Origin of the sequence: Methylobacter sp. BBA5.1, from assembly GCF_000746145.1 — a bacterium.
GTDB lineage: Bacteria > Pseudomonadota > Gammaproteobacteria > Methylococcales > Methylomonadaceae > Methylobacter > Methylobacter marinus.
Map to the genome: position 1 here is coordinate 57,672 of NZ_JQKS01000002.1, position 57,671 is coordinate 115,342.

At 55.9% G+C, this 57,671-nt stretch carries 51 protein-coding genes (2 of these 51 cut by a window edge); 23 read left to right on the forward strand and 28 right to left on the reverse strand.

Annotated features, from left to right (window positions below; genetic code table 11):
* Nucleotides 1-220, reverse strand: the start of a protein-coding gene (locus EK22_RS01320) for a TonB-dependent siderophore receptor (RefSeq protein ID WP_081917716.1). It extends 2,402 nt beyond the left edge of the window; 220 of the gene's 2,622 nt are visible here — the first part of the coding sequence; it begins with the start codon at nucleotides 218-220; its stop codon lies beyond the left edge, outside the window.
* A 370-nt stretch (nucleotides 221-590) separates the two neighbouring features.
* On the opposite strand from EK22_RS01320, the gene EK22_RS01325 reads away from it, so the two are divergent.
* The 5 genes from EK22_RS01325 (at nucleotide 591) to EK22_RS01345 (ending at nucleotide 7,376) form a co-directional block, all read left to right on the forward strand.
* Complete coding sequence (locus tag EK22_RS01325; protein WP_235209198.1) at nucleotides 591-2,780, forward strand: glycoside hydrolase family 3 N-terminal domain-containing protein; 2,190 nt, start codon at nucleotides 591-593, stop codon at nucleotides 2,778-2,780.
* A gap of 353 nt (nucleotides 2,781-3,133) precedes the next feature.
* Nucleotides 3,134-4,435, forward strand: a complete 1,302-nt coding sequence (locus EK22_RS01330; protein WP_036247309.1) for a sugar MFS transporter — start codon at nucleotides 3,134-3,136, stop codon at nucleotides 4,433-4,435.
* Between the two features lie 275 nt (nucleotides 4,436-4,710).
* Nucleotides 4,711-5,763: an acyltransferase family protein gene (locus EK22_RS01335; RefSeq protein WP_036247310.1), complete on the forward strand. Its 1,053-nt coding sequence runs from the start codon at nucleotides 4,711-4,713 to the stop codon at nucleotides 5,761-5,763.
* Between the two features lie 260 nt (nucleotides 5,764-6,023).
* Nucleotides 6,024-6,515, forward strand: a complete 492-nt coding sequence (locus EK22_RS01340; RefSeq protein WP_051961585.1) for a hypothetical protein — start codon at nucleotides 6,024-6,026, stop codon at nucleotides 6,513-6,515.
* Between the two features lie 162 nt (nucleotides 6,516-6,677).
* The gene (locus EK22_RS01345; RefSeq protein ID WP_020158475.1) at nucleotides 6,678-7,376 is read left to right on the forward strand and encodes a class I SAM-dependent methyltransferase; all 699 of its coding nucleotides are present in this window, start codon (nucleotides 6,678-6,680) and stop codon (nucleotides 7,374-7,376) included.
* A gap of 159 nt (nucleotides 7,377-7,535) precedes the next feature.
* On the opposite strand, the gene EK22_RS01350 is transcribed toward EK22_RS01345, so the two are convergent.
* Both EK22_RS01350 and EK22_RS22970 read right to left on the reverse strand, forming a co-directional pair.
* Nucleotides 7,536-8,882 (reverse strand): hypothetical protein, encoded by a 1,347-nt coding sequence (locus EK22_RS01350; RefSeq protein WP_051961587.1) that lies wholly within the window; start codon nucleotides 8,880-8,882, stop codon nucleotides 7,536-7,538.
* Nucleotides 8,883-8,972: 90 nt separating this feature from the next.
* Complete coding sequence (locus EK22_RS22970) at nucleotides 8,973-11,465, reverse strand: LamG-like jellyroll fold domain-containing protein (protein ID WP_081917719.1); 2,493 nt, start codon at nucleotides 11,463-11,465, stop codon at nucleotides 8,973-8,975.
* A 597-nt stretch (nucleotides 11,466-12,062) separates the two neighbouring features.
* Between EK22_RS22970 and EK22_RS01360 the strand changes: the two genes are divergently transcribed.
* Complete coding sequence (locus EK22_RS01360; RefSeq protein ID WP_027147123.1) at nucleotides 12,063-12,746, forward strand: type 1 glutamine amidotransferase domain-containing protein; 684 nt, start codon at nucleotides 12,063-12,065, stop codon at nucleotides 12,744-12,746.
* Nucleotides 12,747-12,754: 8 nt separating this feature from the next.
* Here the strand turns inward: EK22_RS01360 and EK22_RS01365 are convergent, their stop codons facing one another.
* From EK22_RS01365 to EK22_RS25415, 3 genes are all read right to left on the reverse strand, one after another.
* On the reverse strand, nucleotides 12,755-14,482 hold the full coding sequence (locus tag EK22_RS01365; protein ID WP_036247311.1) for a hypothetical protein: 1,728 nt from the start codon (nucleotides 14,480-14,482) through the stop codon (nucleotides 12,755-12,757).
* Nucleotides 14,483-14,878: 396 nt separating this feature from the next.
* Nucleotides 14,879-16,447 (reverse strand): alkaline phosphatase, encoded by a 1,569-nt coding sequence (locus EK22_RS01370; protein ID WP_036247315.1) that lies wholly within the window; start codon nucleotides 16,445-16,447, stop codon nucleotides 14,879-14,881.
* A gap of 272 nt (nucleotides 16,448-16,719) precedes the next feature.
* Entirely contained in the window at nucleotides 16,720-16,842 is a 123-nt protein-coding gene (locus tag EK22_RS25415) for a hypothetical protein (protein WP_255360562.1), read from the reverse strand.
* 312 nt (nucleotides 16,843-17,154) lie between these two features.
* On the opposite strand from EK22_RS25415, the gene EK22_RS24835 reads away from it, so the two are divergent.
* Complete coding sequence (locus tag EK22_RS24835; RefSeq protein WP_200882555.1) at nucleotides 17,155-17,793, forward strand: Npun_F0296 family exosortase-dependent surface protein; 639 nt, start codon at nucleotides 17,155-17,157, stop codon at nucleotides 17,791-17,793.
* A 458-nt stretch (nucleotides 17,794-18,251) separates the two neighbouring features.
* A complete protein-coding gene (locus tag EK22_RS22975; RefSeq protein ID WP_020158485.1) occupies nucleotides 18,252-18,854 on the forward strand; it encodes a VPLPA-CTERM sorting domain-containing protein in 603 nt (200 codons plus the stop codon).
* Nucleotides 18,855-18,957: 103 nt separating this feature from the next.
* Here EK22_RS22975 and EK22_RS01385 read toward each other — a convergent pair whose 3' ends face one another.
* From EK22_RS01385 to EK22_RS01410, 6 genes are all read right to left on the reverse strand, one after another.
* On the reverse strand, nucleotides 18,958-19,761 hold the full coding sequence (locus tag EK22_RS01385) for an alpha/beta fold hydrolase (RefSeq protein ID WP_051961591.1): 804 nt from the start codon (nucleotides 19,759-19,761) through the stop codon (nucleotides 18,958-18,960).
* Nucleotides 19,754-20,770, reverse strand: coding sequence for a M14 family zinc carboxypeptidase (locus EK22_RS01390; protein ID WP_036247323.1), 1,017 nt, complete (start codon nucleotides 20,768-20,770; stop codon nucleotides 19,754-19,756). Before EK22_RS01390 ends, EK22_RS01385 begins: the two co-directional genes overlap by 8 nt.
* Nucleotides 20,770-21,570, reverse strand: coding sequence for a lysophospholipid acyltransferase family protein (locus EK22_RS01395; RefSeq protein WP_036247324.1), 801 nt, complete (start codon nucleotides 21,568-21,570; stop codon nucleotides 20,770-20,772). Before EK22_RS01395 ends, EK22_RS01390 begins: the two co-directional genes overlap by 1 nt.
* Nucleotides 21,542-22,333 (reverse strand): GNAT family N-acetyltransferase, encoded by a 792-nt coding sequence (locus EK22_RS01400; RefSeq protein WP_051961593.1) that lies wholly within the window; start codon nucleotides 22,331-22,333, stop codon nucleotides 21,542-21,544. Before EK22_RS01400 ends, EK22_RS01395 begins: the two co-directional genes overlap by 29 nt.
* A 381-nt stretch (nucleotides 22,334-22,714) precedes the next feature.
* Complete coding sequence (locus EK22_RS01405; protein ID WP_020158490.1) at nucleotides 22,715-22,948, reverse strand: hypothetical protein; 234 nt, start codon at nucleotides 22,946-22,948, stop codon at nucleotides 22,715-22,717.
* A gap of 24 nt (nucleotides 22,949-22,972) precedes the next feature.
* Entirely contained in the window at nucleotides 22,973-23,770 is a 798-nt protein-coding gene (locus EK22_RS01410) for a UDP-2,3-diacylglucosamine diphosphatase (protein WP_036247604.1), read from the reverse strand.
* A gap of 557 nt (nucleotides 23,771-24,327) precedes the next feature.
* Between EK22_RS01410 and EK22_RS25145 the strand changes: the two genes are divergently transcribed.
* The 3 genes from EK22_RS25145 (at nucleotide 24,328) to EK22_RS01425 (ending at nucleotide 27,554) form a co-directional block, all read left to right on the forward strand.
* Nucleotides 24,328-24,648, forward strand: a complete 321-nt coding sequence (locus EK22_RS25145) for a hypothetical protein (protein WP_036247327.1) — start codon at nucleotides 24,328-24,330, stop codon at nucleotides 24,646-24,648.
* A gap of 253 nt (nucleotides 24,649-24,901) precedes the next feature.
* Nucleotides 24,902-26,374, forward strand: a complete 1,473-nt coding sequence (locus EK22_RS01420; RefSeq protein ID WP_020158500.1) for a pyruvate kinase — start codon at nucleotides 24,902-24,904, stop codon at nucleotides 26,372-26,374.
* A 436-nt stretch (nucleotides 26,375-26,810) separates the two neighbouring features.
* On the forward strand, nucleotides 26,811-27,554 hold the full coding sequence (locus EK22_RS01425; protein ID WP_161786367.1) for a GIN domain-containing protein: 744 nt from the start codon (nucleotides 26,811-26,813) through the stop codon (nucleotides 27,552-27,554).
* 87 nt (nucleotides 27,555-27,641) lie between these two features.
* Here the strand turns inward: EK22_RS01425 and EK22_RS01430 are convergent, their stop codons facing one another.
* From EK22_RS01430 to EK22_RS01440, 3 genes are all read right to left on the reverse strand, one after another.
* Entirely contained in the window at nucleotides 27,642-27,827 is a 186-nt protein-coding gene (locus EK22_RS01430) for a (2Fe-2S)-binding protein (protein WP_027147129.1), read from the reverse strand.
* A 195-nt stretch (nucleotides 27,828-28,022) separates the two neighbouring features.
* Nucleotides 28,023-29,957: an ABC transporter ATP-binding protein gene (locus EK22_RS01435; RefSeq protein ID WP_200882556.1), complete on the reverse strand. Its 1,935-nt coding sequence runs from the start codon at nucleotides 29,955-29,957 to the stop codon at nucleotides 28,023-28,025.
* Between the two features lie 139 nt (nucleotides 29,958-30,096).
* Complete coding sequence (locus tag EK22_RS01440) at nucleotides 30,097-30,687, reverse strand: hypothetical protein (protein WP_152564980.1); 591 nt, start codon at nucleotides 30,685-30,687, stop codon at nucleotides 30,097-30,099.
* A 387-nt stretch (nucleotides 30,688-31,074) separates the two neighbouring features.
* On the opposite strand from EK22_RS01440, the gene EK22_RS01450 reads away from it, so the two are divergent.
* The gene (locus tag EK22_RS01450) at nucleotides 31,075-31,710 is read left to right on the forward strand and encodes a hypothetical protein (RefSeq protein ID WP_152564981.1); all 636 of its coding nucleotides are present in this window, start codon (nucleotides 31,075-31,077) and stop codon (nucleotides 31,708-31,710) included.
* 119 nt (nucleotides 31,711-31,829) lie between these two features.
* The gene (locus EK22_RS01455; protein WP_036247337.1) at nucleotides 31,830-32,864 is read left to right on the forward strand and encodes a cytochrome-c peroxidase; all 1,035 of its coding nucleotides are present in this window, start codon (nucleotides 31,830-31,832) and stop codon (nucleotides 32,862-32,864) included.
* Between the two features lie 330 nt (nucleotides 32,865-33,194).
* Here EK22_RS01455 and EK22_RS01460 read toward each other — a convergent pair whose 3' ends face one another.
* From EK22_RS01460 to EK22_RS01480, 5 genes are all read right to left on the reverse strand, one after another.
* Nucleotides 33,195-33,782, reverse strand: a complete 588-nt coding sequence (locus EK22_RS01460; RefSeq protein WP_235209199.1) for a Tll0287-like domain-containing protein — start codon at nucleotides 33,780-33,782, stop codon at nucleotides 33,195-33,197.
* Between the two features lie 74 nt (nucleotides 33,783-33,856).
* The gene (locus EK22_RS01465; protein ID WP_036247339.1) at nucleotides 33,857-34,867 is read right to left on the reverse strand and encodes a bile acid:sodium symporter family protein; all 1,011 of its coding nucleotides are present in this window, start codon (nucleotides 34,865-34,867) and stop codon (nucleotides 33,857-33,859) included.
* Nucleotides 34,868-34,901: 34 nt separating this feature from the next.
* Nucleotides 34,902-35,297: a GFA family protein gene (locus EK22_RS01470; RefSeq protein ID WP_036247340.1), complete on the reverse strand. Its 396-nt coding sequence runs from the start codon at nucleotides 35,295-35,297 to the stop codon at nucleotides 34,902-34,904.
* A gap of 150 nt (nucleotides 35,298-35,447) precedes the next feature.
* Complete coding sequence (locus EK22_RS01475; protein ID WP_036247342.1) at nucleotides 35,448-35,906, reverse strand: GNAT family N-acetyltransferase; 459 nt, start codon at nucleotides 35,904-35,906, stop codon at nucleotides 35,448-35,450.
* A gap of 187 nt (nucleotides 35,907-36,093) precedes the next feature.
* Nucleotides 36,094-36,492 carry a hypothetical protein gene (locus EK22_RS01480; protein WP_036247346.1) on the reverse strand — a complete coding sequence of 133 codons (399 nt, stop codon included), beginning with the start codon at nucleotides 36,490-36,492 and terminating at the stop codon, nucleotides 36,094-36,096.
* Nucleotides 36,493-37,437: 945 nt separating this feature from the next.
* Here EK22_RS01480 and EK22_RS23445 point away from each other — a divergent pair.
* Nucleotides 37,438-40,131, forward strand: coding sequence for a PAS domain S-box protein (locus EK22_RS23445; protein WP_161786368.1), 2,694 nt, complete (start codon nucleotides 37,438-37,440; stop codon nucleotides 40,129-40,131).
* Nucleotides 40,132-40,702: 571 nt separating this feature from the next.
* Here EK22_RS23445 and EK22_RS01495 read toward each other — a convergent pair.
* From EK22_RS01495 to EK22_RS22980, 5 genes are all read right to left on the reverse strand, one after another.
* Complete coding sequence (locus EK22_RS01495) at nucleotides 40,703-44,005, reverse strand: hybrid sensor histidine kinase/response regulator (RefSeq protein ID WP_036247350.1); 3,303 nt, start codon at nucleotides 44,003-44,005, stop codon at nucleotides 40,703-40,705.
* 15 nt (nucleotides 44,006-44,020) lie between these two features.
* Entirely contained in the window at nucleotides 44,021-45,829 is a 1,809-nt protein-coding gene (locus EK22_RS01500; protein WP_051961596.1) for a methyl-accepting chemotaxis protein, read from the reverse strand.
* A 122-nt stretch (nucleotides 45,830-45,951) separates the two neighbouring features.
* Nucleotides 45,952-46,464, reverse strand: a complete 513-nt coding sequence (locus tag EK22_RS01505) for a chemotaxis protein CheW (RefSeq protein WP_036247354.1) — start codon at nucleotides 46,462-46,464, stop codon at nucleotides 45,952-45,954.
* The gene (locus tag EK22_RS01510; RefSeq protein WP_020158519.1) at nucleotides 46,461-46,832 is read right to left on the reverse strand and encodes a response regulator; all 372 of its coding nucleotides are present in this window, start codon (nucleotides 46,830-46,832) and stop codon (nucleotides 46,461-46,463) included. The genes EK22_RS01505 and EK22_RS01510 overlap by 4 nt, the downstream gene beginning before the upstream one ends.
* Nucleotides 46,833-46,844: 12 nt before the next feature.
* Nucleotides 46,845-47,648 (reverse strand): response regulator, encoded by an 804-nt coding sequence (locus EK22_RS22980; RefSeq protein ID WP_051961598.1) that lies wholly within the window; start codon nucleotides 47,646-47,648, stop codon nucleotides 46,845-46,847.
* 311 nt (nucleotides 47,649-47,959) lie between these two features.
* Between EK22_RS22980 and EK22_RS01520 the strand changes: the two genes are divergently transcribed.
* Nucleotides 47,960-49,192, forward strand: a complete 1,233-nt coding sequence (locus EK22_RS01520) for an MFS transporter (RefSeq protein WP_036247358.1) — start codon at nucleotides 47,960-47,962, stop codon at nucleotides 49,190-49,192.
* Between the two features lie 194 nt (nucleotides 49,193-49,386).
* On the opposite strand, the gene EK22_RS22985 is transcribed toward EK22_RS01520, so the two are convergent.
* A complete protein-coding gene (locus tag EK22_RS22985) occupies nucleotides 49,387-50,013 on the reverse strand; it encodes a phosphatase PAP2 family protein (protein WP_161786369.1) in 627 nt (208 codons plus the stop codon).
* Between the two features lie 296 nt (nucleotides 50,014-50,309).
* On the opposite strand from EK22_RS22985, the gene EK22_RS01535 reads away from it, so the two are divergent.
* From EK22_RS01535 to EK22_RS01555, 6 genes are all read left to right on the forward strand, one after another.
* Nucleotides 50,310-50,762 carry a DUF4112 domain-containing protein gene (locus EK22_RS01535; protein WP_036247361.1) on the forward strand — a complete coding sequence of 151 codons (453 nt, stop codon included), beginning with the start codon at nucleotides 50,310-50,312 and terminating at the stop codon, nucleotides 50,760-50,762.
* Between the two features lie 281 nt (nucleotides 50,763-51,043).
* Nucleotides 51,044-51,946, forward strand: a complete 903-nt coding sequence (locus tag EK22_RS01540; RefSeq protein ID WP_036247363.1) for a cation diffusion facilitator family transporter — start codon at nucleotides 51,044-51,046, stop codon at nucleotides 51,944-51,946.
* A gap of 591 nt (nucleotides 51,947-52,537) precedes the next feature.
* A complete protein-coding gene (locus EK22_RS01545; RefSeq protein WP_036247364.1) occupies nucleotides 52,538-52,819 on the forward strand; it encodes a BrnT family toxin in 282 nt (93 codons plus the stop codon).
* Nucleotides 52,820-52,837: 18 nt separating this feature from the next.
* A complete protein-coding gene (locus EK22_RS01550; protein WP_020158527.1) occupies nucleotides 52,838-53,026 on the forward strand; it encodes a hypothetical protein in 189 nt (62 codons plus the stop codon).
* 2 nt (nucleotides 53,027-53,028) lie between these two features.
* On the forward strand, nucleotides 53,029-53,202 hold the full coding sequence (locus EK22_RS24610; protein ID WP_156965724.1) for a hypothetical protein: 174 nt from the start codon (nucleotides 53,029-53,031) through the stop codon (nucleotides 53,200-53,202).
* Nucleotides 53,203-53,290: 88 nt separating this feature from the next.
* Entirely contained in the window at nucleotides 53,291-53,749 is a 459-nt protein-coding gene (locus tag EK22_RS01555) for a protein tyrosine phosphatase family protein (protein ID WP_051961603.1), read from the forward strand.
* Between the two features lie 147 nt (nucleotides 53,750-53,896).
* On the opposite strand, the gene EK22_RS01560 is transcribed toward EK22_RS01555, so the two are convergent.
* Nucleotides 53,897-54,199 (reverse strand): XRE family transcriptional regulator, encoded by a 303-nt coding sequence (locus EK22_RS01560; protein ID WP_020158529.1) that lies wholly within the window; start codon nucleotides 54,197-54,199, stop codon nucleotides 53,897-53,899.
* Nucleotides 54,196-54,474, reverse strand: coding sequence for a type II toxin-antitoxin system RelE/ParE family toxin (locus EK22_RS01565; protein WP_200882557.1), 279 nt, complete (start codon nucleotides 54,472-54,474; stop codon nucleotides 54,196-54,198). Before EK22_RS01565 ends, EK22_RS01560 begins: the two co-directional genes overlap by 4 nt.
* A gap of 419 nt (nucleotides 54,475-54,893) precedes the next feature.
* Here EK22_RS01565 and EK22_RS01570 point away from each other — a divergent pair, with 419 nt between their 5' ends.
* Nucleotides 54,894-57,050: an amylo-alpha-1,6-glucosidase gene (locus EK22_RS01570; RefSeq protein WP_081917722.1), complete on the forward strand. Its 2,157-nt coding sequence runs from the start codon at nucleotides 54,894-54,896 to the stop codon at nucleotides 57,048-57,050.
* A gap of 406 nt (nucleotides 57,051-57,456) precedes the next feature.
* On the forward strand, nucleotides 57,457-57,671 hold the 5' portion of the coding sequence (locus EK22_RS01575) for a hypothetical protein (RefSeq protein WP_152564982.1). The gene runs 205 nt beyond the window's last position; only the first 215 of its 420 coding nucleotides appear in the window; its start codon is at nucleotides 57,457-57,459; its stop codon lies off the right edge, out of view.

The following is a 57,671-nucleotide window of genomic DNA, read 5'->3' on the forward strand; positions in this document are numbered from 1 at the left end:
CCGCCATGCCCTCGGCCGGAATGTCGAAGCGGAACAGCTCAGGTTTGCCGTTCTCCCCGGACTGGCCCGGCGCCGCATGGCACAGCGTCAGGATCAAGGCCAGGCCTGCCGCCCGCTTTCCGGACAGGCGGTGTGGATTGGTCGCCGATGCGCCGACCGGTAAATGCTCGCGTTTCCGTATGGCCGACGCTCCATCGGCATTTTTCGCAGTGTCTATCATGTGCTCACCTTATTATTAGTATTATTAAAGATGCGTTTTAATCTCGCATTATTAGGAGATAGACGAGCTTGCGAGACAATGTCCTCACCTGCCTGATCGGAATTTACCTGTGACAGGTCGGTTTTTTTTGTAGCGGCGGAGCATAGCGGCAAACGGAATAAACCGCGCGTGCGCGATATTGATTAAACTAGGGCCATGAGTGTACTGTCTGATTTTTTACTGACCTTGAATGCCGTCCTTACGGCATTCGTTCCCAAAGTGAGCCACGGTCCGCTAAGACCGGCTTGCGCAATTGAACTGGCGAAGAAAAAAGTTGAAAGCAAAACGTATTATTTTAATCCTGTCCCTGTTTAGCCTGTTGGAGTGGACCGTGACTGCACAAGCCGGAAACGAAGCCGTGGAAGCTAGCGTGAAACAACTGCTGTCGGAAATGACGCTGGAAGAAAAAGTCGGGCAGATGACGCAGGTCGATTTCAGCGTCGTCAGCACGCCGGAGGCTCAAAACGCCGAGCCGCCGGTCGACCGGGCCAGGCTGGAGGAGGCCGTGATCAACCGCCATGTCGGCTCCATCCTGAACGCGCCTCTCTCGCCCAACAATCGGGCGGCCCCGATTGAGACCTGGCGGAAGATAACGGCCGCGATCCGGGAAGCATCATCGAGAACGCGCCTGAAAATCCCGGTCATCTACGGCATTGACGCGATCCACGGCGCGACTTACACGCAGGGCGCCGTACTGTTTCCGCAGGCCATCAGCATGGCCGCGACTTTCAATCCGGAACTGAGCTTCAGGGAAGGCGAGATCACGGCCCGCGAAGTGCGCGCGTCGGGCCTGTCATGGAATTTCGCGCCGGTCATGGATATCGGCCGGCAGCCGCTCTGGCCGCGCCTGTGGGAAACCTATGGCGAGGACGTGCATCTGGCCTCGGTCATGGGCGCGGCCTATATCAAGGGCCATCAGGGCGATGATTTCTCGGCGCCGGACAAAGCGCCGACCTGCCTGAAGCATTATGTCGGCTACAGCTTTCCGATCAACGGCAAGGACCGGACGCCGGCCTGGATCGGCGAGCGCATGCTGCGCGAGTATTTCCTGCCGCCCTTCGAGGCCGGCGTGCAGGCCGGGTCGCCGACGGTCATGGTCAACTCGGCCGAAGTCGACGGCATTCCGGGCCATGCCAACTATCAGTATCTGACCACGATATTGCGCGGCGAACTGGGCTTCAAGGGCTTCACCGTCTCCGACTGGGAAGACATCAAACGCCTTTATACGCGCGACAGACTGGCCGCCTCGCCGAAAGAAGCGGTCAGGATCGCGGTCATGGCCGGCGTGGACATGAGCATGGTGCCGTTCGATTTTTCCTTCTATGACCTGCTGATCGAACTGGCCCGGTCGGGCGAAGTGCCGATGTCGCGCATCGACGAGGCCGTGTCCAGAATCCTGACCGTCAAGTTCCAGGCCGGACTGTTCGATACAGACAGGCCGGTGCCGCTCGTCGAGGGCCATTTCGCCACGCCCGATGCCGTGGAGACGAACCGTCAGGCCGCGCGCGAATCCATCATTCTGGCCAAAAACGACCGCCACATCCTGCCCTTGAAAAAGGACGCCAGGATTCTGGTGACGGGGCCGACCGCCAACCTGCTCAGCGTCATGAACGGCGGCTGGACCATTACCTGGCAGGGCGACAACGAGAGCCTGTATCCGCAGGACAAACCGACCGTCTTCGAAGCCCTGCGGAAAAAATCGGCCGGCAAGGTGACCTATGTCGGCGGCCAGGCGTTTTCCGACCCGATCGACATCGGCAAAGTCGTCGCCGAGGCCGAAAACCACGATTATGTCCTGCTGGCCCTGGGCGAAAAGCCGTATACGGAAACCCTGGGCAATATCGATTCGCTGATGCTCGACCAAGGACAGATCGATCTGGCGAATGCCGTGATCGCGACCGGCAAGCCGGTCATTCTGCTGATGCTGGGCGGCCGCCCGCGCATCATCACGGCCATCGCCGACAAAGTGCCCGGCGTGATCCTGGGCTTTTTGCCGGGCATGGAAGGCGGCGAAGCCATCGCCGACATCGTCTATGGCGACTACAACCCCGACGGCAAGCTGCCCATCAGTTATCCGAGAAACACCAACGATATCGTGCCGTACGACCACAAGCCGATGGAATCGTACGATGGCAACGCTTACAAACCGCTCTATCCGTTCGGGCATGGCATGAGCTATACGACCTTCGAGACCCGCGGTCTGAGCGTGGACAAGGCGCAGGTTAAAATGGGCGAAAACGTCACCGTCCGTGTCAGCGTCAAAAACACCGGCGCGCTGAAAGGCAAGGAGACCGTGCTGCTGTACCTGAACGACGTCGCCGCCTCCGTGACGCGGCCCGCCAGACAGCTGAAAGCGTTCAAGAAAGTCGAGCTGGAACCGGGACAGGAGCAGCCGTTGAGTTTTACCCTGACGCCGCGCGACCTGTCGTTTATCGGCATCGATATGAAGCGCATCATCGAGCCCGGCGAGTTTAAGGTGATGGTCGGCCATGAAACAGCCGGCTTTTCTTTAACGGAGTAATTAATTGTAGGGTACCCATCGCGTATCTTTTCGGCACCATGGCAAGCCGGTAAATCTGAACAGGTACGCAATGCGTACGAGACTGTGAAAGAATTAGTGAAAAACGTCATAAAAAGCCTTATTCACCACGAAGATCACGAAGGACACGAAGAAAAAATTAAGTTAATCAAAGGCTTAAAACTTCGTGCTCTTCGTGTCCTTCGTGGTTAAACCCTTTAAATTGAATACTTTCACAGTCTCGTACCCTACACGCTTACATAACAAGTAACTCAGCAGCGGGACGGGGTTTCAAACCCCGTCCCGCTTGGTTTAAGCTTACAGAACCAATAAATATTAACAAACAGGATTCAAGTATGGCCGATATACCCCCTACCGCAACGGCATCCGGCAATCCGGCGGACAACGCCGAAAATTCCTATTCCGGCACCCTTGCCATACTGACCTCGCTGTTTTTCATCTGGGGCTTCATCACCAGCCTGAACGATATCCTGATTCCGCACCTGAAAGCGGTGTTCACGCTGAACTACTCGCAGGCCATGCTGGTCCAGTTCTGCTTTTTTACGGCTTATTTCGTGGTTTCGGTGCCCAGCGGCCACCTGGTCGAGAGGATCGGTTTCAAGGGCGGCATTATCACCGGACTGGCCATCGCGGGACTGGGCTGCCTTCTGTTTTATCCGGCCGCCGGCCGGCATTCCTATCCGCTGTTTCTGACCGCCTTCTTCGTGCTGGCTTCCGGCATCACCTTGCTGCAGGTCGCGGCCAATCCTTATGTCGCCATTCTGGGCAGACCTGAAACCGCCTCCAGCCGCTTGACCATGACGCAGGCCTTCAATTCCCTGGGCACGACTATCGCGCCTTATTTCGGCGCCTTGTTCATCCTGTCCGCGGCCGTCAAAACGGCCGATGAGATCCGGCTGTTGAGCGCCGGGGATCTGTCCGCTTATCAAGCCGCGCAGGCGGCGGTCGTGCAACAGCCTTATCTGCTGCTGGCCGGGGTTTTGTTCCTGATTGCCGGCTGCTTTGCCGCGATCAGACTGCCTAAGGTAACGCCCGCCGAATCACCCGTTCAGCAAGCGGCTGATGAGACTGTTTATCAGAGCGCCTGGGATTACCGTCACCTGGTCCTGGGCGCGGTCGGCATTTTCGTTTACGTCGGCGCGGAAGTCTCGATCGGCAGTTTCCTGGTCAATTATCTGGCTGAGCCTGCCGTTTCGGGACTGGCGGAACGCGAGGCCGCGAAGTATGTCTCGCTGTACTGGGGCGGGGCCATGGTCGGCCGCTTTGCCGGCGCGCTGGTCATGCGCAATATCCATGGCGGCAAAGTCCTGACCTTCAACGCCCTGGCCGCTGCCGTTCTGGTGCTGGCAAGCATGGCCGGCAGCGGCCCTGTGGCCATGTGGGCCATTCTGGCCGTGGGACTGTGCAACTCGATCATGTTCCCGACGCTGTTTTCACTGGCCATCAACGGCCTGGCGAAACATACCGGCCAGGGTTCCGGGATTCTATGCGCGGCCATCGTCGGCGGCGCCATCATTCCCGTTGTGCAGGGCCTGTTCGCCGACCGGATCGGCATACAGCCGGCCTTCTTTATCCCCGTTCTCTGCTATTTATACATCGCTTATTACGGTTGGCAGGGTCATAGGTTTTTATCTTAAGCAAACTTTAACGGTAATAGTGTTGAATTATCAAAACATGCGCCTGAGTCAGGCCAATTCAATTGATCAACAGAAACAACAAATCAGCATTTAATGAGCCATAAAAACCGGACAGAGGGTAAAGTCCGGCATGCCGAAGCGGCGGTTTTCCGCAAAAAAAGTGCCAACCCAGCCCACTGGTTAGGCTTTAGCCATAATAATGTTGAATTACCTGATCCTGCATATAAGATATGCATTTTCTGAATAGTCGTTAGTCAAAAAGAACGGAGAGTTCAATGAGTGAACGTAGTGCATGGGTGGACTATGCAAAGGCCATTGGCGTGTTTTTGCTCGTGTATGGCCATGTGGCCAGAGGCGTGTTCCATGCAGGGATTCAGATCGATGAAAAACTGTACAGGCTGACCGATAGCATCATTTACAGCTTTCACATGCCTTTATTTTTTTTCCTGTCGGGCCTTTTTTTTTGCGGCTCACTGAACAAGAGAGGGCCGACAGGAGTATTCGCCAGCAAGGTTGATACGATCGTCTATCCCTATCTGTTATGGTCTATCTTGCAAGGCACCCTGGAAGCCTATTTGTCTTCCTATACCAATAGCAATATCAGCTATTCGGATGTGTTTGCCTTGTTGTGGCAGCCAAGAGCGCAATTCTGGTTTCTTTATGCGCTATTCATGATCTTTACCCTGGCGACGCTGGTTTTCAGTAAGGCGCCGGACAAACTTGCGCTGCCGGTCTTTGCCGCATCCATATGCGCTTATATTTTTCAGGCCGATATACCGTCAGCATTTCATCTCAATTTCATCACCAACAATTTTGTGTTTTTTGTTTTCGGCATATTGCTGCGCAGGTGGTCCGAATCAGACTGGCTGGCGTCAAAATACCTGTTGCTGGCTGCCTTCGCCGGATTCATTGGCTCTCAATACCTGTTCCATGGGTTACTCGGCCTGTCATATGTCCATAAAGGCGGATTGTCTTTATGGGTGGCCCTGGCATCCATATTGTTCATAGTGGCCCTGTCCAAAAACCTGGCGAAAAAGCCGGCCGCCTGGTTCAGGCTGATCGGTTCGTCGTCAATGGCCATATACCTGATGCATATATTGGCCGGCAGCGGCACACGCATCATGCTGATGGATATTTTCAATATCAATTCGGGTTCAGTTCATCTGGCGGCCGGTTGTGTTATAGGCATAGCGGCGCCTTTGCTGGTTGCACGGTTAATCAGCCGCTACAGGATTCCTTTTGTGTTTTCGCTGCCCATCAGCCGGTTCACGTATGACTGCTACAGCCGATTGTTCAGGAAAAATGCCGGAGCATCCGTGCCGGATTGATCAGAAAGCGCATCAATTATCACCCATCCGGATCAGGCAATGCATGGCGCCCGACATAACACGTTAGAAAAGCGCGGCATCGATAGCCGCGAATCAAGCGGCGACAGACACACAGACAAACATTCAGCTCCGGTTCTTTGTGATTGACATCTGTTTCGCGTTTGCTAGCATTCAAACTGAGTTGACTTTATATCAACTTGCCCAATCAAGATCCATTCAACCTGTTGGTTTTTTTCAATCTTTGAAAAAGGAAAATAACAATGAAGAAATGTGCTTGTTTGTTTTTTTTCGGCTCAGTATTGGCCATTAGCACCCCGGCCATTGCCGAAAACCGTGCCGTTAATATTTCCATCGGCAGTATTGGCGGTGAACTTGATGAGGCGGCTGTACAGACAGTTCGCCAGGTCATCGGCCATGCCGTCGCCAATCAGACTGTCGAAAAATACCTGGTAAAGGGCCCCGGTCCCGGTTTACCCCTTCCCGTCGAAGGCAATCTATCGATATGCGCCGAAGCCGGTTCGAACACAGCTGACGCGGAATTTGACGCCTTCATCGAACAATTGCACTCAATCAGCCCCAAGCAAGGCACGTTCTACACTATTGAACCCGCTGCAAGCTGCGGTACGAATGACAATATCGATGACACTATTTACTGCACCATGGATGCGATGCAGTGTCCCGATGGCTCCTGGGTAGGCCGCCAGCCGCCTTCCTGCGAGTTCGCCCCTTGTCCGGAAGAGAGGAAGTTTTAACGCCTTAAAAGGCGCCCTTCTCCGCGGTAAAAAGTCGCATCCGGCATGTATCCGGCTTTTTACCGCGTCCGGGTCTATCAATTAGTCCGCCTGCCGGTGGTATCGCACCCGGCCGGCGGACTACAATCGCCAACTATTACCTTCGCCAAGCCACTTGCCCCTATGAGTTATACACTGGACCAAATCGTACCGTGGGGACGTTCCTACGATGAATACATCAGTATGTTCGCGCTCACGAACGCTGAGCTAAAGCTCGGCATTCTCGGTTGCGGCGACGGCCCGGCCGGATTCAATGCGGAATTGACCCGGCGCGGCGGCCGCGTCATTTCAGCCGATCCGATCTACGCCTATGACGCCGCGCAAATTAAAAGCCGCATCCTGGCGACTTATGAAACCGTGATGGCGCAAACGCGACAGAACAAGGACAATTTTGTCTGGGAAACGATCTCTTCGGTTGAGGAACTCGGGCGCGTTCGCATGTCCGCGATGGACGGGTTTCTGTCGGATTACGAAAGCGGAAAAAGCGCCGGTCGCTATATTACCGGTGAATTACCGTCTCTGCCGTTTGCAAGCGGCGAATTCGACATGGCGCTGTGTTCACACTTCCTGTTCCTGTACAGCGAGCACTTATCGGCCGAATTTCACCTTCAGGCGCTGCAGGAGATGCTGCGCGTAGCCCGCCAGGTGAGAGTCTTTCCCTTGCTGACGCTGGCCGGAACCCGGTCCCCCCATCTGGACTTCGTCATGCAACAGCTTGCGCGCCAAGGCCTGCATGTCGAGATCAGGCGCGTCTCTTACGAATTTCAGCGGGGCGGCAATGAAATGCTGCTTATATCCGGCCCGCCGATATACGGGGCTTAAGGAAAGCGCCAACCCCTCTTCGGGCCGAGTCTCCCGCCCAAGAATCGGCCCATTACAGGTTACGAAAGTGATACATGCCGGATGGCTCAATCACGCGTGACGGATTGTCCCGCTAACCGCGACTGCATGCGGTCGCGGCGGCGAATCCAACCGTTTTGGCTACTTGATAAGTTGCCTCTTGGCATTATTTATATTGGCGATTGCTTTCCTGGCAAGCTTGATCCGGGATGCCGGTTTGTTTGCGGCCTCCAGGATGAAGCCGCGCGCCTTTTTCAAAAAAGTGATCGCCTTGGGATGCAGCGCGCTGTCCGAAAGCACCTTAATGGCATCGTCAATATCAAACACCGCGCGCTTGACCAAATCGTTGGGATGCTCCCCGGCCAGGTACTCGTTCCGGGACACCGCGCCCAGCATCGCGTTGACCTCGCGAATGTTATGCAAGACGTTAATGACCCGCAGAAACGCTGAGACGGCGATGACCTGCTCCGCGTCCAGGTTTTCAAAGTTTACCCGTTGCGCGGCCGGTGAATCGGTAAAGGCGCTGGTGTTATAAAATTCCACGGCTTCCTCAAGCGTCTTGGCTGAGTTGTTATGGAAGAATGGCGGAGTATCGGCGGCCTCCACCAGCGATGGCGTGTTGAACTCGCCGTTTCCCGGAGTGCCGGCGCCATCGTCAGGCGGATAAAACTCGCCGCTGAGATCCCTGGGTTGGTCAGGCATGTCTTCCACACCGGTGTTGAAATTTAAATTGCCGGCCTCGCTGTCGTCCAATGCATTATTCGCGCCGGCATTAACATGACAGAGCGAACACTGGCCTTCGTTTTGAAAGATATCTTGTCCTTGAAGCGCCACTTCGCTCTTAAGCGGCAGGGGCAACGCCAATTCTTCCTGGCGCCCGAGAGAAAGCTGAAAGGCCTCCAGCGCATCCAGTTCTTCGTCTGTCGGCAGGCGAAAATCCACGCCCTCGCGCCGTTGCGTGGTCTTGGTGAAGTGCTGTCTCACCGCGCCCGTCGCAAACGAACGCAACGAGCCATCATCCGGCGCGCCATCCCCGGACCAGCCCAAGCCCGTGTGCGGTTGTCCCTGGGGACTGTTCATCGAGAATTTTTGCGCGAACACATGCGGAACACTACGCATGGTGAATTGGTTCGGAAGATCATCGAAGCCGTCCGCATTCACCATGATGAGCCCGAATTCACGCATTAATTTAGGATTTTCGAAATTCTCCATTAATGCCGGCACATATTCCGCCACGAACAGCGGGTCATCATCCGGCAGGGTGGCGATAAACTCGGGGTCGAGGGTCAAGTTATTTTCCGCGCGATGGCAGGTTCCGCAGGTTCGGCCGTTGCCATCGAAGGTTTCGTGGAAAAATAGCTCACGCCCCTTGGCGATGAGAGAATCTCCCGAATCCTTCGGCTCCGGAGGCTCCCTGGACGCCGCCGGCGCAGAGAATATCAGCATACTGGTCAATAGGATGAACGGGTTAAGCCATAAATTCTTCATTGTTTAAAACTCTTGCAAATGCTTGTTTTTCAATACGACGCAGATGCCGCAGTCTCAAAGTCCGTGCGGCGCCCTGCGTCACAGTCAGGCCTATTCGTTATAGAGATTCTGTATCTCGGTGGCTGAAAGCGCGCTGTTGTATAGGCGGAGGTCGTCGAGCACGCCGTTGAAGTAGTTCGAGCCCTGATCGCGCCCCAGCCGCACATTGTCCGGATTGGTCAGGCTGGTGGCGCTGAAGGCGGAAATATCCACTTGCCCGGAAAGCGCGCCGTTGACATATAGCTTCATCGAGCCGGCCCGGTCGACGGAAACCGCGACGTGGTACCAGGTTCCGGTAGCGGCGTTGGTTACGGCCAGTTTTTTGCTGGTCGTACCGAAGTCGATCAGCGCCGAGAGGCTATTCGTGTCATCGGTGCGGGTATGGAAACCGATGTTTCCGGAGGCGCTGCTACGGTTATTGAATATGCCGGCAAAGCTTGTGAAGCCGGTGACCTTGACCCAATGGGCCACAGTGAAGTTACCGGTTGCAAAATCAATCTTGCCGGCCTCGCCGGAGGCATTTGTGCCGTTGAAAGCCGCGGCGTTGCCGATCTTGCCGGCCACCCAGGACACATTCCCGAGCGTGGCGTTATTCGTGCCGGTCGAATCGGCGGCGGTCGTGCCGGACGTTTCATCAAAGCGCCATTGATGCGCCGGCGTAGGACCGCCGCCGCCCGATGCATTCACCGTCACGGTGATCGCTGACGAACCGGTGAGGCTGCCGCTGTCGGTCGCCGACGCGGTGATGGTATGCTTACCGGCCGTCAGTGCCGAGGTCGAGAAACTGCCGCCGCTGCCGATAGCGCCGTTTATGGACGAACTCCAGTTCAACGAAGCGGTCAGATTGCCGTCCTCGTTGTCGTTCGCCGTGCCGGTAAAGGTAATCGTAGCGCCTTCGGTGAACGTCGACCCGTTGGCCGGCTTGGAAATGGCCGTTGTCGGGGCTGAATTACCGGCAACGGTAGTGTTAATGCGGATAATTTTAGCCTCCGACGGCACGCCGTCGGCATTCAGGAGGAACAGCATGTAATCTCCGGGCGGACAACGGTTGCTGCTCGACGGCGGCGTGATATTCAAGCCGCCGCTCGTTTTTGAGAACGCCAGATTCTTGTTGATGCGCTGATTCATGTTCTTCGTATGCGTCACCGCGGAGAGCCGGAGCATATTTACTGTCGTGATGCTGGCGGCATCCGCCGTGCCGACGAAGAACGGCTCGCCGTATTTCACGTTCGCCGGCGCCGAACTGATGACTGGCTGCGGACCTTTGAACAGATAGGGCGGAGAAAATATTTCGAGATTCGGATGATTGTTGCCTCCGATCACGGCCACGCGCGCGTCCGGCAAAAGCACGGCTTCGGAATGATAGCCGCGATATTCGACCGGCATGGCCCAAGTGGTCCATTTGTTTGTCGCCACGTTGTAATTAATGGCCGGTTTGGGGCCGTCGTTAATGTCGGTGCCGTTGGCGCTGCTGCCGCCGGTCACCAGCAATGTCGCATCCGGCAGAATGGTTATATTGTGCTGGCGACGCGCCTGCGGCATGGAAGCCACGCTTTTCCAGGCCGGTGAAGTTGCGCTCAGGTCGATCGTCTCGGCGCTCGCTACCGGTGGTTTATGACCGCCGGTATAGATTACTTTGTCTACATCGTACATGGCGGCCGAACCATAATTGTCGCGTCCCCCCACCTTGCGCTTGGCCACATCCGTCCATGAACCGGCGCCGGACGTGTCGAGGTAGCGCGACATGGATGTCGCCACAAACACCTTGCCGTTTGATGCCAGGAACGCCGCCGGATAAAGCGCGAGACTCATATCCGCGCCGGTAAGATCGCGCCAGGAATTGCTGCTTGCCTGCCAGACTTGAGGGATCGTGTTCCGTGTCCCGTCTTCCTTGTTGCCCGACATCGTCACCACGTCGCCATTGCCCAGCGTCACCTGCGTCGGATACCAGCGGCCGCCGTTCATATCCGGCAACGCCGTGAAGGTATTCGCGACCGGATCGTAAATACTGGCGTTAGGCAGACCTAGCAAATCGGTTTCGGAACCGCTCGTGATCAGCACCCGCCCGTCGGCCATGAGCGAATGACCGCTGCAGAAAGGGGAATAACCTAACAAGGGCAGATCCGTCAGCGTGTCCGTGATCGGGTCCCAAAGAATCGGATCGTCGGTGTTCGGGTAAAACATAACCTTGCCGGTCGGCAGCAGAATGGAGTGTACCGGGCGCCACGGCAACGTGCGTACCGGCCCCCATTCGCCGACGACGGCGGGATCGGCCGCTTGAGCGACGGAAGGCGGCAGGCTGAGCCCGCTGGCCGCGAACCCTAACAGCAAAAGTGAGCAGGTTCGCGCCGAAAGGCGCCGCGTGAACGGTGCCGCCGATCGAACCTCCCGATGGCTCGCGTTCATACGTGTGGTTGGTTGAACCAGCGCATCATGCCGCGGATTTCCCGTCCATCGAGCGAATGCGGCATTCACGATCTCAGTCTGCCTGAGGCATCCGGACATCGGCTCGAGTTGATTATCATTAGGCCTGAAATTTGTCATGGCGAATACTCCTTAGTCTTTTGACGATAGTGGTCAAGCATTTTCGGACACAGAAATAGGCTTTTTCCCTGTTTTTTAAGGTATCGTTTCCAGACCGGGCCGCCGGTTCTCGGCTTCCTGTTGCCGGATACGCTGCGGCTCGGCAGTAATCGGCCTGCCGACCACGTCCCCTTCTGCCAAATTCGGCCTTCATCCGCATTATCCAACGGCGCGCCGCTGTTGCACCCGTATCCCTGGCTTGACAGACCTGGCTGACACTCAAGCTCCGCAAATTAAACATAGGCTTTCCAAATACGGCACACAATCAGTATGAATGCCTATTCCTTAACTGAGATACTGAATCGCGATGTAGGCATCGCTCCCACGAACCTGGATGGATAGCGGAGGTAATTTTTAGCCGAATCCGCCCCTACCGGGGCCTGAGTCAATTGTGCGCGTAACATCAGTTATATAAGGCCTTATAGGGCAGTTCCCATGGATTTAAGCGGAACGATGGACTATTGCTTATCGGCCCTGTCTAACGATTTCACCCATGTGGACGCTGGCGGCGTGCCGCCGGGCTTCCAAAATCGCTTCCCCAACTGCTGGAGGTTTACCATGAAGATTCTGATTGTGCTCACGTCCCATGACCGGCTCGGCGATACGGGCGAGAAAACCGGGTTCTGGCTGGAGGAGTTCGCCGCGCCCTATTACCGGCTGAAGGATGCCGGCGCGACGATCACGCTGGCATCGCCCCAAGGCGGTCAGCCGCCGCTCGACCCGAAAAGCGACTTGCCCGAAAACCAGACCGAGGCCACGCAGCGCTTCCGCTCAGACACCGCCGCGCAGGCTGAGCTTGCCGATACGAAAAAACTGGCCGACGTGTCCGTCGACGAGTTCGATGCCGTGTTCTTCCCCGGCGGACACGGCCCGATGTGGGACATGCCCGACAACAGCGATGCCATCGCGCTGATCGAATCCTTCGTGCAAGCCGGCAAGCCGGTCGCCGCGATCTGCCATGCACCGGCCGCGCTGATCAATGTGCGCGGGAAAGAGGGCGAGTATCTGGTTAAAGGCAGGCGCGTGACCGGGTTTACCAATACCGAAGAGGAGGCGGTGGGATTGACGTCTGCCGTGCCGTTCCTGCTGGAAGACCGCCTGAAGCAGCGGGGCGGCATTTACGGCAGGGCCGACGACTGGGCGCCCCATATTGAAGTGGACGGCAAGCTCGTAACCGGCCAGAACCCGGCCTCGTCGGAGCCCGCCGCGGAAGCGTTGCTGCAGCTGCTTCGCGCGACTTGAGCCGGCGTCTATTCACGCAACTCGATCCGATAGGCCTCGATCATGGCTTTTCTCGTGTCCGGATCGGTTGAAGCGATATAAAGCTTGTTGTCGTGGATAACAGGCGCGGACAGGGGGCGCCCCGTTCCCTGCATGGCGCCTTTGGCCGCCAATGTGCCGTCTTTCAGGCGAACGCCGTAAACCATGCCGGGTTTTGCAATGTCGACCACCCAGACATAAGGCTCGCCTTTTTTGCCCAATGTGGCAATGACGGGCAAGCTCGGATGGCTTCTGAAAGAATCCACCGCTTCCCGGCTTTTCGGGTCCGGAAACTGCCAGATCCGCCTGAATTGCGGACGGCCGTTTTCGAGCACGATTTTCAGGGCGACGAGACCCGCCGGGTGGGTTTTATCGGACACAAACGTGGCCAGGACCACGACCGGCTCCTGATCGACATACGCCATGACCGGCTGCGTCACCATCATGCCCCGCCAGCTTAATGTGCACTCGTCCTCGGCGGTGCCGCACAGTTCGACGACCTGCAGACGGTCGTACTGCGTGCCCAGATGACCGGCGTCGATCAGGTAGGCGCCGCCATCCTTACCCGGCTGCACCAGCACCGAAGAACCGTTTTGCAGGTCGACCTTGATAGGCGCGTTCGCGCCCAGGTCATAATCCATGCGCGCCAGACATTCCCAAAAGGTTTTGTCGTCGCACTCGCCGCCGTGCGGCAGCAACGGCGGACTGTTGTCCGGCAGGCGCGGAATGAACAGATTCTTGCAGGAGGCCATGCATTCTTTGGACGGATTGACCGGATCGAAGTTGGCGCACAGCCCGGCATCGCAGCCGGGATCGAATTGCAGTCCCGGTTTCAGGCGCATCACGGTGTTGGCATAGTCGCGCCGGGCCAGATCTATCTGGCCATTGCCGATCGGCGCAAACAGCTCGAAATCATCGCCGGTTTGATAAACCTGCGGACCGGCCGGCGTCCAGATGCCGCCGCCGCAGATCATTTCTATCGTGCCGTAGGGCGCCGTAACCGGACATTCGGCCTCCGGCGTCGTCACCAGCACATTGCTAACGGCCGACGTACTGCCTTTTTGCCGCCAGGCGTCCATGTCGATTTCGAAAATCCAGCCGTGAAAAGGCTGGCTGTCGCCTGAATTGCCGAAGGAAGCGTAAACATAACCGAGTTCGGTCCCCGATTTTGACGCATGCTTGACCGCCGAATGAGAAAAAGCCATGGGCGGATCGAACTTGACGGTGGCAACGCCATCGGCGGCGGGCACCTCGGCCGATAAAGCCAGCACCGGAAAACTGTCGTGCAGTTGCTTGCGGGTCATGTCGATCACGGCGAGACGGTGGCTGGTGCGTCGGCCCTGTTCAAGGCATTGGTACAATACAACAAGCTTGTCGCCGATCAGCGCCGGTGTCGACACAATCTGCGCCTTCTGGCCGGCGGGAACCGGGACTTCAATCTGCCATTCCAGCGCGCCGGTATCGACATTTTGAATCGCAATCATGCCGTTGGAGGCCGCCACGACCAGCAAAGGCCGGCCTTGAGACAGGTCCAGCAACGGCGACGCAGTGATGCTCTCGTCGAAAGTCACGGCGGGCCGGTTTTCGCCAGGAAAGATGCCGGTCAGATTAAAGAATTCCGGCTTGTCTGCCGCGGCGCGATAGACGACGCCATAGCTTAGCGCCGCCAGAGTCAGGGCGATAGCGGCGGCGGTAAAAAAACGTTGGGCAAATGTCATTGCGTTATAACTCTACATACGGTAGGGGATGAGGCTAAAAAGATTATCCCAGGCAGGCTAAAAAAGATGTTCCACAGGAGACACGAAGAAAATAATCCTTATCAATTCAAGCGATTGAAAACGTCGTGTTCTGTATCCTCTATGGTTATCCGTTGAATAATGTTAGGGAGCAGTAGGGTAACCGCCATTCAGTTAAGCTTGACTTAACGGCATTCGACCCGGCATGCGCCCCAGGCTTTTAACGCGGGTAGCGGACCGAGTGCAGGCGAATACTTTCCGGGACAAAGGTGAACCCGCCGCCAAGCGAGCATGGCGGTCCGGTCGGCCGGGCATAATATAAACTATTAATTGGCGTTAAAAAAACGAATTCTTTCCCAACCGGTCAATCAGCTCCCGCTACTGCAGCGCGCGGCTGATCAATTGCCCTGTTTGCGTATGATGAAGGATTCTGGCGAACGGCTTGATGCTGGCTTCCGGCCCCTGCGCGAACACGTAAACCGGCGTGCTGGTATGGGTGCCGGTCGCCCAGACCACTTGCTGGCTGGTCGCGACAGCACGCGCCAGCAGGTTTTCGCGGTTCTCCCGCTGATAGACGAAAAACGCCCCGTTGTCCCCCATTTTCGGGACCCGCCTGGCGCCCAGCGCGTGGTGGCCGGCATGGAAGAACGGGTTATCCTCGGTCGCCAGAACGGTCCTGGCCTGGGCTTCGGAGATCTTGAACGCGGTATGGCGGTTGACCAGTTCGGCCAGTTTTGCCGGCGTCTGCCGCAGCAGAGGCAACGCGTCGAAGCGTTGGAAAATATCATGGTAGCTGAGCTGTTGCGCGTAAAGTTTGTCCAGCACCTCGGGGCTGCCGAAATTAAAGCCGGGCGCGAACAAACTATTGGCGAAGGCGGCGCCGGGCAATTTACGCGGCGGCGGGAGGTTCTCGGCCGAATAGCTGAAGCCGAAGCCGCCCGTTTCGTGGTCGGCCGTCACGATGATCAGCGTGTCCTGCCGGTTTGCCGCCCAGTCCAGCACGGCATTCAACATGTCGTTGAAGCGCAGCATTTCGTGCAGCAGCAGGCCCGTATCGTTGCGATGCGAGGCCCAGTCGATCTGCCCGGCTTCGATCATCAGAAAAAAACCGCGCTCATGGTCGTCCAGAAGATCCAGCGCCTTGACCGCCATTTCCCGCAGCGTCGGCACCTCCCGGCCGGCATCGCTACGCAGCCTGGTTTCAACGATGCCGTCGGGCATGCCGGAGCCGGCGAACAAGCCCAGCGTTTTGCCCCGGGCCTGTTGCAGCTGGGCCTTATTGAACGCCAGCGTATAACCCTGCCGCCGCGCGGTCTGCAGCAGATCCTTGTTGTCCGTGCGCTTGGATTTGACCTGCGGAGCGCCGATCAGGTATGGAAACGGTCTTTTGGCCTGCCGGGGAATCCAGTAGCTTAAGCCGCCCGACAGCATGACATCGGGCTGCGTGGCCAGCAAATCCTCGGCGATGTCATTTTCCTGGCTGCGGTGCGTCTGATGCGCGGCAAACGCGGCGGGCGTGGCATGCGTCATGCGCGTGTCCGAAACCAGCCCGGTCGCCTTGCCCAGACGCCGGGCTTTTTCGATGAGGTTTTCCTGGCGGTTGCCGTCCTGGTCCAGGCCCAGCATTTCCGAGCCGGCCGGAAGGCCCGTGGCCAGTTGGGTGGCCGACGCGGCCGAATCGGTCACCAGCGTATCGGCCGAGTAGGTCATGGCGATGCCCAGCCGCCCCTGTTCCATCATGCGGTCCAGCGCCGTTTGGCGGTCGCGTATCACGGCATGAGGCGCCTGCCGCGCATAGGACAGCAGCAGGCCGACCTGCTGCGGCCCCATGCCGTCGCCGATGATTAAAATGACGTTTTTGACCGCCGTGTCCGGCTTGATATTTTCCGCCGGCGTGCAGCCCAGCAGAACAAGGGCGAAGAAACAGTAAATCCGGGTTTTCAGCATGTCGTGTTGGTAGCGTTACTTTATTTTTATTACCTGATGGGTAAGGTATTTTTACTACAAACAGCACGAAGAAAGGAAAATAAAAACCTCCTGTCCTCGGCACGCAGCGACGACCGTTCCCTGCGCTGCGCGTTGTGCTCCAGAGGGGACAGCGCCTGCAGCCTTGCAGTCAGGTCCGTGACATCCCCGTTGTCATTGGTAAAGCGGGCGGACTTTTGAGGCAGGTCGCGCAACATAATGATTGATCCCAATAAATTTCTAAAAACGGCGGCCTAATTATGCGCCATGAGCTGCTGGGCGATGCCCATGTAGGCCAGCAACTGGCCGTAGATCAAACCGAAAGCGGCGGCAACGGCAAGCAGGCCGGTCACAATGTCTTTTTGTAACTTATTCATCTGGCTATCCTCGCGCGTTGGAAAAACCGGCAGCATAACCAATTTACAAGTAAATTCCGTGACAGGCCGATGACGGTTTTATGACAATATCCGGATTGACGTGTTAGCGTAAACTCGGCATGCATGCCCCGAAAAGCCGGATTTATTGATCCAGCCAATTTCACTGGCGCGGTTATAACTTTTTGAGATTTATCACCTAAATGGGTGATGACAGGATTGGCAAAAGCAAAGATACTCTTCCGCTAACTTACGAGTTGGGTATTTTTACGTCCATGCCTAACTTTTGTTCCAATAATGGACGTTGGAGACAAAATGAAAAAATCTTTATCTTTAGGTAGTTTAGTAATTACAGCCGCCCTAACTTTTCCAGCATTCGTCACAGCGGCCCCAATTCTTGGTCAAGGATTGCCAACAGACAATGTTAACTTAGCCGGGGGCACTGTAATTGATTTTGAATCAACAGGTGTCGTCAACGTTCCTTCATTGTCAATATCTGGCGTTACATTTACCGGCAATACTAATATCGAAGTGGATAGTGATTTCGCTGGAAACTACAATACTCGTGGAACGTTTCATATGACTAATCACGGTAGCGGCCCTGATAGTTTCCGATTTGATTTTGACGCTCCAGTAGATGCTTTCGCATTCTTATGGGGAGCTGCTGATTACGACTGGACATTATCGGCTTTTAATGGCAACACCTTACTTGAAACGCTCATATTGAACCCCACTCGCGGCAGTAACTTAGGTGATTACTTTGGAATTGCTCATGCAGGCATGACTCATGCTACATTGACCGGCAACTTCATTGACTATGTGTTTATTGATAACTTTACCGTCAAAAGCGCCGATGTCAGCGCCGTTCCGGTACCTGCAGCAGTCTGGCTGTTTGGTTCAGGCTTAATGGGATTGCTGGGCTTCAACCGCAAACGCGCTCAGTCTGCGGCATAAAACCGACATTGCTCAATGATCAAACCGCCTTTCTGGAATCCGAAGGCGGTTTTTTTATTGTCTGTCGTTGCACGCAAATCGTTTCTGACGTTTCGGGAACAAATGCCACCGGCAGAGTCCGATCCGGCAAAGCGCATACGCCATGCGCTAGGGACTCCGGCTTATGGCACGGGTATTTTTATGCGTTGTAGATGCGAATTTACTTGAGCTCTTCAGGGTATTCCCACTGCCTGTTTCTCGATTTTTCCGGGTCGAATACCCTAAGGGGCATAAGTAAATTCGCTCCTACAATTACCTGACTTATTCCATGCCCTCTACTTCTCTTGTTTTTTGGATTTATCACCCATATGGGTGATGACGGAAGCGGGCAATGCAAGGATACTCTTTATCCAGGGCCTGCTAAGATTCAGAACAAATGGCAGGAGGTTAGAATTTTTGTTTAAGGGAAGCTATATATCATGAAAAAAATGCTTTGTTCTGCTGTGCTTTGCTCTGCGCTGTTTGGCGTAAATGCCGCACAGGCTGCTGTCCTGACTTTTGATGATTTGCCGGGTGACACATCCGCTGTAACTAATGGTTATGGCGGCTTCAATTGGAATGGCGCTACACAAATCGGTTCTATCAGCAGTTCTTTTCATCCTGGTTCTGGGTATGAATTTGGTACTGTGTCGCCTAACAATACTGTCTTCAATTTTTTTGGTTCTACACCAACCTATATCGACTGGACTGGCGCCGGTACGTTTGATTTTAACGGCGCTTACTGGACTTCAGCTTGGGATAGCGCTCAGTCTTTAACGTTTGAAGGCTGGAATAACGGTTCATTGTTATATTCATCGAACGCTTTTACTATCAATAACCAAAGCCCTCTGTGGATTGCATTGAATTGGACAGGTATTGATCACCTGGTGATCAATAACTCAGGAAGTCAATGGGCAATGGATAACTTCACTTTTAACGAAAATGTCAGCGCCGTTCCGGTACCTGCCGCAGTCTGGCTGTTTGGTTCAGGCTTAATGGGATTGCTGGGCTTCAACCGCAAACGCGCTCAGTCTGCGGCATAAAACCGGCATTACCCAATGATCAAACCGCCTTTCGGTAATCCGAAGGCGGTTTTTTATTGTCTTCCATGTCCAAATGTATAAACTGGCGCCAATCAACAGCCTTTCAATTCTGCGCCGCCCACTCCTGCAATTGAGCCACCACCCATGCCCCGTCATCCAGCGGCAGGTCATGGCCGGCCCAGGGATGGCTGCAGTAGCGCCAATGCCATTTTCGGTAGATGTCGACCGAGCACTCCGGCGCGACCAGGCGGTCGCCCCAGGCATTCAGCAGTAAAACGGATTGCTCGGGCCGCCGGTCGCAGGGCCGATAGCGCGCCGCGGCCCTGATCTGGCGCCAGCTGTTTTTAAGGCTGACCGGCCGTTCCCGCTGGATGCTTTCCCAGTCCTTGAGCGTCCGTTCATCCGGCGTGCGGTTGCTGACCAGCGCCAGGATCGCCGCTTCGCGCCGGCGCAGGTTCCGCGTCAGCGCCAGCGCCGCCAGCCGGACTAAGCTCTGCCAGCGCAGCCGCTGATAGCTTGGGCTTAAACCGGCAAAACTGGTATTGATCAGCGCCGCGCCGCAGATATCGCCCGGATACGACAACATCCATTCGAAGGCGACCATCGCCCCCAATGACAGCCCCAGCACCGTGACCGGCTGTTGCAGCAGGCCGGCCTGCCGCGCCTGCGCGCGCACCTGGCGCGTGATCTGGCGGATCGAGTCCGGACTGGCTTCCCGGCAGTAGCGTCCGGTGCCGGGCAGATCCAGCGCCGTGATTCCGGCCTCGGGGAACGCCGCCCGCAGCAGCGGCACGAAGTCACCCCAATGCGCCGATTCGCGGCTCAGTCCGCGCAGCAGAATCCAGTTGCGGCCCAGCTGCCGGGAATCGTGCAAGCCGAAGTTACTTGGTGTTTGCGCCTTATCCATACCAGAGATCGTTCGCCTTGTTGTGATACAGAATTCTCTCCCGTTCCTCCAACTGCGCCCACGGCTTCGGATAAAGCAGGCTGCGATGCAGGAAATCGAACAACATGAAATGCCGGCGGAAAATGCGCTGCTGCCGGTGCGGCAGCAGCGGATGAAACCACCCGTGCCGAGAGAACAGATGCAGCGGGCTTTTACGCAGCCACAGCCAGGAGCCCATTTCCAGGGTCAACGGCATGAAGATGCGCCCGTCGGCATGTTGCTGCCGGAAGCTATCAAACAGATAATCCCACAGATCGCCGTTGATCACGTACTCCAGGCACATCGGCTCGATCTTGTAGATATGATGCCGGTAACAGCGATCGAGCAGTTCCTTTAAAGCCAGGGCTTCGGCCACCATGGGAAACGGCGTTCTGCGCCCGGCATAGGGAAACCACAGGCGGTCCCTTATGCCGAAGCCCGAGTGCAAATCCAGCGCCATGGACATCGGCGAACCGAACAACTGCCGGTCCACGATACGGCAGACCGCCTGCGTCTCTTGCTCCATGTTCAGCGTATCGCCGCGATACCAGGGCAGCCGGGGCGTCAGCCGGTGGCCGCTGTAGATCCGCGTGGCGCCCTCGCCTTCCACCGGCGCATTGCGCATCAGATCGACGCCGTTGCCGTTGCTGCGCATACCGAAGCAGACGCCGACCGGATTCACGACCGGCACGAACACCAGCCGCGATTTTTCAAGCCGTGCCAGAAACTCCTCGTCCCAGTCCATGAGCTGGCTGATGCTCTGCATATAGGACAGGATAACCTCCGAACCGATTTTCTCCAGGCCGTGCACGCCGCCGAACAGCGCCAGCACGGGCACATCGGGCCGATCGGAGCCGAGCGTGATGCACTGAATCGGGAACTCATGGTCCCGGTATTGAATCCGCTCCACCTCCTCGACGCGCGCCCGGTCGCCCAGTTGCTCGATAATGCGGTTAAGCTGTTCGAGTTCCGGAAAAGTCTTAATGCCCATCAGACAACAGTTTGCGGCTTCTTATCGATAGCCAGCGGCTCAAGTTCCCGCACCAAGGCGATTTTTCTTACGATGCGGTCTCTCGCCTCGGCACCGACGACATGGCGTGTATCGCTGGCGACCGTAATGACCGGCAGAAAGCTGATTCGGGCCTCGATTTTTTCCAGCGTCAGCATCCGGATTAAATGCGGCACGAACGCATCGTTGCCGATAAAAGGCGCAAGCGCCCTAGCCTCGCCCCGGTATTGCAGCGCCACCGGCTGAATCGCCGATTGCGTCAGCAAGGCCGGCTGAAAGAGCGACGGATGAAAGTGCAGAACCTCGTCGCCGCACGTCGTGGTGCCTTCCGGAAAAGCGATAATGTGACGGTTCTGCTGTAGCAGTCCGGCCATGGCGTCAGCGGTCGCCCGGATCTGCCGCTTGTCGCCGCGCCGGATAAAAATCGTGCCGGCCTGCCGGGCCAGATAGCCGATCACGGGCCAGCCTGAAACGTCGCTCTTGGCGACGAAACAAGCCGGCAGGCAGCGGCCGATCACAAGAATATCGAGCCAGGAGATATGATTGGAGACCAGCAGGGCGCCCCGTCCGGACGGTTCGCCCTCGACCACTGTCCTCAGGCATAAAACGGCACCGAACAGTTTGAGCCAATGCGTCTTCAGCGCATCGTGCCTGACTCTGGCCTCCTCGGCCGAATATAGCCAGGTGATGGCGGGAAAAATACCGGCGGCGATAATCAGTCCATAGCTGAACAGCAGAATAATCAGTAAAAGTCTATAGCACAGCCGCGCAACGATCGTCATGAAGTCCTTGATAGTCTCTCATATAATGCTTGCTGTAACGGGCCTGCAGTTGATCCAGCGGCAGCAACATGAACAGATCCATGCAGTTGAAGTCCGCATCCCAACAAGGCTCGCCGCAGACCAGCGCGCCGAAGCGCAGGTAAGCCTTCAGCAAGGGCGGGATGCCCGATTCATCGCGCTGGCAGCGCAGGGCTTCGGGCACCGGCACGCACGGGCGGACCTGCATCGAAGCCGGCGCCTTGTTTTTAGCATCAATGCCGCGATATACCGCATCGACGGCAAAACCGCTGGGGCCGGGCGTAATACTGGCGCAACCCAGCAAATAATTAAATCCGCCTTCCAGCGCGTATTGCACCAGCCCCGTCCACAATGTGGTCAATACCGCGCCGCCGCGATAATCCGGGTCTACGCAGGTGCGGCCGATTTCCAGGAAACGGCCCGGCAGGGTCAAGACCCGGTCCAGCTCGAACTCGCTTTCCGAGTAAAAGCGACCCAGGCGCTGGGCCTGGTATTGGTTGAGCATGCGCGTGTAACCGACGATTTTGCCTGTGACGTTATCGAACACCACCAAATGCTCGCAATAATCGTCCACTTCGTCATAATCCAGGCCTTCCGCGCCGGTCTTGAGTTTGGCCCCCATCTCGCCGGCGAACACCCGGTAGCGCAAAACCTGGGCTTGTCTTATCAGCTCTTCCGAATGGGCAATGAAGCATTCCAAGCGCCTGGCCGGTTTGATTCGTACTGTTGCATCTATGTTCTTCATGTCTCATCAACGGGTGAAATTACGATAGCGCTACAATAAGCACTCAAGATGTCAGCAGTGTGTCCGGTCTATGAACATTGCGTGACAAAAAGCGGCATATCCGTCCGATGACGCGCAGGCTGTAGGGTCGAACTTGTGCCTCATAAGGTATTCGAGCCCTGACGTTTACTGTTCGCTATGGCAGTGCAGTGCGAATGAATTCGCACCTACGCGTGCATGGCCTCATGGCGCGGAGGATTTCAGTCCTTGTCGGTATCGGCTATTTTTCGCGACCTGCGGGTCATTCGGAAGGAGCGACTACTGGCTTGCACGGAAAGGCAGCAGTGCTCCTGGAGAAGACAAACGCCGGCAATGACCTCTGGCCGCTGTACGCATGCTGTATCAGAATTTATTGCCGATCGATTTCAGAGACGATAAGTGGCGCAATGCACGGGTCTTGCGCCACAGCTTTTCTGTTTGCGGATGAAGTTTAAACAGCCGAATGATCAATCGCTTAACATCATTGGAGGCTTTGAGCATGATAGAGAGACCGACTATCATGGTCGGCAAGCCGAACGGAACCGGCAGCGGGAACAGGATCATTCCTATCACAAAGACGACGCCGCCGATCGTCATCAGAAGAGATTTTCTCAGCACGGATCAAGCCGCCCGCGCATAAGCCGGTGCCGGCGCTTTTTTCCGATCAAGCAGCGCCTGGCCTTCTTCCCGCCATCTGATCAGCGCCAGCCGGCCATCGTCATGCTCGACCAGAGCCGTGCAGCTTTCCACCCAGTCGCCGCAATTGCAGTAAGTTTTGCCGAACTCCATTTGCGTGATGTCGGCATGATGGATGTGGCCGCAAATAACGCCATCGACCTGCTTTTTCTGCGCCTCCAGTCCCAGGACATGCTGATAGTTATCCATAAAGCGGGCGATGTTCTTGACTTTATTCTTCAAAAACGCCGACAGAGACCAATGCTTGTAGCCCAGCAGCGAGCGAATATGGTTATACCAGCGATTGATGACCAACAGTATCTCGTACGCCTCGCCGCCGATATACGCCAGACTTTTGTTATGGCAGACCATGCTGTCGAATTCGTCGCCGTGCAGAACCAGAAACCGACGCCCGTCCCGCGTTTCATGCACGGCATTGAGCCGGATATCGATGCCGTTAAAATACATGCCGGCATGCTTGCGGAACGGCTCGTCATGGTTGCCGGGAATATAAAGCACGCGCGTGCCCTGCTCGGCCTTGTTAAAAATCCGCTGCACGATATCGCTGTGCAGGGCCGGCCAGTAAAAGCCGTTCCTGAATTTCCACAAATCGATGATATCGCCGACCAGGTAAAGCGTATCGCAGTCGACATGATCGAGAAAATCCCGTAATTGCTCGGCTTTACAGCCTTTAGTTCCCAAGTGCGTATCTGAAATCCAGACTGATCGGTAATGTAATGACATGGCAACGACCATAAAAAATTGAGATAGCACTACCATACCCATTCATTATTACAGCATGTTAACGTTTTGATGACGAAGAGGTTACACAATGGGCGTCATGGATGGGGAGCGGGAGACAGAGCCCTGGGCGGCGTTGCCAATGAGCCATTATTTTAACAGCCGGGGCCTGTGCGACAGAATAATTGTGTTAGACACAAAGGCTGTGCTAGAGTTCGGTCCGAATTGTGCGCGGGTCCGGTGTAATGTATGGCGCCTGTTTGGAGCGGGATGTTTAATCATCAACCCAAGCGGCCCTGTTCCCTGATGGAACACGCCGTTTTCACCGCTCACCCGGGATTTCGGCTTGTAACTCCAACGCCATTTGGATGAGCCATACCGCGATTGATGCGCTTCGCCTGGAACGTCTGCTATCGGGTCGGCACATCCTGCCGCGCAAGCCGCTTTCGCAATAATAGCAATAACTTGAGCAATATGATTTTTTCTTATGTGGGAAGCAGAAGTTTAACTACTCACTGATGTTACGCGGCCAGTTGAAGTTAGATCGATTTAATTAACTGATGTTACGCACGGAAGATTTTATCCCGTTTGCCGCGCCGAGCACCGCAGCTTTCGGCGAGAACAGCCCGAAGGGGCGCTGCATGGATGCAGCGCGTTGCCAAAGGGACAGGAAGTCCCTTTTGGCAACCCTCGTCGAAAGTGAGGAGCGCAAGGAAAAAGCGGCAACGGGCGGCCTTTTCTTTGGTTACTTTCTTTTGGCCGCACAAAGACAAATTCGCCAGGAGCGAATTTGGTCAGCTTTAGCTGACCCGAAGGGAGAAGCCCAAGGATGGGCTTCTCAGCGTAACTCGCCTTCGGGTGCGATAAACCCGATTAAATAAAAACGTCGCGCTAGCGACACTTTATTAAATCGATCTAACTTCAACTGGCCGCGTAACATCAGGTCTTAAAACTGTCATGTTCCACAATATTGCTGGCCTGCTTGAAATGGCGGTTTGCTGCGCGAAACCGCCCTACTTCACTGCCTTCTTTAATGGCCGAAACTGGCTCAATTCCATTGGCCATTGACACAATTTTGCAATCTTTTTAGCGTACAGTTGAGCATCACAAGCTTTACGCTTTATAAGGTTAAATATGCGAAAAAATCAACACCCTTCGACATCAAAAATAGAATCTGCCTTTTTAGCTGATATTTTTGAACGACTACTCGATTTGAAGGAGAAAATGACACTCGGCATCGATCCCGAACAAGACAATCTCTCTTTACTCAACCTGCACCACTACCTCAACCTGCGAAAATACGATTTCTCACAACTGCAAGATGATCTCACCAAAGTGGGACTTTCTTCATTCGGACGATCCCAAGCCCATATGGAAGCGAGCGTGAATGTCGCCCTAGAGATACTTTCCATAGCATTAAACAAAGGGCTCCCTCATCAAAAATCCCGCTTAAGCTATGAAGCCTCTCATGCGATCATGGATAAAAATGCTCAAATTTTTTCCAATATTGGCAATAAAACCAAGATTATGATTACCGTCCCCACGGATTACCATGAGAACTGGTTTAGTGATCTCTCACGAGAGGGGGCACACCTGTTTCGTATCAACACCGCGCACGACACCCCTGATGCATGGAGCAAGATGGCAAAAGAAATCAAAAAAGTCTCGTCCGAAGATAAAGATTTAAAAATCTACGTCGATCTCTCGGGTCCGAAAATCCGAACCAGCCTAAAAAAATCGAAAAAACCGGATAAAGAAAAAAAGATTAAAGTGTTTTGCGGTGACAAAATCTTTATTCATACCAGCGATTCGTCACCATCGGAAAAAGAAACAAAACATTATGATGCCGTCATAGGATGTACATTGGATAAAGTCGGAAGCTTAGTCAAAGTCGGAGATCCTATCTTTTTAGACGATGGAAAAATCGAACTTTGTATTGATGAAATCTTTGGTGAAAACATCGTGTGCAGCGTTATAACGCACAGTGATGAGGGGAGTAAAATTAAAGACGAAAAGGGGATCAATTTTCCAAATAGCGACATCGCGCTCCATGCCATCTGTGATCATGATAGAGAAGTTCTCCCACATATCTGCGAATACGCGGACATTATCGGTATTTCTTTTACCCAAATGCCTGAAGATATTACCGATCTAATCGACGAACTCGAAAAATTAGGAAAAAAAGGGGAGATTTCGATTGTTGCAAAAATAGAAACCAAAAAAGGGGTTCACAACCTCCCGGCCATCCTCGAAACACTCATCAAGTACGGAAATTCCGGCATCATGATCGCACGGGGTGATTTGGCTATCGAAATCGGATTTGAAAACCTAGCCTATATGCAAGAAGAGATCCTCGATCTCTGTACGGCGGCGCATATACCCGTCATCTTGGCAACTCAAGTGCTTGAGAACAAAATGAAAACCAACATCCCAAGCCGCGCCGAAATCTCTGATGTTGCCTTTGCCCACAAAGCAGAATGTGTAATGCTCAATAAGGGGGGGTATACCCTAGAGACGATCAAAATCATCAGAACGATTTTTGCCCAAATGGATTTGATTTTTCGAAAAAACAAACTGCTCTACAATCCAAGCTTTCAGTGGAAATAGAATATCGGCTTCGGTAAAGTCGAACCGTTCATCGACGAATCCACTGATTCCAAGAAGCGACGGAGATATTTTTGATGTGAATGAGCCTAAACACCGTGAGGTCCTCATCTTTCGCTATCCGAACAATAATCAATAGGGGGCAGACTCTATTGATGACCTTATTGACCTTTGAGGGTTGTGCCATCAGGCAAGTCGCGATGTATACCCAAAGGGCATAAAGGCATCGCTCCCACGGAAACGGCCATAACCTGAAAGAATAATCGAGTTTATTTTTAACTGAATCCGCACCTGCGGTAGTATAAAAACCGGATGCCGTAAAAAATATTCCTGCTTCGTCTCATTTCCGCGCAAGCAGAAGCCAGAATCAGGCGGATTTGTGTTTTAATGGCTGAGCGCTACCCGTAAAGCAAAATTACCCAGCATGAGGATGAAAAGCATGTCGTTTATCCATAAATCCATGAGCACTTTAGTCTACTGCCTGCCGATATTCACTGGCCTTGCGCATGCCGATGCGTACGTTAACACGACCGGCGGCACTGTTGCCGTCTCGGGGAAGGGCGTGGTTATCATCAACGGCAAAGTGGTTTCCGGCGATGCGGTGACGGCCAGCGGCCCTGAGCAGACGGAGGAAAGATCGGTTCCCCCCTACAATGACATCCAGATCGATGCGCCTGTACAGATGACCTATGAGGTATCGGATACCCGCGCGCTAAAGGTGACCGCGCCCGCGAATGTGTTGCCGCTGCTTTCCACGAGCGTCGTTGACGGGCGCTTGACTGTTGATCTTAAAGGCTCGGTTGTCAGCCTGAACGATCCCATCCTCGTTGATGCCTCGGGGCCAAGCCCGCGGTCCGTCACCCTCTCGGGAGCCGGTTCCGCCAATTTCATGAACCTGTCCGGCCCGGCCGTAACCCTGAATGTCAATGGCTCAAGCAAAATTGTGGCGACCGGGAGCGTGACACAATTGACCGCCTCGATAAGCGGTTCCGGCCGCCTTGATGCATCGTTGCTTCAGGCTGAGGAAATCAATCTGTCTGCTTCAGGGGCCGCCAATGTATCGGCATTCGCCTCCCGCTCGATTGCTGGCGATATTTCAGGGGCGAGCCGTGCCATCATCGCTGGCGCTCCTGCCCGCCGAAAGGTGGCGGTTTCCGGGGCCGCGAAGATTACCTATCGCTAAAAACAAGGTTTATGAGTTGCTGAAGCAATGAAGCGCGCCGGCCGCAAATGCCGCGTTTATTGTCGGCCGATACGTCCCATGCGTCAGTTATAGTTCGGCTATCAATTCCGTTACCGCCATCTCGCAGGAGCCGCAGCCCGCGCAGGCGCCTGTCAGCCTGGATATGGTGTCCAGGTCGTCGATGCCGTTGCCGACAAGCTCCTTGATTTTCTCCCTGGTCGTGCCGCTGCAGTAGCAAATAAAGTCGTTGTTGTTCAGGTTAATATCATTCATCTGGATTAAGTGCGTGGGATGGACCAAACGCGCGCCCATCGGGCTGGCGTTTCAAATGCCGGACATTTTATCATGCATGCGCCATCCTGTGCCGCTCGCAAAAAACATAGGCCGGGCAAGTTCCCACCCGGTATCTAACCAGTTCTCCGTTCCGTTGGAGCGAACGTTTTCGGGCCAACGGAATGCCAGCCCCCGCTACTCGGTGTCGCAGCCCAGCGAACTTACGCTGCCGGGCGCTTTTTTGGTCCGTTTCATGCGCTCGCCTGGCTCCTGATTAAAGCCTTCGGCCTGTAAACGCCAGAGCGTTTCGAACACGCCGCCGCGCCGACGCAGTTCATGAGGCTGCCCGTATTCGACAATCCGCCCCTGGTGCAGCACGACAATGTGGTCGAAGCAGGAGAGCGTCGACAGCCGGTGCGCCACCGCCAGCACCGTGCGGCCTTGCATCAGCTGGCTCAGCGCGGCCTGGATTTCGGTCTCGGCTTCGGTATCAAGCGCCGAAGTGGCTTCGTCGAGAATCAGGATAGGCGCGTCCTTGAGAAAAGCGCGGGCCAGCCCCAGGCGCTGGCGCTGGCCGCCGGAGAGCATCACGCCGCGTTCGCCGACCAGGGTCTCATAGCCGCTCGGCAGTTCGCGGATAAAGCCATCGCAGAAGGCGTGCCGCGCGGCTTCGTACACCTGCTCGTCGGTCGCATCGGGACGGCCGTAGCGGATGTTCTCCAGAATGGTGCGGTTGAACAGCGCCGTCTCCTGCGGCACCACGGCGATTTTCTCCCGTAGGCTGTCCTGGCTGACACCGCGAATATCCTGGCCGTCGATCAGAATACGCCCGCCCTGCACGTCGTCGAGGCGCTGGATCAGACTGATCAGGGTGGATTTGCCGGCACCGGAGGGGCCGACGATGCCGACCTTTTGCCCGGCCGGAATGTGCAGGCTGAAGTCCTTGAATACCTCGCGGCGGCCCCGGTAGCTGAAGTGAATGTCCTCGAAGTCGATGCGGCCTTCCTCCAGGGTCAGGCCGACCTCGGGATCATCCAGGCTGTGCGGCTGGTTGATGATGCGCAGAGTGTCGGCAATGGCGCCGATCTGCTGGGTGCTGTCCACCAGCGCCAGGGCCAGATCGCGCGAGCCGTGCAGGATGCGGAAAGTCAGCGCGCTGACCATGACCACATCGCCGGTGGTGACATTGCCGGCCAGCCACATGTTGATGGCCCAGACCAGCATACTGCCGGCCATCAGCGACAGGCAGATATCGTGTATCACCCGGACTTTTTCCAGATACATCCAGCTGTGCCGCTGGGCGTGCGCTTCGTGGCCGATCTCCCGGGCCAGACGTTCGCTTTCGCGGTCGCGGGCCGAGAACGCCTTGATGGTCCAGACATTGGACACGGCATCGACCAGTTCGCCGCCGACCCGCGCGGCCTGAGCGGCGAACTGCTGGTGCTTGTCGCGGCCGCGGATGCCGAAGCCGGTAATCAGCGCGGCAACCACGAGCACGAAGCCGATCAGCGCCAGTGCCATGCGCTGGTCGACGCTAAGCAGCACGATCACGGCACCGAGGAAATCGACGATGGGCGGCACGATCTTCCAGATCAGCCCGCCGTAAACCATGCCCGACGCATTGCCGAGCGCCGAGATCCGGTTGCCCAGCGAGCCCGCCGAATGCTCGTTGAAATAGCGCATTGAATGGCCTGTCAGGTATTTGAACAGATCGACGCGGATATCCGCGCAACTGGCTACGACCGTGCGGCAGCCTAGCCAGCCGCCGAGGCGCCACAGGATATTCTCGATGACGATCAGGCCGATCAACAGCCCCAGGGAGAACCAGACCTTGCCATGCTCCCGGTCTCCGCCGGCCATGGCATCGACCAGCAGCTTCATGCCGTATTGCACCGCCACCGCGCAAAGCGCGCCGCCGATGATAAGACTCATCAGTCCCGCGAAGCGCCAGGGACGTATCCCCATATAATGCCAGAGAAAGGCCAGCGGCTTGCTGGGCAAAGGCTTGGTTTTCGAATCGGGATTGTTCATGGGCGGGCAGTCAATTGTTGAGGTGGTTTTGACGGCGGCGGAGCCGGGTTGGCAGTCGCGGCGTGCCGGCAAGCCCTGCACGTTCGCTTCTTGCGCCATGGCGGCGCAACGTCAGGATGCGTCAAATCAGAGGATACAGCCGGTATCAGGAACAACATCGGTACGATCGGCATGTGCTCTGCATGGGCTTATGGAATAGGTGCCGGTCAGCAAGTCCGGCTTCCCCGCTCGCGGTTCATTAGCGACGGTCTGGCACCCGGCCGGCGCCGGTCCCGGACAGCCTTAATCCCGGCAGGCCTATTACCAGCGGCATGAGCGTTTCGGGCTCCGCCAGCTGTTGCCTGTTATCCGAATCCAGGTTGCCAACGCCCATGATGCAGCCAGTGGCATCGCCGGCCGTCCCGTCCGGAAATGCCAACCCGCCGCTGAGGAGAAAAACGGCCGGGGGCGTGGCGCAGCCGTTTTCGAGGCCGGAATCGGCCAGGATCTTACCGGTGGAGTTGCCTTGGAAGGCGATGACCTGGAAGAAGACGAGGATGCCGCTGTAGCTCCAAAGAAAATGGTAACTGACTGACTCAGGGGCTGTCGCCGAGAAGAGTCCGCTTTTCCCGGCGAAATCCGCGCCCCGTTTCAGGCTGTAGCTCAGGTCCCGGTCAGTGAACGTATTGATAACGGCTGATGGGATTCCGGACCCTGTGATGGACCAGGCAACTGGACTCGCCATGACAGCCTGGCGGCTGGCAGGCAACAATCCTCCGCAAAGCAAAAGCAGTACAGCAATGGTGAACCCGAGTCTTGGCGTTCTCAGTAAACTCTCAAGGACTCTCATGCATGCCTCCTTTTCTGAACCCGTCAGTTTGATTGCCTTGATCAAGGTAAGTTTCGCAATAAAAAGCAAGCCATCGATAAAAAAGCAAACCCCACGCCAGAGCAAAAAACAGCAACTTCTTCAATAAGTTATGCTAAAAATCATCGATAGCGGAAACCGTTGCTGTCAAATTCCTCGACAGTTTTCCATATTCATCCCGGCCAAGCCGGCGGCAGGCCGGGACTGTTCCACATCCATTCTCAACAAACACTCAAAAGGCATTACCGGGCGTGGGCTTTTCACTAAAATGGATCAGGCTAGGTTTCTTGAATTGCTGAAGAACAATTCCCGCCGGACAGACGCCGGCGGGTTCATCAATCATGCTTCATCACAGAAAAGAGGTCTGCCATGTCTATGAAACGAATTTGCTTGCATATTGCATTCATCCTGATGCTCAACCCGTTTTCCGGTTCCGCATGGTCCGCCGAGCCGGACTGGCAAGTTGATCATGTCTTGCCCTTCTCTTTCCTGTTCGGCACCCACATCGACAGCCATCAGCAAAGCCAGTTGCTGCATAACGGCGATATCTATGGCTTCCTGTACATCACTTATACCGGCGAGGTCACGCCCGAAGGCTATCCCGTGGCACGGCATTGTGGTGATGATACACCGGCCAATGCGTGCGTAATCGGCTGGTTCCTGAACGGCAAGCCAGGCAAGGCCACGTTTCTCTACCATAACATGGACCACCCGGTCTGGCTGGTAGACAGCCGCAACGATATCCCGCAACCGGGCAGTCATGCTTTTTTCCACTGGATCACGGACCAGAGCACCGATCCACGCCCGGTTACGGATGCTCGCTGCAATGCGGCGATGCCTCCAGAACTCGAGCCGGGAGCCGTCTGCCCCGGCTATTTTATTGAGCTCCGGGCGTTAAAACGATTTGCCTTCGAGCATGGCGGCGAGCGTATCCTGGTCGATCCGGGCATCGATATCTCGACCCATCTGAATATCGTCGCCAGTACGTCGAGTGACGGCGGATAGGGTGATGACTAAACGCAGCTAGCCTGGGCCAGACGGTCATCGGCTTTATCGTGTTGCCTTCTGAACCGTCGCCGCGAGAATCGATCAAACAATTTGTCCTCAACGCAGAAGAGAGCATTATGAAACTACTCAAAGGCGCAGCCTTAATTCTTGTTGGTCTCGGCACCCATGCCCTGGCGGCAGAGGATCTGGTCAAGAAAGCGGCCGATGCGGGCCTTAAGCCAATCTCACAGAAGCATGCCGAACTCTTAAAGCTGATCGACAACCCCGACAACCCGATTACCAAGGACAAGCTTGAACTGGGGAATAAGCTCTATTTCGATCCCAGGCTCTCCAAGAGCAGCCTGATCAGCTGCAATACCTGCCACAACCTGGCCCTGGGCGGCGTTGACGGCATCCCTACCGCCATCGGCCATAGATGGGAGCACAACCCCCATCACCTCAACTCGCCGACCGTCTATAACTCGGCCTTCAACGTCAAGCAGTTCTGGGACGGCAGAAGCCCCGACCTCGAGGACCAGGCGACCGGCCCCATCGAGGCCGGACCGGAAATGGCCATGCCCACAGGGCTGGCCATAGAGCGCATTTCCTCTCTCCCCGAGTATGTGGACAGCTTCCGGAGGATCTTCCCCGACCAGCAAGATCCGGTGACACTGAAGAATATCGGCAAGGTGATCGGCGCCTTTGAACGCATGCTGGTCACGCCTTCCCGGTTTGACGCCTTCATGCACGGCCACAATGAAGCATTAACGGCCAAAGAGAAAGAAGGGCTTAAAACCTTCATCGATAAAGGCTGTACCTCGTGCCACAACGGCGTGGGCATAGGCGGCGCCTCCATGCAGAAATTTCCTACCGTCAAACCCTACAAATATGCCGATTTGGGCGATTTCAAAGGGGATGCCGACGGGATGGTCAAAGTGCCGTTGCTCAGAAACATCGCCGAAACCGCCCCTTATTTTCATAACGGCGCGGTATGGGACCTGAACGAAGCGGTCAAAATCATGGGAGAAACCCAGCTGGGCATCACCCTGACCGACCAGGAGGCAAACAGCATCGTCGCCTTTCTGCACAGCCTGACCGGCAAGAAGCCTGACGTGCATTACCCGATGCTGCCCGCATCCACCGAAAAAACGCCAAAACCCCAGGATGACTGAGGCCGGATAGAGAAACGGGCTTTAGCCGGAGCCGGCTAGCGCAATCAGCCGTTATCTGAAAACAACGGCTGTTGTAAAAATTGACTATTGTTATTGACAGGCCTGCCTGAAAAAATACAGTAGGGTACCAGACTGTGAAAGAATTAGTGAAAAGCGTCATAAAAAGCCTTATTCACCACGAAGATCACGAAGGACACGAAGAAAAAATAAAATTAATCAATAACTTAAAACTTCGTGTGCTTCGTGTCCTTCGTGGTTAAATCTTTTAAATTGAATACTTTCACAGTCTCGTACCCTACCGGATTTATGAAAACCTCTGGCGGCATAGCGCTACATGCGCCGCTTGATCGATATCGCCCCGCGTATGTCGCCGACCTTGTAACCGGTCGCCTTGTCTTCCGGATATTCCTCCGCCAACACCGCTTTCACGCCTGCCGGTATATCGTTCGATGAGCCATGGCATTGCAGGCACATCGGCTGGGTCGGTATCGCTTTCATGTAGCGGAACCAGCGCCCGTCTGGATCGTCAACGATGGCGATCTTTTCTATATCGGCGGCCGGCTTGCCATCGTGGAAGTCTCTGTCGAAATCCTCCAGCACCTGGCGTTCCCACTGATCCGGCAAACCTATCAACGGATTGCGGTTTTTCAGGGACACACGTTTGACCACCCGGCCGTCTTTCGAATAACCGGCCGCCATCGCCGGTGCAATGCGCTTGCAGACGCTGATCGCACTTTCCGGACTGCCGGCTTCCAGTTGCTTTTTCAACGTGCCGCCCAAGGTCTGCATGAACTCTTTTGCGATGTTGCGGCTTTCCTCCAGATAGCGCAGCCGATCCGTTCCGCTGCCCGCCGGTCCCGCAAGTGAAGACGCCGAAGCGATGAAAATCAAAAGGCTTTTGGCCATGAATTTTGGCATTTTCTTCTCCTGAATAGTGAAGGATTCATCATAACTCTGCTTACCGGCCGCTTGGATGCGCTGAATCAACCGCCTCATTCCACAGGCCGTTTGGACAGCTCAGCCGCTATTTCATCACGTTTTTCACCCGTATCCGGTTCAGTGTTCAATGCGGACCGTTCGGCCGACTTCAGACGCCACCAGGCGGCAAACAGGCTGCCGATGATCGAGTGGAAACTGGCCGAAATCGCCGACGGAACCGGCGCCAGCGCCATCTGCGCAAAACTGGACCTGGCCAGCACCGCGCCCAATCCGGAGTTCTGCATGCCGACTTCGATGGAGATCGTGCGACAGACCCGTTCTTCCAGCTTCAACAGCCGCGCCATCACGTAACCGAGCGTAAAGCCGCCCAGATGCAGCAGTGCCACCGCGCTCAGCAGCGGCAGCGCGGAATCCCTGATCGTGCCGGCATTCGCACCGATGATGCTGGCGCAGATCAGCGCGATAACGATCACCGAAACAAGGGGCGCGACAGGCATCACGGCCTGCACCAGACGGGGCGTATACCGGTTCAGCAGCATGCCCAGCGTCACCGGCAGAACCACAACCTGCAGGGTATTGAAAAACAGGCTCCAGGCATCGACCGGCACATAGGCGCCGGCCAGCCATCGGGTCAGCAGCGGCGTCATGATTACAGCCGCAAACGTGGAGCACATGGTCATCAGCACCGACAAGGCCACATCGGCGCGGGCAATATAGCTGACCACATTGGATGCGGTGCCGCCGGGGCAGCAGGCCACCAGAATCAGCCCGACCGCCAGCTGGGTCTCTAGCGCAAAGGCCGAAGCGATCGCCCAGCCCAGCAAGGGCATCACGGCAAATTGCGCGGCAATGCCGATCAAGACCGGCCGGGCAGAGCGCGTTACCCGGTGGAAATCCTCAAAGCTCAGCGTTATGCCCATGCCGACCATAATGACCGCCAGGCCCCAGACGATCATCGGGCCGCTGAACCAGGTAAACCAGGCGGGAAAAAACAGCGCCAAACCGCTGAAGATCAGCACCCAGAACGGAAAAAGATTGGCCAGCAGGTTGAATAAACGACTCACGATATTGCTCTATCCAGACAAAACGGCGATTGTATCACCGCCCCGGCTGCCATTCCGCATAAGCCGGCATAGCCTCGTATTCGAGCCACGGCACGTCATGCGATGTCCAGATGTGCATGACGGGTCTGACGCCCGGGTCTTCATCGAGGGTCGCGAGACGAACAATGACGTGAGGCTGGCCCGTGCGTTCAGCAACCAGATGCGAGCCGCACACGGAACAGAAATGGCGCAGCTTGCCCGGGGACGACTCGAACGATGACAGCCTGTCCTCGCCCCGCAGCCACCGGAAGTGCTCTCGCATGACGCCGGCGGTGGTGGCAAACGGCGCCGCATGCGCCTTTTTGCAGGTTCGGCAATGGCTGTGGCCGGCCGGCATGTCAATGCTGTCGATTTCGTACGCAATGGCCCCGCATAAACAACTACCTTTCATTTTCCCCTTCCTCGCTACCGATAATGGTAGCCTCTGACACGATAAGATGGATTGGTTGATCAGGCTGTTATCGACAAAAAGAAGCGCATCGATTCCGATTGATGCGCTTCACTGCATTCGGCACATCCTATCTGGCTGCCGGTTATGGCGTTATTGTGCTGGAATCGCATAGTGATAGACAAAAAACTGTTCATCGCGCCGCCAACCGGCCGATTGATACAGCGCTTGCGCCGTCTCGTTGCCGACTGCCGTCGACAGCGAAAGGCGCACCGCCCCCAATGATTCGCCGAACTCCACGGCCGCCGCCAGCAACAGCGAGCCGATGCCCTTCCGTCGACAGTTCTCGCGCACGAAAAGATCGTTGAGCACGAAGGTTCTGGCCAGCGAAACCGACGAAAAGCCCGGATAAAGCTGGGCAAAGCCGACAGGCACGTTCGCGTCATGGGCAATGAACACGACCGACTCGCCATGATTGAAGCGGGCCAATAAAAACTCGCGGGCGGCGCGAACATCGCTTTCGCGTCCATAGAACTGCCGATAGCCGTCAAACAAGGGCGCAAGCGCGTCGATATCCGACACCACAGCCTGGCGAATTGAAATAGTATTCATAACTCTCCTGTTTATGATTGTTCAATGAAAATACCGATAGCGTTTCAAAGCGCCGTGCGCGCAGGCTGCCGCTGATGGCCAGTATGCTTGTCATTTGCAATGATTGCCCCCTGGGGTTGTATCGGACATGATTTTTATCCCGAATGGTAAAAGAACGGTCACCTGATTGACATCATTGACGGCCCCGTTAAATAAAACGAATATTCGGCTCGCCCTGAGCCAGCAGCCAGCCGCTCAAGCCGAAAGAAGCGGACAGTTCCCAGCACTGCACGTGCTTGCTCTCGAGATAGGCGAGCGTTGCCGCCACGGAGCCCTGCCAGAACAAAGGCCAGCCCCACTGCCGTTGTTGTTTGAAGAACCGTGCGTTTTTGACCAGGAAAGGCTTGAGCGGTACGACTTTAATGTCACTGACGATATTTTCACCCATGTCACGTTCAAAATGATAACCCTCGACACCGCTGAATGCCACATTGACCCGGGAAATATCTGTTTTTGTTTCGGACGCCCAAAGCATCTGGAAAATGATTTGCCTGTTTTCACCGTCAACGGTGTAACCAATCAGTTGATAATCGTGCCAAGAGCCCATGAGCGAAGTCTAGTTAGTCATTGTAGAGTTTTCGTATGCCGTCTAATTTATTCAGGTTTTTAATATCAGTAAAAAGCGGTCCATGAATTTGCCGATCATTGATCATCCCATTCCGATATCAGTACATCGATTAATTTAATTGATGCATCTCAACCACGGATGCCCATCAAACCCGCCTCCAAGCTTTGCACGGCATAACTGTTGGGTGATCATTCTAACAGTCAGGATGCGCAACAAATGCTTGTTTAACCATTCGGCCGGTGATAGAGTCCGCTCCGAATTGTACACCGGCTGGATATTAAAACATGGCGCGTGTTCGAAAATTTAGCGATTAAATTCGATATCGGTACAGGTATTTCAGCAAATGAATTTACTAAAAGAATACGGCCTTTGTGGTTCAGTGCCGTGCGACATTAAAGGCCAGCCGCACCTGTCATGTTCATGCCAGTGCTGAGAATGTCAATAAACACTGGCTCTGGCCACTCGGCTGAATGTATAGTGCGCGGTGAATGCCTCATGCCATCGGGCGAATTAAAAATACCATGAAATGAAATCGGATAACGGCAACACCATCGGCAGCGAATTTTACCCCGAATGGGAAACCTCCGTTTTTAAAAGGTCTTCCGGGTATCCCGGCCGACTCTTTTTTCATACGGCCACATTAGAAAATACGGCCCTATTCAGGCTTCAAAAGGTATCTTGGACGTCCAGCCGCCAGCCTGGAGGGTTGTCGATCCCCAACATGAAATTAAGCCGAATGCATGACCGAGCACGTTTGCCGCAACAAACGTCAGGCCGGTTGCCGCCACTGATACCCAGTAAGTTACTGGCTTGCATAGAAGAACTTACTTTTAACAATCCGAATCTGATTCAAGAGAAATGAAATCGAATTCAGACTGATGCCGACATGATCCGACGATCTTTGCTTTTTTAATGAGACCTTCTATGTCAATGCCCTTACCTGCCCGATCCCTGCAAGTTCTTCGCTTGATGAGTGCCGTCCTCATTGCCGTTATCGCGGTAATCCTTCAGCAATGGCTCTGGCTTTATATTCCCTCATTGACGTGGCTATTGCTGTATCCGGCTGTGTTTTTCAGTGCCTGGATCGGCGGATTTTGGGGCGGCATAACGAGTACTGTCATAGCGGCCATGTCGGGCCTTTATTTTTTTGCGCCTCCCTACGGAGCTTGGCATGCGCAGGATTTACAGCACAGCTATTCCATTTTGATCTTCACTGTGATGGGTATTCTGATCAGCATCACGCACGAGAAGCTGAAGCGCAGCCAGATCGCATTGCAGAAAAGCAATGACAGTAAAGTGAAAACAAACCATGAACGCTTGATGCTGACCCTGGATTCCATTCATGCCGGCCTGTGGGAATGGGATTTACAGACTAACCAGATTTTCTGGTCGGAAGGTCTTCAGTTAATGTATGGACTCCATCCCACCACGCCGCCCTCGTATGACAATTGGCTGGCGAGTGTCCATGGCGATGATCGAGTGCCGGTGGTTGCCAGGTTGAATGAATTTGTCAGCAGCGGATGTGAAATTAATCTGGAGTGGCGGGTCGCCAACCCGCCAGACAATCAGGAGCGCTGGATCATGTCCAATGGCCAGCCGATTTTCGACGACCGGGGCAATCTCATCCTCTACCGAGGCATTGTGCTGGATATTACCCAGCGCAAACGACAGGAGCAAATCCTCAAAGAGCATAAGCAACGTCTGGATTTCGCCCTGTCGACCCTGGAGGCCGGCGCCTGGGAGTTGAATCTGCAATACCACACTGCCCATCGGACGCTGTTGCATGATCAAATTTTTGGTTATCAGGAACTCTTGCCCGAATGGACTTTTGAACAGTTCATCGAACATGTGCTGCCGGAGGATAGAGACCGCGTCAACCAATACTTCAATTCCGCGCTTCAGACCCTGAATGACTGCAGTTTTGAATGCCGCATCCGCCGTGCCGACGGCAATATCCGCTGGATTTATGCCAAGGGCCGTCTCAAGCAGGATCTGCAGGGACATCCCGTCTCCATGACGGGTATCGTCCAGGACATCACGGAGCGAAAACTGGCGGCGGAGTCGCTGGCCAGGACGCATGCGCTGCTCGACTCGCTGATGGCGCAAGCACCGGTCGGCTTTGCCTATTTCGACCGCGAGTTGCGCTATGTCCTCATCAACGACAGTCTCGCGGCCATCAATGGCCTGCCCGCCGAGGCCCATATCGGCAAACGCGTCCACGATATCGTGCCGGCGCTGGTTTCCACCGCGGAAAGCGTCGTCGATCGGATTCTAGCGACAGGGGAGCCGGTAAAGAACTACGAATTCAGCGGGGAAACCCCGGCAATGCCCGGGGTAACGCGCTACTGGAACGAAAGCTGGTATCCCTTGTACGGCGGCGCCGGCGAAATCACCGGCTTCGGCGCGATGGTCGAGGACATTACCGAGCGCAAATGCGCGGAAAACAAGCTGAAGGAGATCGACCGGCGCAAGGACGAGTTCCTCGCCATGCTGGCCCATGAACTGCGCAACCCGCTGGCGCCGATCAGCAATGCCGCCCGGCTCATGAAGTGTCCGAAACTGGACGAGGCGCGACTGGCCTGGTGCCGGGACGTGATCGACCGCCAGGTGGAGCAACTGGTCCGGCTGGTGGATGATCTCCTGGATGTCTCCCGCATCAGCCGCGGCAAAATCGAACTCAAGAAAGATAGACTCGAAGTTTCGGCGGTAATCCAGCGGGCGGTCGAAACCAGCCAGCCGCTGATGGAGGCTCGCCGCCATGCCTTCTCGGTTCAGCTGCCGCCCGAACCGGTCTATATTGAAGGCGATCTGGTCCGGCTGTCGCAAGTCGTGTCGAACCTGCTCAATAATGCCGCCAAATACACCGGCGCCGGCGGCCAGATCATGCTGTCCGTCGAGACAGTGGACAATGATATCCTCATCCGGGTCCGCGACAGCGGGCGCGGCATCGATCCCTCGGCGCTGCCCAACCTGTTTCAGCTCTTTTATCAAGTGGACAGCACCATCGACCGCGCGGAGGGCGGCTTGGGCATCGGTCTGGCGCTGGTCAAAAGCCTGGTGACCATGCACGGCGGCGAGGTCTGGGCCACCAGCGCAGGCCGGCACCAGGGCAGCGAATTCGTCGTTAGACTGCCAGCTCTGCCGCCTGCATCGAAAATCCCGGCTCCCCTTCCCAAGGAACTGGCGCCGGCACAAAACCCGCTCCGCATTCTGGTGGTCGACGACAACCGCGACGCCGCCCAGACGCTGTCCCTGCTGCTGACCGGCGAAGGCCATACCGTACAATTGGCTTACGATGGACTGACGGGATTGCAAGCGGCGCTGACCGCTCCGCCGCAGGTCATGCTGCTCGACATCGGCCTGCCCGGCATGGACGGCTACACCGTTGCGCGGACGCTGCGCCGGCATCCCGGCCTGGACATGACGCATCTGGTTGCCCTGAGCGGCTATGGGCGGGAGGTGGATCGCGAACGGGCGCAAGCGGCCGGGTTCAACAACTACCTGACCAAACCGGTTAACTTTGACGAATTGCAGGCCGTCCTGTCCGAGCTCTCATTTTACGGCCAGGACGATCGACCAAATCAGGCTGCGGCCATGGCCGGCCAGTCCGCCTCCTGATGCCGTCAGGGACTGAAGGGTTTTACTGATGTTACGCAGTCAGGGCTTGGCCATAATCATGTCTGTGCTTAAACATGGGCTGCGCCTCAATAAGGATTTCGTTCAATGCGGATACCCAAAGGGCACAAGTACCCATAGGGCATAAATGAATTCGCACCTGCATAACATCAATTTTTAGGATAAGGTGAGAAATAATTTCCCTGAATTTTAGATGTGGGGGCGACTTGAGTCGCCCAGGGCGAATACCCTAAAAGGCATAAATGAATTCGCCCCTACATAAGCACTGATTTTCAGCGAAAAATCGGAAAGTTGTTTTTAACCGAATCCTTAGGATTCGGCTAGAAATAACATCCCGATGTCGTTTTTTATGAGCCCCGTGGGAGCGATGCCCTCATCGCGACAAAAGACGCCGCAAGTCGCGATGAGGGCATCGCTCCCACAGGTGTCGCTTGGATTTAAAACTGATTGTAGAGTCGCCCTACAGCCCTCCGCAAACCGGGAAATTATTTACGGCCAAATCCTTAGCTCAAGCAGTATTACCGCCTGCAAACCATAAGGCGCGCCTCCCTGATCAAGCCGCCTGTATCAACTGTCGCTCCAGCAGAGCGTTGAGCTTGATGATCAGATCGTCGTCGCTAAACGGCTTGGTCAAATACAGCGTTACGCCGGCGTGATCGGCCTGACTGCGGTGTTTTTCGCTGGACCGGGAAGTGATCATGATCAGCGGGATAGCTTGCAGGTCCGGCGCCGCTCTCAGGTAACGGGTCAATTCGATGCCGTTCATTCGCGGCATTTCCAGGTCCGATAAAATGATGTCGGGCTTTCGGGCCTCGATTTTCTCGATCGCATCGAGCCCGTCGATGGCGGTCTGTACCTCGAAACCGGCATCCTTCAGCAACTGCACGGTGGCTTTTCTGGCCGACAGGGAGTCGTCGACGACCAGCGCCCATGTTTTTGCCGCGCGCACTCTGACCGGAGCCGACCCTGTGGCGTTATCGGCCTGCGCGCGCCTTTCGGCATCGGCAAGCAGTTCGAACAGATCGATGACCGGCGCGACCTGGCCGCTGCCCAGCATCACGCCGCCCAGGACGCCGTAAACGCCTTGCAGGTAATCGCCGAAGGGGCGGATCATCAGGTTCCGGTAACCGATGACCTGCTCGACCAGCACGACTTTTTCATCGCCGTCACGGACCTTTAACAGCAGTCCCACCGCCTTGTCGGGCACGATTTTCTTGCCTTCCAGACCGAGCAGGCTGCCCAGCGTATCGGCCGCATAGCACTGTTGCTCGACCCGATAATAAAGGGTGCCGTCCTCATCGGCCTCCGGCTCGCCGTCCAGGGCGCAGAAAATATGCGCGACACCGTGCTCCGAAATCGCGAAGGTCCGCTCGCCCAGTCTGACCAGAATCATCGGCGCATCATAGCGGTTTGACGGCACATTCATGGTCACGGTCAGGCCCTGCCCCGGCGTCGATGCCAGATCGATGACGCCGTTCAGGCGCGCGACCTGCGTCTGGATGGCGTCCATGCCGATGCCGCGCCCGGATACCTGGCTGGCCTGTTCCCTGGTCGAGAAGCCGGGGCGGAAAATCAGCCGTTGCACCTGCTCGTCCGATAGCGCCCGCGGGTCGCTGGCCCCGCCCTTGTCCTGCGCTGTTGCCCGGATTCTGGCCGTGTCCAGGCCGCCGCCGTCATCCTGGCAGCTGATATTGAGGGCGTTACGGTCGTTTGTGAAACTCAGGCGTATCGTGCCCTGCCGGGGCTTCCCGGCTTGCACGCGGCTTTCCGGCGTTTCGATGCCGTGATCGACGGCATTGCGCAGCAGATGCATCAGGGCATCGGACAGGCCGTTCAGGATTTCGCTGTCGATCAGGGTCTGCTCGCCGCTGATGTGCAACTCGACGTCCTTGCCGGTCATTCTCGCGGTCTGCCTGACGATGCGCCGGCAGCGCGAAACGATCTTCCGCGCCGGCACCAGCCGCAGGCCTTGCGCGCGTTCCAGGTGCTCTTTCTGCACGACGCGCTGTTCGATCATCAGGTTCTTGCCGTCGAGCAACTGCCGGTGCATCTGCGCGTTCTGCTCGCGCACGTCGGCCGCGGCTTCGGCCAGGCGGCTGAGACAGGTGTGCACTTCCCCGTACTGCTCCAGCTCCAGCGCGTCGTAGCCCTGGTTGCCGCGGCTGTCCCTGGCCATCACGCCGCGGATGTTGACCAGCCGGTCCATTTCGGCGACCAGCTCGCTGAGCCGCCAGGTCAGCTCGCGAATTTCATCGCTGCCGGTCAGCAGTCCGTCGAGCTTTTCATGAGCCCGCTCGCCGAGGCTGCCCGCTTCGGCGGCCGCTTCAATGATCTGGTCGAGCAGGAGCGACGGAATGGCCGTCATGGCCTTGGCCCGATCGTCGTCATGGCCGGGATTTTCCGTCGCCGCCGGCAGGCTTGTTGTTGTGGCATCAGCCGAACCAGCCGTACCGGTCACGCCTTCCTTCCTGATCCGGTAATCCCAGTCCAGCACCTGTTGCAGAACGGCCAGCGCCTGTTCCGGCGGCTCCCCCTGCCCTTGCAGGCAATCGGACATGGCAGCCAGGCAATCGGCGGCATCGAGCAGCACGGTCCCGAGCGCCTTGCCGGGCAGCGCCTGTCCGGTATTGAGCGCTTCCAGAATCGCTTCCAGGCTGTGCGTCAGATTGGCGATGCCATGCACGCCGATCGTGTTGCAGGCGCCCTTCAAGGTATGGGCGATGCGTTGCGCCTCCAGCAGACGCGCCGATGAGGCATCGGCGCCGATCATGGCCTGGACCGCCGCCGAGAAGTTTTCCGTCAACACCGGCAGTTCGTGCAACAAGGCCTGCACCAGTTCGCCGTCGACATCGCCGGGTATCGCCAGCGACACGTCATCCGGCTGGGCAAGGGTTCTTTCGATATGGGCCCGCCGGGTATCGGGATCGCTGACGGGCACGTTAAGCGCCTCGAACAAACGGCCCAGCAATGCCTCCGGCAGCGGCCGGCGCCAGTCCGGTTCATGCAGGTGCCGGACCAGCGCGCTGCAGTGACTGTCGTTACCGATGTCGGTCAGGTATTCCTGAATCAGGATCAGCGCGATGCCGAACAGGTTGCATTCCTCGTCGTAGTTATGATCGTCGGGCGCCCTGGCGACAACGTTCAGCCACAGCCGCCTGAATACATAGCTCAGGCCGAACAGTCCCACCGTTTCGCAGGCCTTGTTGATGTTTTCCAGCAGAAAATCGTTGGCGCCGAGGGACTGTTGGTATTCGGCCAGAGAAGCGCAGTTGAACTTGGCCAGCGTATGAGTCAGGTCGTCGGCGACCTTGCCGAATTCATTGCTGATCATCTGCACCAGTTCCCGATCGACCGGCTCCACGGACCTATCCGCCAGCGGTTCCATGCACGGCTCGTCGTCGGGCCACGATACATCCGCTTCGGCGTCCGCGCAGCCGCTCAGGCCCTTGATCAGCTCGGCTGCGTCGTCCTCACCCACAGGTTCCGGCCACATTGGGTCTTTCAGCAGCGACACCCAGGCGGCAATGGCTTGCTCATCGGACGGCGCCTGCAGGCAGGCGCGGCTGGCGGCATGCCAGTCCTGCAACAGGGCCTGCTCCATGCCGGACAACCCGTGTTCGCGGCTCGCGAGCAGCAAATCAAGGTTTTCGGCGTACAAGGCGATCAGGTCCATCAAGGCCGGCGCGCCGGCTTCGGCCAGTTGCCCGGCCAGAACTTGCCAGCCTTCGCTGAGCTGTTCGGCCATGTCCTGGCGGTTGTCCTCGCTGTCGGCGCCCAGCAGCGCCTCCAACTGAAGATCAAGCAGGTTCAGGGAGGATTGGAACGGGGTTAACGCGATCATTGAATCTTGCGACATACAGTGGGCTCGCTATCAGGCGGGCAGTCTGAATACGCGGACTTTTTTCAGCAGCGTTTCAGCGTCATTGACCAGGCCTTCCGACAACTGCGATTGCGCCTGTAGCTGGACATGGGTCTTTTCGGTGCTTTGTTGGATGACCGTGGCGCGCTCTTTCAGGATCTGCCCGAGCTTGACCTGCTTCATGGCCTTGTCGGCAATGTCGTGTACATACTCGACCAGCTTGATAGTCACGTTGCGCGTGTCTTTCATGCGGTCGCCGGCCTCCTCGGCCAGGCGCGTGCCCTCGACCACCTGCGTGATCACGTCGTTCATGGTGGTGACGGCATCGGCGGTGTCGACCTGGATGTTTTTCACCAGCCGCGAGATCTGGCCGGTGGCCTCGCGCGAGCTTTCGGCCAGCCGTTGCACCTCGTTCGCGACGACCATGAAGCCCCGGCCCGCCTCGCCGGCCTGCGCCGCCTGCATGCCGGCGTTCAAGGCCAGAACGTGCGTGCGCTCGGCGATTTCGTTGATGATGTTGACAACGCCGGTGATTTCCTGCGAGCGCTCGCCTAGCCGCTTGACCCGCTTTTCAATCTCGCGAATGATCTCGCGGATCATGTTGATGCTCTGCACGGTGTCGGTCACGGCCTGCAGCGCCGTGTCGGTCGCCTGCATGGCTTCCTTGGACGAACTGTTGGTGGTCTGGGAAATGCGCGCGACATTCAGCATCATCGCCACCGCCGAATTCAATTCCTGCAGCATTTTTTCCGTTTCCATCCGTTCCCGCTCGGCGAAAATCATGACCGCATCGGACTGGCTTTTGACCTTGCCGGACGACAGGTTGACGCGCTCGGATACCTGGTTCACATCCTTCAGCGTCGATGCCGTCTCCTGCGTCAGCAGGTTGATCGCATCCGACAGCGTGCCGGTGATGTCCTCGGAGACCGGAATGTTGACGGTCAGATCCTTCTGGCTCAAACGGGCGACCGACTGCAGCAAGCCGATGACCGAGTTGTTCAATTCGGTTCTGGCCTGCTCGGATGCGGCCAGTTTTTCGGCCCGCTCGTCCAGCAACGCGTCGAAACTGCGGGCCAGGATGCCGATTTCGTCCCTGGCATCGGTATTGGCGCGCGCTTCATAGTCGCCTTCGGCAATCCGCCGCACCAGCGCGGTCAGGAATTTGACCGGTTTCAGGACGCTGAACTCGACGACGGCCACATACAAGGCGATCAGCAGCAACAACAGGGCCAGGGCGATCGCCGCCGTTTCCTGCTTGAACTGCGCTATCGATTGTTGCGTCGTCTGGGCGGTGCGGTTTTTCAATTGCCCGGCCAGTTCGACGATATGCTGAATGGCGTCCGTCGGCGCCCGGTCGATGCCGCGCACTTTGACATCGACATCGCGGTAGCCGAGGCCGGTTTCGTTCATGAATAACAGCGGTATGGCGGCATGATAAAGTTCGGTCAGGCGATCATGTTCGGCCAGAAACTGATCCGCGGCCCTGGTGATTTCGGGATGTCCCGCGGCAAGCGCGCGCAGTTGCCTGACGGTGCCCTGGGTTTGCCGGCGCATGTCCTCGAACTGGCGGCTGTATTGGTCGTAATCCTTTGGCACATGACCGCGGATCAGCATATTTTTCCATTCCTGGACCTGTTTTTTGAACAGGATTGTCGCCTCCAGGGACAGGCTGGCGATTTTATTGGCCTGCTCGTTGTTCTTGGCGATTTCCTCGGAATAAGAATCCAGGCGTTCCATGGCGTAATAGCCCAGCACGGCCAGGACCGCCAGCATCAACAGAAAGGCGCCGTGCAGTTTGAGTCGTATGCTTAAGTTTTTCATGTTTTTATGCTGTTCGATTAGAGAGTTCCGTAGTTAAAATTCGCCAGCGTATCGCGGCCTGGAAGGTAGGCACTGCGTACCCTGCAATTCCCGTCCCGTTGGCAACGCGGCAAAAATTATGGTCAGCAGGACTTCGCGCTTTCCGCCAGAAACGTGAAGAAGTCCGTTTTATTGAAAGCTAGCCAGGCCGTTTCTTGCTGTTGGTAAACCGTGCTGATTTGCCCGGCGATCAGATCGGGCACCGGCACGCTCGCTTCCGGCGCTTCGACAAGTCCCGTCAGCCATTGCGGCGAGTCTTTCAACACGAAGCCCAGCGCCTGCCTGCCCTGGTCCAGAACCAACACCGTCGGTCTGGCCGAGTCGGCCGGCGCTTCGAGCAGCAGGCCTTGCAGGTCGAAAACCGGAATCAGGTTGCCGCGCAGCGTTATGACGCCCAACATCCAGTTTCGGGTATGCGGGATGGGATAAATCTCCGGGTCGGTCACGATCTCGCCGGGGCAATGCGCGGGAAACAGAAAGCCCAGAGGGCCTATCCTGAAGCCATAGCGCTGCATGCCCTGAAGCGCATCGTTCGGGTCGGCGGTCTCGATAAACGCCGGCCCCCCCGCCTCAGCTTCTGCCGGTTGCGCATTCACCGCTCGAACACCTTGATCTGGTCCAGGATTTCATTTTTCTGATAGGGTTTGGTGATATAGGCCTTGCCGCCTTGCAGCTGCGCCCAAACCTTGTCGGCCTGCTCGCCCTTGCTGGACAGGAAGATGACAGGAATATTTTTGGTGGCCTCGTCATTGGCCAGCCTGCGGCAGGTCGTGAAGCCGTCGACGTCCGGCATGACGATATCCATGAAAATCAGGTCGGGATTGCCGTTGGCCGCAATCGCATCCATCGCGGCCTTGCCCGAATGCGCCGTCGCCACTTCGTAACCGGCTTCGGTCAGGATGTTTTTCAGGTTGCTCAGTTCGACGGCCATGTCGTCGACGCACAAAATTTTTCTAATCGCCATCGCGGCTCCTTGTTATGGTTTTTTATAATTGCCCAGCCAGTTCATGATGCGGTCCAGCCTGTTCTGGAATTCATCGGACTTGATCGGCTTGGTGACGTAATTCGTGCAGCCGGCCATGACGCCTTTCACTTCATCCAACGGCGAGGTTCTGGCCGACAGCATGATGATCGGCGTTTTCTTCATGCCGGCAAGTTGCCTGATCCGGCCGCAGGTTTCGTAACCGTCCATGCCCGGCATCATGACATCGAGAAAAATGAAGTCGTAGGCGGTTTCGGCCGTCATGGCCAGGGCCTGTTCGCCGCTCTCGGCGAAATCGATGCGCAACGGCAGCGAGGCTTGCTTCAGTTCCAGCGCGACGGTCTTGCGCATCAGCTCGCTGTCGTCGACGACCAGAACGGCGTAGGCGTAAGCCGCCTCCCTGGCGCGCTCGGCATCCGCTTGGTAGCTGCCGGCTTCAGGCGCCTGTTCGCTTTCGCTATAGGACTGCCTGTTACGGGCCGGAATTTCGACCTGGTCGAGCACGCGGATGACCCGGGTCGCCAGCAACAGGCCCTTGATATGGTAATCGGACCCTTCCGGCTTGTCGGACTGGCCGACCGTTACGACCGGGATTTCGGGGGGCATGGTCTCGATAAGGTGTTTATCGTCCAACACGGCCTGCTGGTCGATATCGACTATCAACAGATCGGTCCGGTCGGTCAGTTTCGCAATAGAATAAGTGCGCTCCCGGTTGCCCGTCGCTTGAAAAATTTTCTCGAGTTTTTCGGCCTTTTTTTCGGAAAAACCGCGCAACCCCACTTTCAAGTTTTTTGTCATTATTGTCTTGCCTTAACATGGTTGGTCCTGAACGGTCCTGCTCCCAGGAGCCGAGAGATTACCAATGCCGTGTGACAGATTTGTTACAATCGCTTCCCGGTTCAGGCTGAATTTCAAAAATGTGAACCAGGCACGGTTTTTGTCACTGGCAGGCGGCAGTCGCGCAAACCCATAACAACCACGAAGAGCACGAGGGGTACGAAGAAAATAGAAAACTTCGGATTCTGCGTGTCGCATAGAGACGCCTGCTTTTGCTCTTCGTGGAAAAAATCCCCTGACCGTTACGTAACATCAGTCTATAAGGTATCTTCATGTCACAATCCCTGAGCGGGTTCGGCGCGCTGCGCCATCGTAATTTCACCCTGTACCTGAGCGCGCGGTTGCTGGCCACGATCGCCGTGCAGATGCAGACCGTCGCCGTGGGCTGGCAGATTTATGCGCTCAGCGGCGATGTCATGGATCTGGGCCTGGTCGGCCTGTCGCAGTTCGCGCCCTTCGCGGTGCTGATTCTGATCGCCGGGCAGGCCGCGGACCAGTGGGACCGGCGCTGGATCATCACCTTGTGCTTTGTCGTGGAAATGCTCTGCGGCGTGCTGTTGCTGGTATTCTCGCTGTCGGGCCTGGAAGCGGTCTGGCCGGTGTTCGCGGTCATGGCCCTGTACGGCTCGGCGCGCGCGTTCATGATGCCGGCCAGCCAGGCCATCGTGATCAACCTGGTGCCGGCCGAGCGCTTCGGCAATGCCGTGGCATTGAGTTCCTCGACGTATCATGTCGCCGTGATTCTCGGCCCCACGCTGGGCGGACTGTTGTATCTGGCCGGACCGCAGACGGTCTATGCGATTGTTGCCGGCCTGCTGGGGCTGTCGGCGCTTCTGGTGCTGCTGATCCGCACCGACAGGAAGGCGGCGGCCGGGCGTGAGCCGGCGTCCTGGCACACGCTGCTGGAAGGCCTGCGCTTCGTGCGCGCCAAACCGATCGTGCTGGGCGCGATTTCGCTGGATCTGTTCGCCGTGCTGTTCGGCGGCGCGGTTGCGCTGTTGCCGGTCTATGCCCGCGATATCCTGCATATCGGCCCGCATGGTCTGGGCCTGCTGCGCACGGCGCCGGCCGTCGGCGCGGCGCTGACGGCCGTGGTGCTGGCCTGGTGGCCCATTTCCCGACGGGTCGGGCGCTGGATGTTCGGCGGCGTGGCGCTGTTCGGCGCGGCAACGGTTGTGTTCGGCCTGTCGCACAATTTTTACCTGTCCCTGCTGGCGCTATTCTTGATAGGCGCCGGCGACATGGTCAGCGTCTACATCCGTCACATGCTCGTGCAGCTGGAAACGCCGGATGCGATCCGGGGCCGCGTCAGCGCCGTCAATTCGGTGTTTATCGGCGCCTCCAACGAGCTGGGCGAATTCGAATCGGGGCTGACCGCGGCCTGGTTCGGGCTGGTGCCGGCCGTGGTCATCGGCGGCGGCGCGACGCTGGCCATCACCTTCTTATGGATCTGGCTGTTTCCGCCGCTGCGCCGCATCGACCGCTTCCCTCACGCGCAGCGCTGAGCACGGGCCGGAAATGTACTGCGCATACGAGACTGTGAAAGTATTCAATTTAAAGGATTTAACCACGAAGTACACGAAGAGCACGAAGTTTTAAGCTTTTGATTAACTTAATTTTTCTTCGTGTCCTTCGTGATCTTCGTGGTGAATAAGGCTTTTTATGACGTTTTTCACTAATTCTTTCACAGCCTCATACGCTATCCGGCCCTGATGCCGGGCGCGCTGAAAAGCTGCCGGGTGCCCAGCACCCATAGCAGCGCCAGGACCACGCCGCCGATCACATCCGAGGGATAATGTACCTGCAGGTAAAGACGCGACAGCGCGACCATGACGGCGATCGGCGCCGCAACGGCGATGAACCAGCCCATGGCCCGCGTATCGAGCCGCCTGATTATCAGGCAAAGCGCGAACACGAATGCCGTGATCTGCACGGTATGGGCACTGGGAAACGAGGCATCCAGCGGCAGCGCTGCGATATGGGGGTAGGCATCCGGCCGCGCGCGCTGAAACAGGTATTTGGCCAGACGCGCGACAAGGCTCGCGCCGCCCAGGCTCAACGCCAGAAACCAGGCTTCGTCCGGATGGCCGCGCCGGGCCAGAAGCCATGCCAGAACCGCAGTCAGCGGCGCCAGAAAATAAAGCGACCCGAAGTCGGTGATGAACAAAAACAGCCGGTCCAGCCAGAGGCTTTGAAGCTGCGCGGCATGGGACAGAACGACCTGGTCCCATGAGGACGGCGCAGCGCTGAAGCGCTCAATGATGAATAACAGCGCTACCATGCCCAGCCACAGGATCAGGATGGTCGTCAGTTTCGATAAAGTCATATACATCGCCTTGGTCGGAAGAAGCCATGGACGCCGGTCGCGCATGGCTGTGGCTGATTATAGCCGGAGCCGGGCGGCCCGTTGTGGTTTGATGCCGGCGCGCAATCGATTGTTCCGGTGCCCGAAGCCGGTCCGGCCCGCTTATGTACGCAAACGCACAGACCGCGCTTGATAGGCTGTGTATTTTCGTTATCCGATGGTGTTTGCCGCGTTGCCGACGGGACAGGAGGCTGCAACGCTTACGGCAATATCACGATTGAAAGGTCACTCATCACGGTTTCCGGATACAGAAACAAATGGACAAACTGAAAAAGCTGGAGCGCATGGCCTGGCTGCTCGATAATTCCTTCCGCATTCCGGGCACGTCCATTCGAATGGGCCTGGACAGCCTGATCGGCCTGATTCCCGGCATCGGCGATACGACGGGCGGGATTTTATCCAGTTACATCATCTGGCAAGCCGCCAGAATGGGTGTCCCGCGGGTCGTGCTGATGCGCATGGGCGTCAATGTCGTGTTCGAAACGCTGCTCGGCGCCGTGCCGCTGGTCGGCGACATCTTCGATATCGCCTTTAAGGCCAACCAGAAAAACGTTCAGTTGCTGAGCAACTACTACCAATCCCCACAGGCGTCCGTCGAAAGGCATACCGTTTCAATCGTGCTCATAGCGGTGGCCATCATTGCCGTCATCGGACTGGTCATCTGGCTGACGATCAAACTGCTGGCCTGGCTGATCAACGCCATCGGCTGAATCGACTCCGATTTGCCGCCGTTACGTTTTATTCGTCGCGATCCATTCTATAATTATTAGGACTTACGCAGTTTGCCTGTTCATCCGCCGAAACAAGCGGGTTTCAATCCTGTGGAGGCGACTTCGCCTAAAGCGCCTACTGTTGGCAGTCGCCTTTTATCTGAATGGGCGACTGAAGTCGCCCCCACAGGCTTGCGTAAGTCCTGATTATTAAGCCCGCGACAGGCCATCAGGCGCTGTTGGCCCGTCGTTCCCTATAACCCAACCCGGCAGCAACATCCATGTCACATTCCAATTCAACCACCGCTGTTTTCTATGCCCTCGCGGCTAATTTAGGTGTCGCAATCGCCAAGACCGCGGCGGCTTTCTGGACAGGGTCGGGCTCGTTACTGGCCGAGTCCATCCATTCCTTTGCCGATTCCGGCAATCAGATACTGCTGCTGATCGGCATGAAGCGCTCGCAAAAACAGCCCACCGCGCGCCATCCGATGGGATACGAGCGCGAGGCCTATGTCTGGTCCATGATGGTCGCGATAACGCTGTTCACGGTCGGCGGCGTGTTTTCGGTGTACGAAGGCTGGCTGCGCTATACCACTCCCCACGAAGTTGAAAATGCCGGTGTCGCGTTTCTGATCCTGCTGGTGGCGGCCGGCCTGGAATGGCTCTCGCTGAAAGGCGCGCTGGCGGCCCTGCAGGCGGAAAAAGGCGAGCGCACGCTGTGGCAGTGGTTTCAGGAAACGCACTCCAGCGAATTGATGGTCGTGACCGGTGAGGATCTGGCGGCCCTGGCAGGACTGGTCATCGCGCTGGTCATGCTGAGCCTGACGATAATCACCGGCAACACCGCGTTCGATGCCGCCGGCTCCATGCTGATCGGCCTGTTGCTGATCGGCGTCGCGGCCCTTGTCGGCCGGGAAGTGCACTCATTGATTGTCGGCGAAAGCGCCGACAGCATTCGCGACAGCATCAAAGACTATCTGGAGCAGCAACCGTGCGTGGTGCGGGTGCTGAACCTGTGGGCGATCAACCACGGCAACAGCGTCATGGTCACAATCAAAGCCGAACTGACGCCCGACATGGCGGTCGCCGATGCCGTGCGTGAAATCAACGCCATGGAAAGCCGGATCAAGGAAATCCACCCGCGCGTGCAATGGACATTTTTCGAGCTTGATAATGCGGATTAGGCTGGATAATGGCTTTAACAATTGGGTTTCAATTGAATCAGGGATTGATTGGTTGAATGCGACACGTTGCAGTCTTTCAATCGAATTACTGATGTTACGCGGACAATTGACTCAGGCGCCGGCAGGGGCGGATTCGGTCAAAAAACTACCTCCGCCATTCCTTCAAGCCTAAGGCCGTCCCTGTGGGAGCGATGCCTACATCGCGACTTGCCGGGTGGTATTGAATCGCGATGTAGGCATCGCTCCCACTACTGCGGTTGCCCCCATTTAAAAACCCGGCCGGTCAGGGGAACAATGCCCATGTTCGACGTTGCGGACGGCATGACCCTCTGTCTGTGCGTAACGTCAGCGAATTATTTGAATGGCGACATTTAGTCGTATAGCAGCTATTTGCTGAATAGCTTGGGCAAGTTCGTTATAAATGCCTTGAAGTTATCTGGATCTGTTTATCGTGAAAATTACGTATGTTATCCCTTTTAGAACCACAACGTTTTTAGAAAATATTGTTTTGATGCTGAGGTCCAGTATGTAAGATGTGCAGACTTAGGGAATCACTTGTTAGCTGAAATTGGTAAAAGGAGCATTTGAGAAATGTATGATTTTGAATGGGATGAAAACAAAAATAATATAAACCGTGCTAAGCATAAAATTGACTTTATGGATGCAATACAAGTCTTCTTTGATGAACGGCGCCTAAGTAAACTCGATAGCAGGCACGACTATGGTGAAGATCGATATCAAGTAATTGGAATGTCAAACGAGCGAGTACTTTTTGTCGTTTACACTGAGAGATCAGGGAATACTATCAGAGTCATATCAGCACGAAAGGCGAACAAGAAAGAGCGTGCGACATATGAGCGTGGAATATTTTGATTTTTAGGAGGTTAAATCATGGCCATTAAGAAAATTTCTGCTGAAGAAGTTAAGAAGCTAAAGGGCAAAACCAACTGGCAAGAGGTTGACGAGATTACCGACGAGGAAATCGAGGATGCAGCAAAAAGTGATCCGGATTCAGCATTGCCCACAGACGAAGAGTTGAAGCAGTTCAAACCAGTCAAGAAGAAAAATGAGGAAAAATAAACATGGCTATAAAGAAAGTTAGTGGTACAGAAGCAAGAGGTCGTCGAGGTTCTACAGATTGGAAGAAAGTAAAATCCATGACCGATGAGGAAATAAAGAGGGCGGCAATGATGGACCCCGATGCAAGAGAGCTGAGAAATGATGAATTAGCCAGGTTTCGGAAGGGAAACCGATAGCATTCAACTGGTATCAGGACCGTAGGTGCGATTACGTTGCGCTAATCGCACCTACGGTCCTGCACAAGAGGAATAATAGAATCGAGACATGGCGCTGGAGCACATAAAAAACTTCATACCGGTCACCCCTAGACTGGCCACCGCGGGCCAGCCATCCGAAAGCCAGTTGCGAGAGGTTGCTGCGGAGGGATTCGAGGTCGTCATTAACCTCGGCCTGCTTGATCCGCGGTATTGCCTGCCGGATGAGGCGGGCCTGGTGCAGTCGTTAGGGCTTGAGTATCACCATATCCCAGTTAACTTTCAGGCGCCGCAACTGGAAAATCTCCAGCAGTTTTTTTGGCTCATGAATGCCGTCCAGGGCAAGAAAGTTTTCGTTCACTGCGCGGCAAATAAGCGCGTTACCAGCTTCATGGCGTTGTATGGCGAAGCCAGGCTTGGCTGGTCACGCGAGAAGGGCAATGACTTCATGCGTCGCATATGGCAGCCTGATGAAGCGTGGGCATCATTGATCGCACTTGTTCGGCAAGAACGAGAGAGGAATAGCTAACCATCGGCTGGAGCCAGCACCGCTGGCGCGGCTCAGACGCATCGTTGAACAACTGCTTTCTATATTGCAGCCGCCATTTGGCTGACATTCTTGAATGTCTCTGGTTGGCCGGTTTTGAGCCTACAACTGGCTATGCTGGCACAAAATTTACATCGGTTCTAATTCTATTCTTACCTTTTTACCCAGAGCGGCGGCGGCGCTCACTAAGGTGGTCAAGGTTAAACTGGTATCTTCTTCATCCAACAACCGATTAAGCGAAGCTCTGCTAGTGTGCATTTTTTTTGCCATTGCCGTTTTACTGAGCTTAAGCGCAGACATGCCTTCTGATATTTGCCAAGCAATGACCCGTTTGGTCGCTACCGCTGTGACTTCATCAAGTATGGCTTCTTCGCTCAGGAAGTCGTCGAAGCTGCTGCCGATATGAGGATTCTCTTCATGTTGACTGTTCATTGCTTACCTCGTAATGCTTTCAATCTTTGTTTTGCCAAATCGAGTTCCTGCTTCGGTGTTTTTTGATTTTTCTTGATAAAGCCATGCAGCAAAATCATCGTATGTTTGTCGATGACAAACAGAACGCGCGCAATCCGGTTATCAAGCTTAATTCTGACTTCCCAAATGTCGCTTTCGAGATGATCGACTAACGGCATACCAAGAGGCCAACTGAATTGCACCGTTTTAATATCTTCGCCAATCGTTTTTCTATCTTGAGCTGATAGTCTTTTCAGCCATTCTCTAACGGGCTAGCTGCCGGCTTCAGTTGCAAGAAATTTAACAGAAAGGATTGGATTCATTGATGCAGCGTACCAAAATAGGTACACAGTAACAAGCACTCATTGATTATAAAAACGATTGGCTCAAAGGGGGGCGGACTCGATTGAAATAAAGACTGTGACATTCCACAAATCAATCGAATCTGACCCCATTGGCTCTCAGAGCGCATTACGAACTTTCAAGCATAGCTTTATAAATCAAGTGCTTAAGCAGAGTTCTATATAACTCGATTGATTCATTAGCATCGAATACCCCGGCAATTAGAACAAGTTCATAACACACTGTAATAAAGAAAATGCCCAGGCGGTGGCATGAACCTGTCTGAATCCGCTAGGTCCAATAGACTGTTTTCCTCTTCGTGAAGGCAGTTTGTATGGCTCTGGATGTCACGGTCGGCCCTCCCGTCACCATCATCAATTATGGAAATACCTTCCTGGTCTCCGAATTCGACGGATCCATCACAAATGCTTCCGACCAGGGTTTCTATTCCCGGGATACTCGATTCATCAGCCGCTATCAACTCTACATCGATGGTCAGCCCTGGACCCTCCTGAATTCCGCAACGATTACTTATTACGCGTCGCGGACCTACCTGGCGAACCCCAGAGTCATCACGGAGCATGGCGAAATTGCGCCGTCAATCCTGGGACTCGTGCTGAGCCGTGCAGTCGCCGAAGGGCTGCACGAGGACATTGATCTTCGGAACTACAGTTGCCAGCCTTTGCACTTCAATCTTGAGATCCTGATTCGCTCCGATTTTGCCGATATCTTCGAAGTCAAGGCCAAAGAGTTTACGCGCAGGGGGCACATCGAAACCGAATGGAAAAGCGCCCTCCAGCAGTTGATCACCTGCTACCGCCACGATGATTTTCACAGATCGCTCATCGTGAGGATGGAGCACTGCACCTCGAAGGCCGTATACGGCAATGGCCGCCTCAATTTCGAGGTGGATCTCCCGCCTGGGGCCGCCTGGCACGCCTGCTGCAAATACGAGATCCTCGAAGGCGACCGCCTCCATGAAGCGCCTGAGGAATGCGCCCATGCGCTTCATCGCTCTAAAACCGCCCGGAATCTCTCGCACTGGAAGCAAGTCACCACTCAGATCACCACCTCGAACGAAGATTTCTATCGGCTCTATCGGCAATCCGTCGAAGACATGGCGGCGCTGCGCCTGCCCTGTGACGATGAACAACAGCAGGAGATACTCGCAGCGGCCGGAGTCCCCTGGTTTGTCAGTGTTTTCGGCCGTGACAGCCTGATCGTGAGCTTGCAGAATCTGATCGTATACCCGGATTTCGCCCGGGGCACCTTGCGGCGCCTGGCGGATCTTCAGGCGACCGAAATCGACGATTACCGGGACGCCGAGCCCGGCAAGATGCCCCACGAGCTTCGGTCCGGCGAACTGGCACATTTCAAGCGCATCCCACATACGCCCTATTACGGCACGGCCGACGCGACCATCCTGTATCTGATTGCGCTGCATGAAGCCTGGAAATGGTTGGGCGATGACCTGCTTTTCCCCCATTACCAGGATGTCATACGGCGGTGCCTGGAATGGATCGATCATTTTGGCGATCGCGACGGTGACGGATTCCAGGAGTATCAGACCCGTTCCGGTCGCGGTTACGAAAACATGGGCTGGAAGGACGCCGGTGATTCCGTCGTCTATCCGGATGGCTCGCTGGTCAAAGGGCCGAAAGCCTTATGCGAACTTCAGGGGTATGTTTTCGATGCCAAGCTTCGGGTCGCGGAAGGAATCGAATACTTTGGCGATCCCGAGCGGGCCGCACAGCTGCGCAAAGAAGCCGCAGAGCTGCAGAGTCGCTTTGAAGAGCGCTTCTGGTGCGAGGATCTCGGCTACTACGCCTATGCCCTGGATGGAGACAAGCAACCGGTCAAGACGATCGCATCCAATGCCGGCCATCTTCTCTGGAGCGGCATTGTGCGCCCGGACCGTGCCGAGCAGGTGGTCCGGCGACTGCTCAAGCCCGATCTTTGGAGTGGTTGGGGCATTCGAACGCTCTCCGAGAGGAACCCGGCGTACAACCCGTTCTCTTATCAAAATGGTTCGGTATGGCCGCACGACAACGGGATCATCGCCATGGGGTTCAAACGCTACGGATTCGCGAAAGAGGCGGGGATGATTGCCCGCGATGTCAGCGAAGCCGCCAGTTACTTCAGGTTCAGTCGCCTGCCGGAACTGTATGCGGGCGTCAAGCGGAGACCCGGTACTTTCCCGGTCCAGTACCTCGGCGCGAATGTGCCCCAGGCCTGGGCCGCGGGCAGCGTGTTTCATTTGATTCGCGCCATCCTGGGGCTCGACGCCGATGCCCACAAGAAGACGCTCTACATCGATCCGGTGCTGCCCCGCTGGCTGCCGGACCTCACCCTTCACCAGCTGCGTGTGGGCCAGGCAGCCGTCGATATCCGCTTCTGGCGCGAGGGGGAAGCGACTCGGCATGACGTGCTCGCCGTCACGGGTGAACTGAAGGTGGAGCCGCGTGAAACTCCCGGCGTGAAAAAAGTCTGAACACGCGTCAGGATCAATCGCCTTTTCTTTCAGCCGCTCAGATCAGCCGTCATCACCAATTTATCCTTCTCCACAGCAGGGCGACAGGGTCAGTTCTCACATTCCAACATTTTGCGTTCTGCGCTATAGAGTTGATTCATAAAACGATCGAGTCCGATCCCTTTGATTCCCAATTGAATCTGGGATTGACTGGCTGAATGCGACCCGTTGCGGTCTGTCGCCTAGCGTGATTCAATGGCAGCAATTAGATCATTACCAGTCATAACTTACCGTCTCCGATGATATACAGAGAGGATAATCATATGCCGATCAATAAATTATCGTTTCGAAGGTCATTTTCTGTTAGATATACGGAAACGATCTAACTCCTTAGCTGACAAAAATGAATATATGCATCACCGAGAATATGATTGAGTTAATTTTTATTGCTCTTACAACAATTGCAACCATATCGGCTGCAATTGCTGCTTGGATGTCTTATCTGACTTCAAGTAGGGCTCTGTCTTTTCAAAAAAACTATACAAAGAATCAACACTTGATCACTCGTTTAAATATCATAATTTCGAAGTTGAGAACATTAAAGTATATGATGGAAAATATGCTAGAAATCTCTGATGATAA

Excerpts from the sequence above, each read along its gene's own strand:
- EK22_RS01550 (WP_020158527.1), top strand. The coding sequence starts at position 52,838 with ATGGCCATTAAGAAAATTTCTGCTGAAGAAGTTAAGAAGCTAAAGGGC.
- EK22_RS01340 (WP_051961585.1), top strand. The coding sequence starts at position 6,024 with ATGAAGAAATGTGCTTGTTTGTTTTTTTTCGGCTCAGTATTGGCCATT.
- EK22_RS01555 (WP_051961603.1), top strand. The coding sequence starts at position 53,291 with ATGGCGCTGGAGCACATAAAAAACTTCATACCGGTCACCCCTAGACTG.
- EK22_RS25145 (WP_036247327.1), top strand. The coding sequence starts at position 24,328 with ATGTTACGCACGGAAGATTTTATCCCGTTTGCCGCGCCGAGCACCGCA.
- EK22_RS01475 (WP_036247342.1), bottom strand. The coding sequence starts at position 35,906 with ATGAATACTATTTCAATTCGCCAGGCTGTGGTGTCGGATATCGACGCG.
- EK22_RS01535 (WP_036247361.1), top strand. The coding sequence starts at position 50,310 with ATGGACAAACTGAAAAAGCTGGAGCGCATGGCCTGGCTGCTCGATAAT.
- EK22_RS01495 (WP_036247350.1), bottom strand. The coding sequence starts at position 44,005 with ATGTCGCAAGATTCAATGATCGCGTTAACCCCGTTCCAATCCTCCCTG.
- EK22_RS01440 (WP_152564980.1), bottom strand. The coding sequence starts at position 30,687 with ATGAGAGTCCTTGAGAGTTTACTGAGAACGCCAAGACTCGGGTTCACC.
- EK22_RS01335 (WP_036247310.1), top strand. The coding sequence starts at position 4,711 with ATGAGTGAACGTAGTGCATGGGTGGACTATGCAAAGGCCATTGGCGTG.
- EK22_RS25415 (WP_255360562.1), bottom strand. The coding sequence starts at position 16,842 with ATGAATAAGTTACAAAAAGACATTGTGACCGGCCTGCTTGCCGTTGCC.
- EK22_RS01480 (WP_036247346.1), bottom strand. The coding sequence starts at position 36,492 with ATGGGCTCTTGGCACGATTATCAACTGATTGGTTACACCGTTGACGGT.
- EK22_RS01510 (WP_020158519.1), bottom strand. The coding sequence starts at position 46,832 with ATGGCGATTAGAAAAATTTTGTGCGTCGACGACATGGCCGTCGAACTG.
- EK22_RS01570 (WP_081917722.1), top strand. The coding sequence starts at position 54,894 with ATGGCTCTGGATGTCACGGTCGGCCCTCCCGTCACCATCATCAATTAT.
- EK22_RS01435 (WP_200882556.1), bottom strand. The coding sequence starts at position 29,957 with ATGGCGCAAGAAGCGAACGTGCAGGGCTTGCCGGCACGCCGCGACTGC.
- EK22_RS01470 (WP_036247340.1), bottom strand. The coding sequence starts at position 35,297 with ATGAAAGGTAGTTGTTTATGCGGGGCCATTGCGTACGAAATCGACAGC.
- EK22_RS01350 (WP_051961587.1), bottom strand. The coding sequence starts at position 8,882 with ATGAAGAATTTATGGCTTAACCCGTTCATCCTATTGACCAGTATGCTG.
- EK22_RS01360 (WP_027147123.1), top strand. The coding sequence starts at position 12,063 with ATGAAGATTCTGATTGTGCTCACGTCCCATGACCGGCTCGGCGATACG.
- EK22_RS23445 (WP_161786368.1), top strand. The coding sequence starts at position 37,438 with ATGTCAATGCCCTTACCTGCCCGATCCCTGCAAGTTCTTCGCTTGATG.
- EK22_RS01370 (WP_036247315.1), bottom strand. The coding sequence starts at position 16,447 with ATGCTGAAAACCCGGATTTACTGTTTCTTCGCCCTTGTTCTGCTGGGC.
- EK22_RS01545 (WP_036247364.1), top strand. The coding sequence starts at position 52,538 with ATGTATGATTTTGAATGGGATGAAAACAAAAATAATATAAACCGTGCT.
- EK22_RS01405 (WP_020158490.1), bottom strand. The coding sequence starts at position 22,948 with ATGACGATCGGCGGCGTCGTCTTTGTGATAGGAATGATCCTGTTCCCG.
- EK22_RS01345 (WP_020158475.1), top strand. The coding sequence starts at position 6,678 with ATGAGTTATACACTGGACCAAATCGTACCGTGGGGACGTTCCTACGAT.
- EK22_RS01395 (WP_036247324.1), bottom strand. The coding sequence starts at position 21,570 with ATGACGATCGTTGCGCGGCTGTGCTATAGACTTTTACTGATTATTCTG.
- EK22_RS22985 (WP_161786369.1), bottom strand. The coding sequence starts at position 50,013 with ATGACTTTATCGAAACTGACGACCATCCTGATCCTGTGGCTGGGCATG.
- EK22_RS01430 (WP_027147129.1), bottom strand. The coding sequence starts at position 27,827 with ATGAATGATATTAACCTGAACAACAACGACTTTATTTGCTACTGCAGC.
- EK22_RS01425 (WP_161786367.1), top strand. The coding sequence starts at position 26,811 with ATGTCGTTTATCCATAAATCCATGAGCACTTTAGTCTACTGCCTGCCG.
- EK22_RS01365 (WP_036247311.1), bottom strand. The coding sequence starts at position 14,482 with ATGACATTTGCCCAACGTTTTTTTACCGCCGCCGCTATCGCCCTGACT.
- EK22_RS24610 (WP_156965724.1), top strand. The coding sequence starts at position 53,029 with ATGGCTATAAAGAAAGTTAGTGGTACAGAAGCAAGAGGTCGTCGAGGT.
- EK22_RS01420 (WP_020158500.1), top strand. The coding sequence starts at position 24,902 with ATGCGAAAAAATCAACACCCTTCGACATCAAAAATAGAATCTGCCTTT.
- EK22_RS01560 (WP_020158529.1), bottom strand. The coding sequence starts at position 54,199 with ATGAACAGTCAACATGAAGAGAATCCTCATATCGGCAGCAGCTTCGAC.
- EK22_RS01450 (WP_152564981.1), top strand. The coding sequence starts at position 31,075 with ATGTCTATGAAACGAATTTGCTTGCATATTGCATTCATCCTGATGCTC.
- EK22_RS24835 (WP_200882555.1), top strand. The coding sequence starts at position 17,155 with ATGAAAAAATCTTTATCTTTAGGTAGTTTAGTAATTACAGCCGCCCTA.
- EK22_RS01460 (WP_235209199.1), bottom strand. The coding sequence starts at position 33,782 with ATGCCAAAATTCATGGCCAAAAGCCTTTTGATTTTCATCGCTTCGGCG.
- EK22_RS01410 (WP_036247604.1), bottom strand. The coding sequence starts at position 23,770 with ATGTCATTACATTACCGATCAGTCTGGATTTCAGATACGCACTTGGGA.
- EK22_RS01330 (WP_036247309.1), top strand. The coding sequence starts at position 3,134 with ATGGCCGATATACCCCCTACCGCAACGGCATCCGGCAATCCGGCGGAC.
- EK22_RS01520 (WP_036247358.1), top strand. The coding sequence starts at position 47,960 with ATGTCACAATCCCTGAGCGGGTTCGGCGCGCTGCGCCATCGTAATTTC.
- EK22_RS22980 (WP_051961598.1), bottom strand. The coding sequence starts at position 47,648 with ATGACAAAAAACTTGAAAGTGGGGTTGCGCGGTTTTTCCGAAAAAAAG.
- EK22_RS22970 (WP_081917719.1), bottom strand. The coding sequence starts at position 11,465 with ATGACAAATTTCAGGCCTAATGATAATCAACTCGAGCCGATGTCCGGA.
- EK22_RS01390 (WP_036247323.1), bottom strand. The coding sequence starts at position 20,770 with ATGGGCATTAAGACTTTTCCGGAACTCGAACAGCTTAACCGCATTATC.
- EK22_RS01385 (WP_051961591.1), bottom strand. The coding sequence starts at position 19,761 with ATGGATAAGGCGCAAACACCAAGTAACTTCGGCTTGCACGATTCCCGG.
- EK22_RS22975 (WP_020158485.1), top strand. The coding sequence starts at position 18,252 with ATGAAAAAAATGCTTTGTTCTGCTGTGCTTTGCTCTGCGCTGTTTGGC.
- EK22_RS01400 (WP_051961593.1), bottom strand. The coding sequence starts at position 22,333 with ATGAAGAACATAGATGCAACAGTACGAATCAAACCGGCCAGGCGCTTG.
- EK22_RS01455 (WP_036247337.1), top strand. The coding sequence starts at position 31,830 with ATGAAACTACTCAAAGGCGCAGCCTTAATTCTTGTTGGTCTCGGCACC.
- EK22_RS01540 (WP_036247363.1), top strand. The coding sequence starts at position 51,044 with ATGTCACATTCCAATTCAACCACCGCTGTTTTCTATGCCCTCGCGGCT.
- EK22_RS01500 (WP_051961596.1), bottom strand. The coding sequence starts at position 45,829 with ATGAAAAACTTAAGCATACGACTCAAACTGCACGGCGCCTTTCTGTTG.